Below are 56,427 nucleotides of genomic sequence, written 5' to 3'. Positions count from 1 at the left end.
CAGTCGAGGTCGAGCACGTCCAGATGACGCGCCCAGAACGCGTTGTAGCCATAGCAGAGGTCGGTGTACTGGGTCCGGTACATGATGTTGACGATCCCCGTGAGGATCTTGTTGCCCAGACGCCGGTTCAGCGTCAGGTCGTCGCTGCCGCCGCCGGCGGCGTAACGCGAGCCCTTGACGAAGTCGGCGCCGGTCACCAGCGCCCCCACGAAGTTGATGATCTCGCGGCCGTCGGTCGAGCCGTCGGCGTCGATCATCACGATGATGTCGCTGGTGCAGGCGGCGAAGCCGGCGGCCAGGGCGTCGCCCTTGCCCTTCCCCTTCTGCGTCACTACCTTGACGTTCGGCCGCAGCCGCTTGGCCACGGCCACCGTGTCGTCGACGGAGTTGCCGTCCACGAGCACGATCTCGTCCACCCACTGCGGGATGGTGGCGAAGACGTGGGGGAGGTTCTCCGCCTCGTTCATCGCCGGTACGACCACGCTGACGGTCGGGGAGATGGCCAGGTGGGGCGTCACCGGCGTGAAGCTGGAAGGCGGCGGCATCGACCGCAGCGGTGCGGAATGGACCTTGCCGTTGTGCTTGGTTATCTCGGGACTCATAGCGAGGGATTCCTTCCGGGACCGGCACCGCCCACCGGCTTGTGAACCGTTCCCGGGTGCTGCGGCAACGGCGAAACCGGCGGACGGTGCTTTCGACGGTCCAGTGGAGTGAGGGTGTTGGTGCTGTGCCGGGTCTTGCTCGGGAGCGGTCTAACGTGCTCCCGTTGGTTCCTGACTTACCGCATTGGGTGACTCCTGATGTTGCATCGAGGTGCGCACCCGACCGAAGCCCTTGAGCACACGGTCGGCCGCTCTATAGAGAGACGGCCGATCCATGACAATTGTTCGGGCCTTGTTGAAAGGAGTTCGGCCCATCCAGTGCACCGCCGCCGTCGCCGACGGCCGCGAGACGCGGCCCTCGGAGACATAGAGGACACCGCTCTTGAGCCAGTCCTTGTACTCCTTGCCGCCCTTGCCCATGTCCACCATGTGCAGCCCCGCCTTCGCGGCGGCCTCGGCCATCCGCATATGGTGCACCATTCCGGGCGAGTAGCGGCCGAACTCGGTGTCGTAAGCGGGGAACCACCCTACGAGCGTGGTGGCCGTACGGAGGCCGAAATGCCCGGCCACCGGCACGTCACCCGCATAGAGCATGGTCAGCACGCCCGCGAAGTCCGCTGAGTTCTCGGCATGCATCATGTCCGTCAGCTCGACGATCCACGGCTGGGCGAACCTGTCCACCCGGCCGGTCCGCCGATACTGGTCGGACTTCCACGCCAGCAGGGTGCGCAGCACCTCGGGGTCGGCCGAAGCCCACTCCAGGCGCAGCTCGCCGTGCTCCCTGCCGAGCTTGCGTTCCTTGTACCTGACGGTCTTGAGGTTCTTGGGGGAATTGGCCTTGACCTGCTCGAGCCAGGCGTCGAAGCCCGAGGTGAAGTCCATCACGGGCGCGGGCCTGACGTCCGACTCGTACGGAGCGAACGTCGGCTGGCCGGCCACGAGGTGGTCGAAGTCGTAGACGCTGAGCTTGCAGGCACGAAGCAGAGCCTTGGCGTCGAGCTTCAGCCCGGGCTCGGAGATCAGGCCGTGGCACGTGGTGAGGAAGCCGCCGAGCGGCTTGCCGATGCCGAAACTGTGCCGCTCGTACGGGAAGAACCCGACGATGCGCCCCCCGTCGGAGATGACCGCCACCCTCACGTAGTCGCGCAAACGGTCCATCGCCACGGCGAATTCGACCGACAGGAACGGGTTGTCCAGACTCGGATCGGCCTTCTGCAGCTCGCGCCATCGCGCCCGCTCGGACTCGCCGAGTTCTCTGGGCCGGACTACCTGGATGTTCACCTTGCCCTGGCCCCCTGTTCGGTCTGCATGCGGTTCCCCCGGTACAACACCCGAAGCACGTACATGAACCCGCCGAGCACAGCGACCGTCGCGACACCGGCCCGGGGCGACCACGCGTCGAAGAGCAGCATGGCCTCGGCGAGCAACACGTTGAGCACCAGGCTCGCGGCTGCTCCCACGGAGAGTGCGGCAAGGGGGTCACGATCGCGCAACAGTCCCACCACTGCCGCCCCTGGAACGACCAGAAGGAACAAGGAGATCAGGAACGGGCGCAGGGGTGTCTCGATATCGAACAGCGCGATGACCGCCCCTGCGATGCAGGCGAGCGCGACCAGCCAGGCCAGCGCTCTGCGGTGCTGCTTGAGCATCTCCTGTCTTTCTCCTGCCTTGCTGGTGAGAACGCCGATCGATCGCAATTCATGGGATCAATCGGCGCCTCAACACGTCAATGCCGACGCTTGGCGACGCGCGCCGGTTTACTGGCAGGCGCAAGAAATTCGTGTGACCTTCAACACACGGTCAAGTGATCGCCGGCCCCGAAGCGGTCCCCAAGCACACCAGAATGCCCTATGTGACCTAGGATCTTCGAGCCAGGGTCCGATATATACCTATTTGTCGTTCGGTTTGGGCGATCTACTGTCTGTTTGCATCGCTTTTACGCAGAGCCTCCGCATCCGTCGCTTCCAGCGCGGAGCCGGACGCGTCCGCCGGCGACGTGGCCACCCCGGACGTGGGCGCCGCTGACGGCTCGTCGTCCTCCGTCGGCAGGCCGGTCGGCGGCTCCGGGATCTCCTCACCCTGCCACGACACCGTGCAGGTGGCGGTGCCCGCGTTCGAGGTGAAGGCGATCCTGCCGGTGCCCGGCTCGAACGGATCCGCGGCCGTCACCCGGACCTTCACGGTGGTGCCCGCCCTGATCGAGCCGCTCTCCGGAGACACCTCCAGGCCCTGCGAGGCGGTCGCCACCCAGGAGACCGCCGCGTTGCGTGCGCGCAGCCCGATCTCGCCCGTGCCGGCGATCGACCGCGGGCAGGTTGCGATCAGCTTGGCGGCCGGCGCGGGCCTGCGACGGGTGGCGGTCGGCCGGGCGGCGGGGCGGCTCCTGGGCCGCGCCGCGGCCGGGCGCGAGGCCGGGGGAGGGGTGGCCGAGCGCGTACGGCCGGCCGACGGGGACGGGCTCGGCTCCTCTTCCGGCTCCGTCCCCCCGGTGTCCTCGGTGTCCTCGGTGTCTTGGGTGTCCTCGGTGAACTGCGGCTCCTCGGCGGGTTCCGCGGGCGGCGGCGTCGTGGCCGGCGCCGGGCGGGAGCGGAGCGTGCCCACCTCGGCGGCGTCCGAGCCGTTGATCACCACCACCGCGCCCGTCGCGGCCAGCAGGCAGGCGCCGGCCAGCATGAGCGGACCCAGGCGGCGCGACCTGTGGCGGCGCGGGCGCTCGTCGTGCGCCACGGGGAACCCGCTGCGGTCGAAGCTGTCGCCGCGGTCGGTGATCAGCTCGCGGGTCTCGTCCAGCTCTGGGCTGACACACGTGTCGATCACCCGGCGGCGCAGCGAGATCCCCGGGTACGCCACCGGCACCATGTCGAGCAGCCGCGCCGCCGAGACCTGCCGGTGCCGCCGCTCGGTGCACACCTCGCACCCGCCGATGTGCCCCGACAGCCGCCGCCGCAGCAGCGGGGTCAGCGGCCCCTCCCACGAGTCCACCATGGCCGACAGGTCGGGGCAGTGCGCCCGTCCCGTCCTGGCCAGCACCACGGCCGCGGCCGCGATCTCCAGATGGTCGCGGGCCCGGCTCAGCCTGGCCGCCGACTGCCGGCCGGTCAGCCCGAGCACCGCGCCGACCTCCGCCGGGGTCAGGCCGTGGCGCAGCGACAGCTCCAGCACCTCGCGCTCGCCCCTGCGCAGCTCGCCCAGCGTCTCGTGGACCAGGTCGGCCAGCTCGGGATCGTCGTGCTCGGCCGGGTCGGGCAGCGGGAGCCCGGCGGGCGGGGTGCCGGGGCGGTGCGCAAGGCGGGCGCGCACCTGGAACCTGGTCAGCGCGTACAGCCAGGCCCGCAGCTTGGCCGGCTCCTTCAGGCGCTCGGCGCAGCCGTGCGCGGTCACCAGCGCGTCGTGCACCGAGTCGGCGGCCAGGTCGCGATCGCCCGACAGCGCGTAGGCGTAGTCGTGCAGCCGCTCGCCGTAGAAGTCGTAGAGCCTGGCGGGAGCCTCGGTGTCCGCGCGCCGCAGCGCCTCGATCAGTTCCTGCTCGTCGGCGCGATCGACGGTCGGCCATCCAGGCACGGACATCCCCTCCCCGCGGGTGGACCGGGCTTCGGAGCCCCACGCGCAAGGAGGACGCGGCCTGGTTCGTACGGGTTCGCCCCCCATACCGAATGGGCATGGAGGGCGGGTTTCCCATCAGTCGTCGCAATTCGGGGTGCAGAGGCGGCGTTCCATGCCCCGCAGGAAGAAGTCGCGGACCTGGAGGATGTCCTCCGCGATGTACGCCTCGCCGCCCGTCGCCTTGGCCAGCGCCTCCATCTGCCGCTTGCCCTTCTTGGCGTCGGGGCCGAAGGCGATCAGCAGGATGCTGATCGGCCGCTTCGGGTTGTAGGTCTGCTTGAGGAACCGCAGCAGCTCGGCGTTCTCGACGCCGCCGTCCGGGTCGTCGTTGCCCGCGCCGTCGGTGAGGATGAGCAGGGTGTTGACCTTGTCCTGCTTGTAGGTCTTGGTGAGCTGCGTGTAGGCCGCCTTGACGGTGTCGTTCAGCCCGGTGTCGCCCGTCTCCTTGGCCTTGAGCTGGGCGAACGTCCTGACCAGCATCTCCTTGCGCAGCGTGCCGTTGACCGACTCGGTGAGCGGGCCGAGCGGGACGACCTCCTTCCAGTCCTTGCCCTTGCCGTCCATGTGCGTGGAGAACGTCCACAGGCCCATCTCGGAGCCCGGCGGGAACAGCGCGAGACCCTCGGTGGCGATCTTGTTGATGGCCTGCATGCGGGTCATGCCGGTGCCGGGCACGGGCAGCGCCATCGTGCCGGAGACGTCGAGCAGCGTGAGCAGGCGGGTGCCGAGGTTCAGCCGGGTCCAGGTCTGCACCACGCGCGCGACGGTGGGGCCGTCCGGCGGGTCGAGCGGGGCCGGCGTGTCCTCGTCGAAGCCGTCGGCCTCGGTCAGCGCCTTGCCCGCCTTGCCGTCCACGCCGCGAAAACCCGCGTCGCGCAGCGTCTTCCCGGACGCCTCGGACGACAGTTCCTGCTTGAAGTCCGCGGCGGCCTTCAGCACCTGCGGGTCCTTGGCGAGGGTCGTCACCGGGTAGTCGAGGCTGAGCGTGCCCTCCTTCGGGTAGAGGGCGACGACCGGCGACTCGGGCTTCTTGTTGTTGTGCGCGAAGATGGCCTGCTCGGAGGTGACGCCCACGGGCACCTTGCTGCCCGGCTTGACGGTCAGGCTGGCGAGCAGCGCCGTCGAGTCGGACACGAGCTGATCCGACAGCTCCTTGAGCGCGCCCACCAGCGCCTTGTCCTGCCCGGCCTCCTTGGCCGTGCCGGCCGCGGCGAGCAGGGCCGCGAGGCCCGCGGAGTTCTTCTGCGGGTCGAGGGCGAGCACCCTGACCTTCTTGCCGGGGCCGTCCACGTTGGCCACGTTGGCCGCGGAGATCACCGAGATCCAGCTCGGCTGGAGCGCGCCGGTCAGCTTGCCGGCCGCGGACTTGGCCGCCGCCAGCACCACGGGCGACGTCGCGATCGACCCCTCCACCTGCGGCAGCGCCTCGCCGCCCGGCGCCTGGCGCATGCTCTCCATGAGCAGGCTGGAGTCGGCCACCCACAGGTCGGCGTTGACCTTGCCGGCCGCGACCTTGTTCGCGGTCCTGGCGGAGTCCTCCTTGGCGACCGTCACCTCGACGCACTTGCCGTCGACCGTGTGCATCGCCTTGTTGTACCGGCCGGCGATCTTGTTGAGCGCGGGCTGGATGTCGGGGGCCGCGACCACGCGCAGCGGCATCCTGCCGCCGGTGCAGTCATGGTCGCGGGTGATGATGACGTACGCCGCGACACCCAGCAGGACGGCCATCGCGACGGCACCGGCCAGCGGTACGAGCACTTTGCCCCGGCTGTTCCTCGGTCGCTTGCGCGGGAGGGGTTCGCCGGCTCTGTAATCGCCGTCGAGATCGTCTGTGCGGTGTCGCCCCACGATGTCCTCTTAGGTGTTCTAGAGACCGTTCGGAGACCCTAGCGGGAGATGCTCCGCAATACTCCGGGAACGATACTCGGTGTGGTCTCTGTGGGAAAACACCACTTTTGGTGCGACGATTACGTACGGTGCGGTCAATGGCAGCAAGCGTGACCGGCCCAGGCGCGTAGCCCCTCGCGTGCGGCGACGGCCGCCAGCAGCACCGCCACGGCGGGATCCACCCACCACAGGCCCAGCGTGTTCAGGTACAGACCGGCCAGCACTCCAGCCGCCATGGCCGCGCACATGAGGTTCTGCGTGCCCTCGCCTGACGTGGCCGCCGACGCCAGCCGCCTGCCCAGCCGCCGCTTGGCCAGCCCCAGCACCGGCATGCCGGCCAGGCTGACCGCCGTCACCACGATGCCCAGCGCGCTCGGCGCGGCACGGTGCCCCGCGTCGAGGTCGTGGGCCACGTGCACGATCAGATAGGGGGCGAGCAGCCAGAAGCTCACCGCCACCGCCCGGCGGGCCGTGCTCTCCGCGTGCGGCGACAGCGTACGCGCGCCTGTGAACCGCCACACCACGATCAGGCTGGCCGCCGCCTCCACCAGGGCCGACAGCCCCCAGCCGATCAGCGCGACCGAGTGCGCGGTGAGGCCTGCGGCCAGGCCGAGCACGCTCTCCACGCCCAGCCACACCAGCGTGATCAGCGAGAGCGTACGAGCGGCGCGCGCCGCCCGCAGCCAATCGGCTGACGCGGCCGGATGCTCATGAATCCGCTGATCAGGCACCATGAACCCCCGAACTCCCGGCTGATCCGGCCGTCGACAGCGATAAGTAGCGTACCCACTACGAAGCGCGACGAAGAATGATCGCGGTAAAACCCGATCAAGCTTCGCCCGCATAATGAAACCCGATCAAGGGGAGGGTCCGGTGCCGTTCACGCCCAGCCACATCGCAGCCGTGCTGCCGCTGATCGGGCCGTCGGCCCGGATCCGCCGCGTGCTCGACCCGTGGGCGCTGGCCTTCGGCGCGATGGCGCCCGACCTGCCGCTGTTCCTGCCGTTCCTGCCCGAATACCGGGTCTGGCACTCCTGGCCGGGGATCGTCACCATCGACCCGCTCGCCGTCCTGGTCCTGCTGCCGCTCTTCCACCTCGTGCTGCGCGACCCGCTGATCGCGCTGTTGCCACCCGCGCTCGCCGGCCGGGCCGCGCTCCTCGCCCCCGAACGCCTGCGCCCGCTCCCCATGGCCGCGGGGGCCGTGTCAGGAGTCGTCACCCACGTCGTATGGGACTCCTTCACCCACTCCCGAGGCGTCATCGAGTGGGGCGCCTGGCTGTCGGTGAACGTCTTCGGGGTGATCCCCCTCTTCCGCCTCCTCCAGTACGTCTCGTCCGCCGCCGGCCTCGCCGCGGTCGTGTGGTGGGCATGGCGGGGGCTGTCCCGGATGCCGGCGGCGCCCGTACCCGAGCGGCTGCGCATGACCTCGCGCGCCCGCGCCGCCGTGCTGACCGCGGCCGGGCTCGGCGTCGTGGCCGGCGCCCTGCTCTGGCCGCTCGTCGACGAGCCCAGCCCCCGCTTCGGCATCGCGAGCCTGATCACCAAGACCGGCGTGGGCACCGTGATCGGCCTCTGCGCGGTCCTCGCATGCCATGCGCTGGTCTGGCAGGTCAGGCGGCGCATGGCAGTATCGGAAGGTGCTTGAGTACGTCACCGACATCGACGACCCCCGGCTGTCCGACTACACCCGGCTGCGCGACGTCGAGCTGCGCAAGAGCCTGGAGGCCGAGCGCGGCCTGTTCCTCGCCGAGGGGGAGAAGGTCATCAGGCGGGCCATCGGCGCCGGGTACCCCATCCGGTCGGTCCTGACCACCCGCCGCTGGCTGACCCCGCTCGAAGACGTGCTCGGCGACGCCCTCGTCTACGTCGTCAGCGACGAGATCATGTCCGGCATCGCGGGCTTCCAGGTCCACAGGGGCGCGCTCGCCTCCATGGAACGCCTGCCCCTGCCCTCCATGGACACCCTGCTCAAGGGCCCGGCCCGCCGCCTGCTCGTCCTCGAGGACCTGGTCGACCACTCCAACGTAGGCGCGATCTTCCGCTCCGCCGCCGCGCTCGGCGTGGGCGGTGTCCTGCTCTCGCCCCGCTGCGCCGACCCGCTCTACCGGCGCGCGGTCAAGGTCTCGATGGGCGCGGTCTTCTCCATCCCGTACGCCCGCATGGACGACTGGTTCGACGGCCTGGCCCGGCTCCGCGAGGCCGGCTACCGCACCCTCGCCCTGACCCCCGACCAGAGCGCCACCCCCATCGACCGCGTCCGCCTCACCGACCGCGTGGCCCTGCTGCTCGGCTCGGAGGGCGACGGCCTGTCCTCGCACTGGCTGGAGGAGGCCGACGAGGCGGTCTGCATCCCGATGAGCCCCGACGCCATGGCCGCCGGCGTCGACTCGCTCAACGTCGTGGCCGCCGCCGCCATCGCCTGCCACGGGCTCATGCGGGCTGACCAGCGGGACGTTTAAGAACCTGGCCTCGGGCACGGGCATGCACCACGTGAACGTAAGGAGCAGGAATGCAGCCCGTCGAGAAAGCCGCATCGCTGGGGGTGAGCCTGCTGAGCGGCGTGCTGGCCGCCGCGCTCTTCAGGCGGGCCTGGACGCTGGTCTCGGGCCAGGACGAGGCGCCCGACGCCGAGGACCTGGAGCGAGGGCTCGCGGAGGTGCTGGTCGCGGCCGCCGTGCAGGGGGCCGTCTTCAGCGTGGTCAGGGCCGCCGTGCAGCGGGCGGGCGCGAAGGCCGCTCAGCGGCGGCACTGAGCGGGGCCCGCATCATCGGCCGTCGCCGGTGAGCCAGTCGGGGTAGCCGTCGAAGTGGTGGGCGATCGGCACGCGGTCGATGGGCCGGTCTCCGCCGGTGCGGCGCACGTGGCGCTCGAGCGCGGGCATCTGCTGCTCGGTCGTGACGAGGGTGAGCTGCCAGGCCGTCGCGTCGGCGGCGGACGGGTGCGAGACCTCGGCGATGTCGATCGACGTGGCGAGCCCGGAGAGCAGGATGCCGTGCGCCAGCTCGGCCGCCGCCTCGTGGCCCTCGATCAGAGTGCGGACCTCGACGAATTCCGCCATCAGGATGTCCTTTGGGAGGGGTGTGGGGCTCACCCTACTCGGGAACGGACGGCGGGCCGAATCCATCGGAAAACGTACAGGTGTGTCGTGTCGGGCCGCCGGGACGCCGGACGGGGGCGGACGGCACGGACGATGCGGCACACTGTCATGGTCCGATCACCGAACGTGCGCACGCGCGCACCTGCCGGAGGGTCCATGAACGGGGCTTGGATCATCACGCTCACCGCCGCGACGGGGCTGCTGGTCCCGCCCCACCCGCTTGCCGCAGACGGTCCGCAGAGGGCCGTTCCTGAGCGGCTCGCCGCGGCGCCGAAGAGGTCGGGCAAGGATGCGCTGACCTGTGCCGTGTCCACGCCGTCCGAGCGTCCGCTGACGTTCACGCCCCGGGTCGGCCTGACGACGCGGCGCATCTCCGCGCGCGGCTACCTGGAGTTCACCGGGTGCACCTCGCCCGACCGCTCGGCCCGCTTCCTGCGGTCGGGCTGGGTGAACGTCAAAGCCACCGCCCAGGCGTCCTGCGCCACCGCCCGCCGGGTGCGCGGCACCGCGGTGATCACCTGGTTCGGCGCCACGGGACGGCCCGCGGGAACCTCGAAGCTGGGCATCAAGGCCGACCGCCTGGTGGCCAGGCACCCGGCGGACACCCTGCTCACCGGCACCGTCCGCACGGGGTGGCTGGCCGGGAAGCGGGTCAGTGGGGGCATCGCGCCGCCCACGGCCATCCTCGGCTGCGCCGCGAGCGGCCTGCACGCCTACCCCGGCCACGGCACCATCACCTTCGGCTGACCGGCTCACACGGCCGGCGGGCCTGCGCGGCCTGGCAGGCCGGCTCCGCCGGTCGGCTGAGCGCCGTCCCCGGCACGCGCGGCCGAAGGGGTGGTCGGCTGAGCGCCGTCTGCCGCACGTGCGGCCGAAGAGGTGGTCGGCTGGGCGGCGCCTGCTGCCCGCGCAGCCGGATGGGCGGTCAGCGGAGCACTGCCCGGCCGCCTGCGTAGCCGAGGGATCGGTCGTTCATGGCCGCCTGCTCGCCCGCGTAGTCGAGCAGCTTCTCCGCGGTGCTGAACCGGCGCTCGTTCTGGTCGCCGAGCAGCACGCCCACGATCTGCACGCCGTTGCGCTCACCCGCGAAGAGCAGGCAGTAGCCGGCCGCGTTCGTGAACCCGGTCTTGACGCCCAGCACGCCGTCGGCCCGCGACAGCAGCTTGTTGGTGTTGCGCCAGGTGTGCGCCTGATGCACGCGGGTCTTGGACACCTTGTGCACCTTGCTGCCGACCACCTGCGTGAAGACGCTGCTCCGCAGCGCGTACTGCGCCAGCTTGGCCTGGTCGGCGGCCGTGGAGTAGCCGCCGTTCGACGGCGTGGGCATGCCGTCGGCGTTGGTGTAGCGGGTGTTCTTGAGTCCGAGCTGGCGGGCGGTGCGGTTCATCTTGGCGACGAAGGCAGCCTTGCCGGGCCCGTAGTGGCGGGCCAGGGCGTTCGCGGCGTCGGCGCCGGAGGGCAGCAGGAGCGCGTACAGCAGGTCCCTGACCGTGAAGCGCTCGCCCTTGCGCAGGCCCGCGGTGGCGGCGCCGCCCTTGGCGGCGTACTTGACGTCGGCGGCGCTGATCGTGACCACGTCGCTGAGGTCGGCCTCGCGCAGCACCACGTACGCCGTCATGATCTTCACGAGGCTGGCGACCGGCACCCGCTTCGTCTCTCGCTTGCCGAGGTGGACCGTTCCTGCGGAGTCGACGACGTACGCCTCTTTCGCCTTGACGGCGGGAGCGTTCGCGGCCTGCGCCGGCGTGCTGAATCCGACGACCGGCGTAGCGAACCCGACAACCAGCGCGACCGCCGCAGAGCTAATCAAACCCCCAATACGCATGCCAATCATGGTGACAGGAGATCAAGGGTTCGTTTGCCTAACTGGGCCATGCGTCGCGCTCAGATGGGGGTAAATCCTTCATAGATCCGATATGGCGGGGGGCGGTTGGCCATGGCGGGAAAGTTCGTCATCAGCGGTGATGAGCAGGGCGGATACCGGTTCGCACTCGTCGCCGGCAACGGGCAGACGCTGGCGGTGGGGGAGGGTTACCCCACCAAAGTGGCATGCGTGAACGGTATCGAAACCGTGCGCAGGAACGCGCCCGGGGCGGTGATCGAGGATCACAGCACGCCCGCCCCGGTCGTCGTCCAGACCGAGCCGGCCGGCCAGGGCTGAGCCCAGGAGGCAGGCGAATATGCGCGGGCCGGGGCTGCGGGGGTCGCCCGGGGCCATGGAGTGGGGGCGGGCCGCGCGGCTGAGGCAGAGCAGACGGGACCGGTTACGAGTCCTGGGGCACCAGGGGCTGGTCTGCGGCGGCGCGGCGCTTGCGGCGGCGGCGTACCGTGAACCAGGCCACCGCCGCCACGGCCAGCACGGCCGCGACGGCGGCCGTGATCGGCGAGCGCGCGGCCAGCTCCAGCCAGCCCCACACGAGCGCGGTGAGCCCGAACCACCACAGGGGCGCCCAGGTCAGGCAGCCGAGCGCGCTGGCCACGACGTACCAGGGGTAGGAGACGCGCAGCGCACCGGCCACCCAGGGCAGCGTGTGGCGCAGCATCGGCACCCAGAAGCAGCCGTAGACGGCGAGCGCGCCCCAGCGCTCGACCACGCTCTCGATCCTGGTGATGCGATCACGGCCGATCTTGACGCCGACGCGCGACTCGTACAGCCTCTCGCCGAGCTTGCGGCCGACCCAGTAGTACACCTGGAACGCGCCGAACAGGGCCACGATGAGGATGACCCCGACCAGCCAGTACGGCAGGTTGAACCAGGACGAGTCGGTGGGGGCGGGGACGGCCATCGTCGCGTGCCACATGAACGGGCCCACCACCCCTCCCAGAGCCTTAGGACAGCCTTACCTTAATCCAGGCTATCCCCCGCTGCCAGACCGGGGTGCAAGCCACCCGCAAAGGGTGCAACTCACCGACAACCGGTGCTCAAGCACCCCGTCTCACTCTAGAGGCGAGCGAGAAGGGGTGGTGACGATGCCGGTGAAAAGCGCGAACGTTCTGATCAGCGGAGCCTCGAACGCCGCGAAGCTCTTCGCGGCGGCCCTCGTCGTCACCGGCGCGTACGTCGCCTTCTCCGCCTGCGGCACCGCCGAGACCCCGTCCACCGCCAAGCCGGCCAAGACCGCGATGACCGCGACCGTGCTCCCGGCCGCGAGCACGCCCTCGGCCGCGAGCACGCTTCCCGCCGCGGACCCGGCCGTGAGCCAGGCGGGCGGGCAGCTCAACGGGCGGACCGCGGCGATCCCCGGCGTGCTCACCGTGAGCCCCGTGCGGGCCGGCGGCCCCGGCTGCGCCCGCTCGTACGTGGCCCGCACGTTCCTGGCCAACCCCGACCCCGACGGCACCGTCATCTACCGCTGGAAGCTGACCCGCTGGAGCCCGGCCACCGAAACCTGGCGCACGTACCTGTCGCACTACGACGGGTTCGCCGCCGCCGGCCGGGCCGTCGAGTGGCGCGCGGAGCTGTCCGGCAGCCCGGGGTGGTACCGGGTGGAGCTGACGGCCGAGGGCGGCGAGACCGTCAAGAGCCGCCGTTTCCGAGTGAGCTGCTGACCGCTTGCCTGGCCGCCTCGACCCAGCGCTGCACGCCGATCCGCTCGGCGACCTCCAGCGCCTTCTCGTAGTGCTGCCGGGCCGCGTCGGGCTGGCCCAGGCGGATGGCCAGGTCGCCGAGGGTCAGCGCCACCGGCCACAGCGCCACCACGCCGGTGCCGGCGCCGGCCACCCGGTCGGCGAACGGCTTGAGCTTGTCGTAGCAGTCGACCATGCGCTCGCGGTCGTCGAGCAGCATGCCGGCCAGCGCCCGCCAGGTCATGGCCAGCTCGTAGAGGAAGTCGGGCCGCACCGGCGGCCGGGTCGCGGCCACCGCCCTGGCGTCGTCGAGGTGCCCGGCGGAGGCCAGCGCCAGCGCGTACGCGTCGAGCGTCCACTTGGCGCCGCGCTGGTGCGCCTCGGCCAGCGGCGCGACCATCTCGGCCGCCCGCCCGGCGACCAGGTGCAGGCAGAACGTGGTGATCAGCGGCAGGTCCTGGCGGCCCTCCAGCATGCCGGCCCGCGCGGTCATCCTGGCCGCCTCGCGGTAGGCGCGCTCGGCGCCCTCGTAGTCGCCGGAGATCATCAGCCGCTGCCCGGAGTACCAGACCACGACCGCGGCGGGCGCGGACAGGTCGTACTGCTTGGCGAGCTGGTCGGCCGCCGCCGCGTGCTCGTCGGCCACCGCGAACTCACCCCTGGCCGCCGCGCACTCCAGCAGCACCAGGTGGGCGAGGGCCTGCGTGGCCATCTGCCCCGAGCGCTGGGCCACTTCGAGCAGCTCGCGCCCGATGCTCTCGCGCGAGTCGACGGCGGGGATGTCGTACGACTGCCGCAGCCGCCCGCTCAGCGCCGCCGCGATCAGCGCCGGGTCGCCGCTCTGCCGGGCCAGCTCCAGCGCCTCCAGCGAGGCCTGCCTGCCCCGCTCGGGCGAGGAGGAGCCCTCCAGCTCCAGGGCCAGCGTGGTCAGCAGGCTCGCGCGCAGCCGCTGCTCGCCCTCCGGCAGCTCCATGAGCGCCTTCTCGGTGACGTCGACGATCTCCCACGCCGTACGGGTGAAGTCGCGCGCCATGCCCTTGTGCGGCACGGCCAGCGACGCCGCCACCTTCGCGGTGATCTCAAGGTCGCCGAGCGGCAGCGCGGCGTCCATGGCCTGGCGGCGCAGCAGCCGCGCGGCGTGCATGTCGCCGCAGAGCGCGAGCGCCCTGATCTGCCGCAGCATCAGCTGCAGCCGCTCCTTGGCGCGCTCGCGCGCCTGGTCGCCCTGCTCGTCGGCACGGGAACGGTCGAACGCGGCGATCGCCTGCTCCCACAGCGTGGCCGCCTCGCGGTGGGCGAAGCGCCGCTCGGCCTGCTCGGCCGCGAGGCCCGAGTAGTGGACCGCCTTGTCGGCCGCGTCGGCGAGGAAGTAGTGGTGGGCGAGCGCCGCCACGTCGGACGGCGTGTGCCGCTCGATCGCCGCCGCGACCGCCGCGTGCAGGCGGGTGCGGCGCAGCCGGGAGGCGTCGGAGTAGATCGTGTCGCGTACGAGGTCGTGGTCGAAGCGCAGCAGCCCGGGGCCGGGCTCGGTCACCAGGCCGGCCAGCAGCGCCGCCTCGACGGCCTCGATGACCGCGTCCTCGTCGCCGGCCACCGCGATGAGCACGTCGAGGTCGACGTCGCGGCCGATCACGGCGGCCTGCAGCAGGATCTGCTGCGCGCCCGCGGGCAGCCGGGAGATGCGCCGCCGCAGCACGTCGCGCACGCCGGACGGCACCTGCGAGAGCACCTCGGTGGCGCTGGCGCGGTCGGCCGCGCCCTCGGCGTCGAGCAGGCGCACGGTCTCGCGGACGAAGAACGGGTTGCCGCCGGTGCGCTCGACGATCGACTCGACGGCGTCCTCGTCGATCTCGCGTACGCAGGTGGCCTTGACCAGCTCGGCGACCGCCGCCGGGTCGAGCCCCGACAGCCCCACGCGCACCGGGCCGAGCCTGGCCAGGGCGGCGAGCACGTCGGACTGCCGGTCGTCCAGCTCGCCCTCCCTGCAGGTCACGACCAGCAGCACCCTGCTGGTGGCGAGCAGGCTGGGCAGTGCGCGCAGCAGCGCGAGCGTCTGGTCGTCGGCCCAGTGGAGGTCTTCGACGGTCAGCAGCACGGGGCCACGCCGGGCCACGCCGGCGAGGTAGCCGCCCACCGCGCGGTGCAGCCGGAACCCGCCCGACGCCTCGTCCTCGTCGGGGTCGGGCGCGGTGTCGTCCAGCAGCGGCGCGAGGAGCTGCGCGTACTCGCCCGCGCCGAACCGCTCGATGAGCGTGCGCAGGATCTCCACCCACGCCCAGCCGGGCGGGGTGGCGCTGGAGTCGGGACAGGCGCCGGACGCGGTGGTCCAGCCGTCGGTGGCGAGCCTGCTTTCGAGCTGGCGCAGCAGCGTCGTCTTACCGGCACCGGCCACGCCGGTCACGATCGCGACCTGGAACCTGCCGGTGCGCTGGGCGGCCGTGGTGAGCCTGGACAGCTCGGCGTCGCGGCCGACGAACGGCTCGGGCTCCAGCGGCGGCGGCTCGACGTGGGCGGCGGGCCGCGGCGGCCAGGTGTCGGTGACCGGCGGTGCGGGCCTGGCGGCGCGCGCGGGCAGCGCGAGGTCCAGCTCGGGCGACTGGGCCAGGATGTCGGACTCCAGCTTGCGCAGCGCGGGGCCGGGGTCGATGCCCAGCTCGTCGGCCAGGATGTTGCGGGCGCGCCGCAGCGCGGCCAGCGCGTCGCCCTGCCGGCCGCAGCGGTAGAGACCGAGCGCCAGCAGCCGCCAGCCCTCCTCGCGCAGCGGATGCTCGGTGGTCAGCGCCTCCAGGTCTGGAACGGTCTCGGCGTGCAGGCCGAGCCGCAGCCCCGTGTCGGCGTGCCGCTCGCGCGAGACCAGGCGCAGCTCGGTCAGGCGGTTGACCTCGGCCTCGGCCCACGCCTGGTCGGCGAAGTCGGAGTAGGGGGTGCCGCGCCACATGCCGAGGGCCTTCTCCAGGCGGCTGCGCGCGGCCTGCGGGTCGCCCTCTTCGAGGTGCTCGCCCGCGGCGCGGACGAGCTGCTCGAACCTGAGCGCGTCGACCTGGTCGGGGGCGACGCGCAGGGCATAGCCGGACGCGACCGTCACCAGCAGCCGGTTGGGCCCCCCGCGGGGACGGCCCGGCTCCAGCACCCTGCGCAGGCGTGAGATGTAGACCTGCAGGCCCGACTGCGCGCCCTTGGCCGCGTCGTCGTCCCACAAGTCGTAGAGAAGGGTGTCAACGGGCACGACCTGACCGCGGGCCACGAGCAGGCGGGCCAGGACGGCCCGCTGTCGCAACCCGCCGAGGTCGAGTTCGTCGTCTTGCGCGTACGCCTCGACTGGCCCCAGAACTCGGAACGCCACCATGTCAGCCGCCACGCTATGCGGGCCTGCGAATCACGCACAAGGGCCGTGGTCGAATAGCACTCGTTGGGATTGGGATTGTCACTAGGTGGCCTTCGAGATCGCGGACGGGGGCTCTGCGTCGGCGTTCCGGCCGCCCCGCCTGCGCAGCAGTGCCCAGGCGCCGAGTGCCAGACCGCCGAACGGGATCTCGATAGTGTAAGTCCAGAAGCCGAAAAGCAGTGCGGTGGCGATGGCCGGAGTGCCCGCCACACCGAAGGCGATGAGCAGCGCGGCCACCCCGCTCTCCATGATCCCCGCGCCGCTCGGCGTGATGAGGGCGCTGGTCAGCACCCGCGACAGCGCGAAGACGGCGATCGACTCGGCGAGGCCGGGCCAGGCACCGGTGGCCGACATGCAGGCCGCCATGATGGCCCACTGGAAGCCGAGGAAGAAGATCATGCCGAGCGAGAGGCCCGGCCACCGGGTGCGTACGACGCCGGCGGTGTCGGCGCGCAGCCGGTGGAACGCCTCGGAGGCGTGCACCTTCTTCAGCCGCAGCAGCCGGGTGATGCCGTCCAGCGCCCTGCCGAGCACCTGCGCGGCGCGGTCCCAGTAGAGCGCGGCGGCCACGACGAGGCAGAGCGCGATGATGGAGATCGCGCCCGTCCAGCCCGCGTTGGCGACGGTGGGGTTGGGCGCCTTGCCCGCAGCCAGCAGCGCGATGATGCCGACGGCGGGCAGAATGAACCTGAACAACGTGTTCCAGATGCCGCTGACCAGCGTCATCACCACGAACGCGCGGCTGGTGAAGCCCCAGCCCTTGGTCATGGCGAACGACAGCGCCACGCCCACGGCCCCGCCGAACGGCAGCAGGTTGCTCACCGCGCTGCCCGCCGCGTTGAGCGTCAGGCCCTGGAGGTTGTTGAGCCCGGGCAGCGAGTTGGTCAGCACGAACGTGTAGGAGAGCAGGCTCAGCAGCCACAGCGCCGTCATCAGCGCGATCTCGCCGCCGCCGAGCGCGGCGAACTGCGCGCCGATCTCGCTCCACGAGACCGGCTTGCCGGTCAGCGTCCGCACGATCTGCGGCAGGTAGACCACGAGCAGCACGGCCAGGCCGAGCGAGAGCACGGAAAGGCTGATCTGGAGCCACTTGTTCTTCATCGGGGTCCAGTCTGCCGGTAGGCCGGGCCCCGCGCGTCCCCCATGAGTATCAGGTGGGCCACCCGTCGAAAGGATGACGCAGTCGAGTGCCGGGCGGCAGGTCGCGGCGGACGTACCACTCGGTGCCGAAGACGTAGCGGTAGAGCAGGCGGGGGACCTTGAGCATGACGGCGAGCGTGCGGTCGGTGTCGCCGCCGGTGGCCTGCGAGGCGTGCGCGGCCATGGAGGCGCGTTTCTGTTTGGCGTACCTGCGGACGTTGACCCGGTGGGTGATGACCTCGCCCGGTGAGTACGCGCTCTCGAACGTGCGTATGTCGAACTCGGGAGGGAACCGGTAGAACTTCCCCGCCAGCCGCAGCAGCCGCAGCAGCGGGTCGCGGTTGACCGTCGCCTCCAGGACGATCTTCGTGCCCGCGATCTTCGCCGCCCGCCTGCCCACCCGGTGGACCTGGACGTGGTCGGGGTGGCCGTAGCCGCCCGCCGGGTCGTAGATGGTGAGCAGGTCGGCGCGCTCCTCCTGGAGGATGGCGGCCAGCGCCTTGGCGGCCTCTTCCGTGTCGGCGTCGATGAACGCGTTGTCGGGCCGTTCGTCGGCGACGCCGCCCTGCGGGCTCAGGCCGGAGTCGCCGTAGCCGAGGCACTCGACGCGGGCGCAGCCCAGCAGCGCGGCCGACTCGTACAGCTCCCTGAGCCTGGTCTCGCCCAGCGCCTCACCCGGCTCCATGTCGGCCAGGCCGCGCTCGCCCGCGGTGGCCACCACGAGCACCACGCGGTGTCCCTCGGCCGCGAGCTTCGCCATGGTGCCCGCCGTCAGCAGGGCCTCGTCGTCAGGGTGGGCATGGAAGAACACAGCGGTACGTGGAGGCACAGGCCCAGATTAGTCTGGGAGGGGTGCGGATCTTTCACGTGAGTGACTGTTACCTGCCGCGACTCGGGGGGATCGAGGTTCAGGTCGCCGATCTCGTGCGCGTGCAGCGGGAGGCCGGGCACGAGGTGTCGGTGGCCACGGCGACCAGGGGGGAGCCGCTGCCCGGCGTCCACAGGATCGTCGCTCCCATGCCGTTCGACCTGCCCGTCCACCCGTTCGGAGTGGGTCATCTCACGCGCCGCATCACCTCGGCGCGTCCCGACGTGGTCCACGTCCACGCGGGGGCGGTCTCGCCGTTCGCGTGGATGGGCGTGCGCGCCGCGCACCGCGCCGGCGTTCCGTGCGTGGTGACCGTCCACAGCATGTGGGATCCGCTGACGCGGGCGCTCTACCGCCTGCTGCGGCTGGCGTACGGGTGGCAGCGGTGGCGGCTGGTGGCCACCACCGTCAGCAACGCCGCCGCCGCCCCGATCCGCGCCGTGGCGGGGCCGCTGGTGCCGGTCCGCGTCGTCTCCAACGGCCTCGACCTGTCCGGCTGGGCGCCGCCCCCGGGGACGCCCGACCCCCGGACAGGTGTGCATCTGGTCGCGGTCGGCCGCCTGGCCCCGCGCAAGCAGCCCGTACGCCTGCTGAAACTGCTGCTGGCCGCCCGCGCGCAGGTGCCGGCCCACATCCCCATGCGGGCCACGATCGTCGGCGACGGGCCGGCCAGGAGCCAGATGGAGCGCTTCCTGGCCCGCCACGGCATGACCGGCTGGGTCTCGCTGCCGGGCCGCTACACCCGGGAGCAGATCGCCAAGGTGCTGGAGTCGGCCGACGTGTTCGTCGCGCCGGCGCCGCGCGAGTCGTTCGGCATCGCCGCGCTCGAAGCGCGCGCGGCCGGGCTCCCCGTGGTCGCGCGGGCGCAGAGCGGGGTGGCCGACTTCGTCGAGGACGGCGTCGAGGGCCTGCTCGGCCGCTCGCTCGGCGATCTGGCCAGGGCGGTCGCCCGGCTGTGCCGGGACCCCGAGCTGCGGGCCGCCATCGCCGCGCACAATCGCGCGACGCCCCCTGCGGCCGGCTCGTGGGACGCCGTGCTCGACGGCTTCGACCGCGCGTACGAGCAGGCCATCGCCGCCCGCCGCGCCCGCCCCGCGTAGACCCTTCGCGATGCCGGCTCCCGGCAGGGCCGGCGTGGCGCTCGCCCCCTGCCGCGCCACACCGGCCCTCCCAGGCCGGGCCGGCCACGGCCGCCGTCTCACCCGTCCCCCACAGGTGGTCACGGCGACCGCGCGTTCCCCTTTAAGAGCAGGCAGACGTGATCTTGCTCTGGAACCCGTTCAGCTTGGTCATGAAGCCCGAGGCGGAGGTCACGTTACCGCTCTCGAACGAGGCGAAGCCGTCGGCCAGGTCGGTCAGAGCGGCGGCGATCTCGCCGTCGTACTTGCCGGCGAGTTCCCTGGCCTTATCGGCCGCCGACTTGGAAGCGGCGGCGACCGCCTCCTGGTCCGTGGCGTTGGAGCTGATCACGTTGCTCCACTCGGTGGCGATCTGCTGGGCCTCGCTGGCCACGGCGTTGCAGTCGACGGCCTGGCCGAGGACGCCACAAGCGGTGGTCATCGCGGCAAGAGTGAGCGTCGCGGCCACAGTGGCGATGCGACGAGGGGGAGTCATGTATGTGCCTTCCGTTGGTCCAACTTACGAAAAGCACGATATGGGCGATCACTTAACTGTCACTTGCACCCCACTAACACCACGCGTATCAGGCGAGCGTAAAGGCATGGTGCCCGCCCCGTACGATCTCGTCTCGACGGGGTAGCGGCAACAACGACACAGCCCCCGAACCCCCGAGAGTGAGGTGCCGGTGTCGACCGTGAGACAGCGCCAGCGCGGCAGCGGGGGGTCGGGATGAAGGTGATCGTCATCGGGGCCGGCGTCGCCGGGCTCGCCACCGCACGCGGCCTGCTGCGCGCGGGCCACGACGTCGAGGTGTACGAGGAGTCGCCCGAGGCCCGCACGGACGGCGGGTCCGTCACCCTCTGGCCCGGCAGCACGGCCATCCTGGAGGAGCTGAAGGCCGACTGGACGGGTGTCGGCCGCCGCCTGGAGACGCTGGAGTCGTGGGCCGCCGACGGCCGGCGCCTGCTCACCCTCGACCTGACCGTGCCCGAGCGCCGCTTCGGTCACCCGGTCGTCCACGTCGCCCGCGGCGAGCTGGTGGAGCTGCTGTCCGACGGCGTGCCGGTGACGTACGGCGCGCGCGCCGAGCACGTGGTGCCCGAGCGGGCCGAGGTGCGCCTGTCGGACGGCCGGACCGTACGCGGTGACGTGCTGGTGGGCGCCGACGGCCGCCGTTCCGTGGTGCGCGCGGCGCTGTGGGGAGCCGACAGGGCCACGCTGAGCCCGTGGGTCACCTGGCAGGGGTTCACCACCGCGCCGACCCCGCTGACCGAGTCGCGCAGGGCGGTGATGATCGCCGCGCGAAACGGGCTGTGCGGACTGATCCCGGCGGGCAGGGGCCGCCTGCTGTGGTGGTTCGACGTCAGGTCGGCGCCGGGGCGGCCGTTCTGGGCCGATGACCCAGATGTGGTCGGGCGGCTGCGGGAGCGGTTCGGCGGCTGGGCCGAGCCGGTGCCGGCCGTGCTGGCGACGATCGAGGACGCCGGCTTCTTCCCGCATTACCGCCAGCCGATCCCCAGCGTGTGGGGGAGGGGGCCGGCCACGCTGGCCGGCGACGCGGCCCATACCATGCCGCCCACCATGGCGCAGGGGGCCAATCAGGCGCTCGAGGACGCCTGGCTGCTCACCCGGTCGATCGGGGACCTGCGGGCGTACGAGCGGGCCAGGTCGAAGGTGGTGCGCAGGCCCGCCAGGCTGGCCGCCACCGAGGCCACCGACATGCAGCGGCCGATCGCCGGACTGCTGCCCGACGGGCTCATGACGCGCGTCTACACCGCGTTGCTGCGCCGCTACAGCAGCTACCTCTTGACAGCCCTCTGAGCCCGCCTGACTATGTCGCATATAGAGCAACTCGGTGCGTAATACGCAACAAGGGGTGCCGGTTGACCACCACGTCGAGTTTGATCCCCACGCTTCCAGGAAGCGCCTACACCGACCCCGAGGCGTTCGCCGAGGAGCAGGAGAAGATCTTCGAGAGCCTCTGGTTCTGCGCGGTCAGATCCGCCGATCTGGCCAAGCCGGGCGCGTTCAGGACCGTCCAGGTCGGCCGCGAGAGCGTCATCGTGGTACGCGGCCGCGACGACCGCCTGCGCGCCTTCCTCAACGTCTGCCGGCACCGCGGCGCGCGCTTATGCCTTGAGGACGCCGGCGAGGTCAAAAGGACGATCAGGTGCGCCTACCACGCCTGGTCCTACGACCTGGACGGCCGGCTCGCCGCCGCGCCCAACCTGGTCAAGATGCCGGACATCGACCGGGTCGCGTACGGCATGATCCCCGTCCACCTGCGCGAATGGCTCGGATACGCCTGGGTCTGCCTGGCCGCCGAGCCGCCCTCCTTCGAGGACACCGTCACCCACGCCGCCACGGAACGCCTCGGAGACCCCGCCGCCATCGAGCACTACCACGTCGAGGACCTCGCGCTCGGCCGCCGCATCGTCTACGACGTCAAGGCCAACTGGAAGCTCCTCGTCGAGAACTTCATGGAGTGCTACCACTGCGCCACCATCCACCCGGAGCTGACCGCCGTCCTCCCGGAGTTCGCCGGCGGCTACGCGGCGCAGTACTACGTCGGCCACGGCGCCGAGTTCGCCGAGCGGGTCGAGGGGTTCACCGTGGACGGCAGCCCCGGCTTCGGCAAGCTGCCCGATGTGACGCCCGAGCAGGACCGCCGCTACTACGCGATCACCGTCAAGCCGCAGGTGTTCATCAACCTGGTGCCCGACCACGTGATCCTGCACCGCATGTTCCCGCTGGCCGTGGACCGGACGGTGGTCGAGTGCGACTGGCTCTACCACCCCGAGGTGATCGAGTCCGGCGCCGACGTCTCACTGTCGGTCGAGCTGTTCCACCGGGTCAACGAGCAGGACTTCGAGGCGTGCGAGCGCACCCAGCCCGGCATGTCGTCACGGGCCTACCGCGACGGCGGGGTGCTCGTGCCGAGCGAGCACCACATCTCGCTCTTCCATCAGTGGGTGAACCGGCGCTTGCGCGGATAGCTCACGGTGAGCCCGCCGTACATGCGCGCATGCGCGAATCCGGCATGTCCCGAGCATGAATTCGCTTCAGAAGGGGAGTTTCCGGCCGGAAGGGGTGCGGAGATCGAGGGGCAAGGGACGGTTCGCCGGACGGGGGCGCTGAACGATCTGAACTCTCTTCACACCCATGAGGTACCCAACGAAGTGCGGTGATGACACCAACCTTCGGTAGCCTGATGGCTTGATGCCGGCAGACCCGTTCCACCATCCCGCACTCCTGTATCGAAGTGACCGGGAATACGCGGCTGCCACCACGGCCTTCGTGACCGAGGGCCTGGCCGCCGGCGACCCCGTCGCGGTGGCCGTGCCCGGCGCGCGTCTCGCGCTGATCCGGGACGCGCTCGGCTCCGCCGCCCGCGACGTGCTCATGCTCGACATGACCGAGGCGGGCCGCAATCCCGGCCGCATCATCCCCGCCGTGCTGCACGGCTTCGCCGACGCGCATCCCGGCCGCCACGTGCGGATCATCGGCGAGCCGGTCTGGCCGGGCCGCACGCCCGCCGAATATCCGGCCTGCGCGCAGCACGAGGCGCTGATCAACCTGGCGTTCGCGGGGCGGCCGGCGACGATCATGTGCCCGTACGACGTGGAAGCGCTCGGCGACGAGGTCGCGCGCACCCACCCCGTGCTGCGCGACGCCTCCGGGGAGCGAGCCAGCGCCGGCTACGCGCCCGAGCAGGTCGTCGAGGGCCACAACCGGCCGCTCGACGAGCCCGAGAGCTGCGTCTCGCTGCGCTTCGACCGCGGCAACCTGTCCGCCGCGCGGGCCCTGGCCGCCGACGAGGCCGCGGCGCGGGGGATCGCGGGCGACCGGCTCGACGACATCCGGCTCACCGTGGCCGAGCTCGGCGCCAACAGCCTCGACCACGGCGGCGGCTCCGGGCTGCTGCGCGTCTGGCAGGCGGACGGCCGGCTGGTGTGCGAGGTCAGCGACAGCGGCCACATCACCGACCCGCTGGCGGGCCGCCGCCCGGTCGATCCGCGCCAGGCGGGCTCGCGCGGCCTGCTGATCGTCAACCTGCTGAGCGACCTCGTCCGCATCCACACCCGCCCAGGCGCCACCACCGTCCGCGCCTACTTCGACCTCACCACCTGAGCCCCCGACAGGGGTCGGGGACGCCCCCGGCACCCTGAGGGGGATGACCCTACCCAGGGTCGGGAAACCGCAGGTCAGAGCCCACATCCAGGGTCGTGTCAGCCCAAGGTATTAAGGGATCCTTCAGGGCGGTTTCGGGCCCATCTCCGATGTTCGCCGAGCCCGCGTTCCGCGAGCTTGGAGGCATGAAGGGATTGCTTGTCAGCGGATTAGCGGCCATCGGCGCCGGCAGCGGCGCGATGCTCACCCTGCACGCCGGCTCGAACCTCGACCCGATGCACGCCGTGATCAGCGAGTACGTGTGGCAGTCCGCCGGCTGGCTGCTGCCCACGTCGCTGACCCTGTTCACCGTGGGCGCCCTGCTGATCGCGGAGGCGCTGCGCCGGGCGGGGGCGAACCGCTGGGTCGTCGTCCTGCTGCTGGGGTGGGCGGCGAGCATGTTCCTGGTGGGCGCGTTCCCGACCGACCGGCCCGGCGTGCCGCTGTCGCTGTCGGGCGGCATCCACCGCTACGCCGCTTTCGCCGCGTTCGTCATGATGCCGCTCGCCGGGCTGCTGCTGGCCAGGGCGAAGGTCCGCTACGCCAAGGCGCTGCGGGCGCTCAGCATGATCGCCGTGGGCGCGCTGGTCCTGGTCGTCGTCCCGTACGTGGTGCGCATGTTCGGCATCCCGCTGTCCAACGACGACATCCCCGCCGGGCTGACCCAGCGCGTCGTGGTCGTCACGGAGCTCGGGGTGCTGGCGCTGGCCGGGCTGACGATGCTCAAGCCGTCGGCCCGCCGGGTGCCGGCCCTCGCGGGGAAGCTCGCGTAGAAGGCTCTCGGGGGCGGCTCGCGTAGAAAGATCGAATCGGCAGGCGTGAACGCCGCGCTCCCGGAAAGAGGGAGGCCCTGACCTACCTCCCGAGGAGCTGACGAGATGACGATTCTGATCGCGTACGACGGGTCCGACGACGCCAAGGCCGCCATCCAGTTCACGGGGCGGATGTTCCCCGGCGAGCACGCCGTGGTGCTGACGGTGTGGGAGCGGCTGGCGATGACCTCGGCCAGGGCGTCGGCCGGTCTCATGGTGACGATCGACCAGTCGGGCGCCGAGGACGAGGCGATCGGGGAGGCGATGAGCGACCTGGCCAGGCAGGGGGCCGAGCTGGCCCGCGAGGCCGGGCTCGAGGCCACCCCCAGATGCGACGTGGACTCCGTGGCGGTCTGGTCGACCATCGTGGACGTGGCGGACGAACTGGACGCCTCCCTCATCGTGACCGGCACCAGAGGGCTGGGCGGGGTGCGCTCGCTGCTGCTCGGCAGCACGTCCGACCGGGTGCTGCACCACGCGCACCGGCCCGTGCTGGTCGTCCCGGGTCCCCGGAAAGACGCGTGAAATCGTCCCGGGTCCCCGGAAAGACGCGTGAAAGCGGACGCGCCCATGGCGTAAGCTATCCACATGATCACGACGTGCCGCCGAATGATGGCCCCTTAGGGGGCTTCCATAGGCACGTCCACGTTGAGGCCCTGCTATCCGGGGCCTCTCGTCGTGTCCGGGGCCCCGCTTTCCGGAGGCATCCGATGTACGTCACGACCACCATCCCCTACGTCAACGCCCGCCCGCACCTCGGGCACGCGCTGGAGCTCGTCCAGGCCGACGTGCTGGCCAGGCACCACAGGCGGCGCGGCGAGCCCGTGCGGTTCCAGACCGGCACCGACGACAACTCGCTGAAGAACGTGCTGGCCGCCGAGGCGGAAGGCGTGCCGGTGCGCGAGCTGGTCGATCGCAACGCCGCCGCGTTCGAGGCGCTGCGCGGGCCGCTCGACGTGTCGTTCGACTCCTTCATCAGGACCAGCGCGCACCCCGCGCACCGCGCGGGCGTCGAGGAGATCTGGCGGGCCACCGAGCACGACCTCTACCGGCGGCACTACGAGGGGCTCTACTGCGTGGGCTGCGAGCAGTTCTACCAGGAGGGCCCCTGTCCCGACGGGCACGCAGAGCCACTGCAGAAGGTGTCGGAACAGAACTGGTTCTTCCGGCTCTCCCGCTACCAGGACGCGCTGCTCGACCTCATCACCAGCGGCCGGCTGCGCATCGAGCCCGCAGCCCGGCGCAACGAGGTGCTCGCGTTCGTCTCGGCGGGGCTGGCCGACATCAGCGTCTCCCGCTCGGCCGCCCGCGCCCGCGGCTGGGGCATCCCCGTGCCCGGCGACCCCGGCCAGGTCATCTACGTCTGGTGGGACGCCCTCGCCAACTACGTGACGGCGCTGGACGAGCCCGGCGCGTACGAGCGGTGGTGGGTGCACGAGAAGGACAAGGTGCACATCGTGGGCAAAGGCGTGATCCGCTTCCACGCGGTCTACTGGCCAGCCATGCTGCTGTCGGCGGGGCGGCCGCTGCCCACCGCCATCTTCGTGCACGACTACATCACGGCCGGCGGCCGGAAGATCAGCAAATCGGCGGGCAACGGGGCCGATCCGGTGGCGCTGGTGGAGGCGTACGGGACCGACGCCGTGCGCTGGTGGCTGCTGCGCGAGGTGCCGCGCGTCGGCGACGCGGACTTCACCGAGGAACGGCTGCGCGCCAGAGCGGACGAGGACCTCGCCAACGGCCTCGGCAACCTGGTCAGCAGGGTCGCGACCATGGTGCACCGCTTCCTCGACGGCCACGTGCCGCCGCAGGACGAGCCGCTGGTCGAGGTCTCGGTCGACGAGGCGCTCGCCGACTTCGACTTCCGCAGGGCGGCCCTTGAGGTGTGGCGCATCGTCGAGGAGGCCAACCGGTACGTCGAGAGCGCCCGCCCCTGGGCGCAGCCGCGCGCCGCGCAGGAGGTGTCGCTGGGCCGGCTGGTCGGCGCGTGCCGGGAGCTGGCCGTGCAGCTCGAGCCGTTCCTGCCGACGGCGGCGCGGCGGGTGGCGGCGGCGGTCGGCGGCGACCGGCTGGCCAAGCCGCGCCCGCTGTTCCCGCGCCGAGGGGTTTGACGATCTTCATCGCCGGGCTTACGTTGGCGGCCGGCCGACCAACCGGTATGGAGGTGCTCCGTGCCCACCGTCGAGACGCTTCGCGGCCCCGTCGACGTCGATTCACTCGGACAGACCCTGATGCACGAGCACGTGTTCGTGCTCGCCGCAGAACACGTGGACAACTACGGCAAGGGAGCGTGGTGGGACGAGGAGGCCCGGGTGGCGGACGCGGTCGCCAAGCTGCGCGCGCTGGCGGCCAAAGGCGTGCGCACGCTCGCCGACCCGACCGTGTGGGGCCTCGGCAGGAACATCCCGCGCGTCAAGCGCGTCGCCGATCAGGTGCCGGAGCTCAACATCATCGCCGCCACGGGCCTCTACTTCTACGACGAGGTGCCGCACCAGTACGAGCACCGTGGACCCGGCCTGCTCATCGACTGCCCCGACCCCATGATCGACGACTTCGTGCGCGACCTCACCGAGGGCATCGCCGGCACCGGGGTGAAGGCGGCCTTCCTCAAGTGCGTGGTCGAGGCCAAGGGGCTCACGCCCGGCGTCGAGCGCATCTGCCGGGCCGTGGCACAGGCGCACCTGCGTACGGGGGCGCCGATCACCGTGCACACCAACGCGGGCGCCCGCAGCGGGCTGCTCGCGCTCGACCTGTTCGCCAAGGAGGGCGTGGACCTGAGCAAGGTGGTCGTCGGGCACGCCGGCGACAGCAACGACCTCGACTACCTCATGCGCCTGGCCGACACCGGCGCCACCCTCGGGATGGACCGCTTCGGCCTCGACCTGTACAACCCGACCGCGCAACGCGTGGCCACGATCGCGGCGCTCGCCGCCCGCGGCTACGCCGACCGCATGGTCCTCAGCCACGACACGGCCTGCTTCATGGACTATTTCGGCGGCTCATGGGAAGAGACCCGCGACGCGGTGGCGCCGAACTGGCGCTACGATCACATTCACGACGATGTCTTGGCCGCACTGCGGGACTCTGGTGTGACCGACGACCAGATTGAGCAGATGCTGGTGTTCAACCCGAAGCGCTACTTCTCATAGAGTGGTTGGATCGGGAGAGCGACGCGGGTAGGTGGAACTGGGTGACTTCGGAGCAGGCCTTGTCGATAAGCCTCGGACTCCAAGGACCCTGCGTCATCGCGCGGTTGACAGGGGACTTCGACTTCGGTTCTGCCGCCGAGGTCCGCGACCGCGTGACCAAGGCCCTCGATCTCACCCAGCCGCCGCTGCTCGTCATCGACATGCAGGCCGTGAGCGTCTGTGACTCCTCCGGCCTGTCGGTGCTGGTCTACCTGCACAAAGCCGTCACCGCCTCCGGCGGGCGGCTGCTGCTGTCGGGGCTCAACGGCCGGTGCAAGCACCTGTTCGCCATCACGGCGCTGGACAAGTTCTTCGACATCCGCAGCACGGCCGAGCTGGCCATCGCCGAGCTCAGCGAAGCGGCGGACTCGCCGCCGTTCACGGACTGACCCCTGCCGGGCCCTGAGGGCTCAGGCCGGGCGGCCGGTCGAGCGGTTCTGAAGGTCCCGCAGAGCGGCGTTCTCAGGTGCGCACAGTGCGGCTTTTCCAGGTGCGCGCAGTGCGGCGTTTCGAGGTTCGCGCCGAGCGGCGGGCAGGCCCAGAGTCGCATCGAGGAAGCCGCGCATCCGGGCCTGACGCCTCAGGCGTCTTTCAGGGACTCGCCCGTTTTTCAGGTGGTGACGAGGAGCGCCACGCCGATCAGCACCACGACCGGGACAAGCCACATCACGACCTCGACGGCGAATTCCTTCATCATCGAGCAGGTCTCCATTCAGGTGAGGGCACGCGAAACGTCACTGCGCAGCATAGCCGTCCCCGGCCGCTGCCCGGTCACAGGGGCGTCCGCGTGCCCCTTCGATCGAACCCTGAGCTCAGACGGTGACCGCGCCGTCGGAGGCCGGGCGGACCGAGCTCAGACGGTGACCGCGCCGTCGGAGGCCGAGTGGACCGTGGCGACGTACTTCGCGAGCACGCCGCGCTCGACCTCACGCTCGGGACGTCGCCACTCGGCGCGGCGGCGGGCCAGCTCGTCCTCGGGCACCAGCAGGTCGAGCGTGCCGGCCGCGCTGTCGATCACCACCGTGTCGCCGTCGCGCACCAGCGCGATGGGCCCGCCGTGGTACGCCTCCGGCGCCACGTGCCCGATCACCAGGCCGTGCGAGACGCCGCTGAAGCGGCCGTCGGTCACCAGCGCCACGGAGTTGCCGAGCCCCCGGCCGACCAGCGGCCCGGTGATCGACAGCATCTCGCGCATGCCCGGGCCGCCAGCCGGGCCCTCGTACCTGACCACGATGACGTCGCCAGGCACGATGCGGCCCTCCTGGATGGCGACGTAGCAGTCGTTCTCCGAGTCGAACACCTTGGCCGGGCCCTCGTGCCGGAAGTCGTCCTTGCCGCCCAGCTTGAGCACGGCCCCGTCCGGCGCGAGCGAGCCGCGCAGGATGGCCAGCGCGCCGCGCTTCTTGAACGGCTTGTCCGCGCTCGCCACCACCTGCTGTCCCGGCGTCTCCTCGGCGGATGCCGCCACCTCGGCCAGCGTGCGGCCGTCCACCAGCGTGACGTTCTCGCGCAGCAGCCCGGCCTCCAGCAGCCGGCGCACCACCAGCGACGTGCCGCCCGCCCGCCACAGGTCGAGCGCCGTGTGGTCGCCGCCGCTCGGCTTGAGCCCGGTGATGATCGGCACCTCGCGGCAGACCTCGCCGATGCGGTCGATCTCCAGCGGCAGCCCCGCCTCGCGGGCGATGGCCAGCAGGTGCAGCACCGCGTTCGTGGAGCCGCCCATGGCCGCCACCGAGACGATCGCGTTGTGCAGCGCGTCGGCGGTGAGCACCTTCGAGGGGCGGGCGTCGCGGGCCAGCGCGTCCATGGCGATCTCGCCGATCCGGCGGGCCGCCGCGTTCTTCTCCTCCGCCACCGCCGGGATGTCGCCCACCCCGAACGGCGCGAGGCCGAGGAAGTCGGCGACCGCGCCCATGGTGTTGGCGGTGTACTGGGCGGCGCAGGTGCCCGCGCCGGGGCAGGCGTGCTTGGCCAGGTCGTCGAGCTCGGACTGGTCGAGGCGGCCCACCTCGCGCTCGCCGAGCGCCTCCCACATGTCCTGGATCGTCACATCCTTGCCCCGCCAGCGGCCCGGCATCATGCTGCCGCTGTAGAGGACCACTGACGGCACGTCCAGCCGGGCCAGCGCCATGATCGCGGCCGGCACGGTCTTGTCACAGCCCACGATGGCCACCAGCGCGTCGAACTGGTGCGCCCGGCCCATCAGCTCGATCGAGTCGGCGATCACCTCGCGGCTGATCAGCGACGTGCGCATGCCGGGGGTGTGCATGGTGAGGTTGTCGGAGACGGCGATCGTGTTGAACTCCATGGGCAGCCCGCCCGCCGCCCGCACGCCCTCGGCCACGTGGGCGGCGAGGTCGCGGTGGTTCAGGTTGCAGGGCATGGTGCCGGTCCAGGTGGAGGCGATGCCGACCACAGGGCGGCGCATCTCCTCCTCCGACAGGCCCATGGCGTACAGGTGGGAGCGGGCAGGTGCGCGATCGGGGTCGTCGGCGATGCTCAAGAGGTCTTCCTCCCAGGTACGGGTCGAGGCACCTTTATGATCCAACGTCCTGTTCGGGTGCTCTCGTCCGACCCCCTCACTGCTCGCGCATGCCCCACGGTGAGCCGTACGCGACCAGCAGATCCAGGAACGGCCGCGCGTCGAACGCCTCGGGCCCCAGCACGCCCGCGCCCTTCCAGACCCGCTCGGCCAGCAGCTCCAGGGCGATCACCGGGTTGACCGCGGTCTGCCAGACGACCGCCTGCGAGCCGTACTCGCGCATCGACCACTGGTTGTCCACCACGTGGTACAGGTACACCTCGCGGGGCCGCCCGTCCTTGACGCCCTTCACCCACGTGCCCGCGCAGGTCTTGCCGTGCATGCGATCGCCCAGCTCGGCCGGGTCGGGCAGTACGGCGGCGACCACGTCGCGGGGCGACACCTCGACCGTGCCCCGGCCGGTCCGCACCGCCACCGGCTCCGTGCGGTCCACGCCGATCGCGTGCAGCGTCTTCAGCGCGCCGATGAACTCCTCGCCCAGGCCGTACTTGAACGTCACCCGCCGCGCCGGGATCCACCGCGGCACCAGCACGACCTCCTCGTGCTCGACGTTCACGCACTCCACGGGGCCGATCCCGTCGGGGAAGTCGAAGATCTCGGGCTCGCTGAACGGCTCCGTGGTGTACCAGCCGCGGTCCTTCTCATAGATCAGCGGCGGGTTCAGGCACTCCTCGATCGTGGTCCAGATCGAGAACGAGGGCGCGAACTCGTAGCCCTCGACGGTCAGGTTGCCGCCGTCCCTGACGCCGATCTCCTCGATCTCGTCGAACAGCTCATCGGCCGCGTAACGAGCGAACACGTCGGCGAGGCCGGGCTCCACCCCCATGCCCACCAGCGCCAGCCTGCCGCGCTCGGCCCACTCCGCCGCCCTGGCGAACTGCTCGTCGCCCAGCTTCACGCCCACCTCCTCGTACGGGCGCTCCGGGTGCGGCTTGGACATCGACATGGCCATGTCGAGGTAATCGGCACCGGCGGCGAGCGCGGCGTCGAACAGGGGCAGCACGTAACGCGGGTCGGTGGCGTTGAGCAGCACGTCGCAGCGGTGCTCGGTGAGCAGCGCGGTGACGGCGCGGGTGTCGGCGGCGTCCACCCTGACCGGGGTGAACCTCCCGGCGCGGTCGCCGAGCGCGGCGACGGCGGCCTTGGCGCGGGGGAGGTCGTAGTCGGCGACCACCATGTGGTCGAAGAACGGGCGGCGGGCGGCGATCCGGGTGATGGCGGTGCCCACACCGCCGGCGCCCACGAGAAGGATACGCATGGCGATAAGTCCCCTTTTAGCAGTGTTTTGGGGGTTGTGTCGCTATCCAATGTCCGTACGCTGGACAACGTCAATGGCGTTGGCATAAGGAGCGTGACCGCGATGGCCAAGCGGGTGGTGTCCGAGAGCGCGCGACGACGGCGGCGTCCCACTAAGCAGGGGCAGGTGCTCACGCACGGGCTCATCGTCGAGACCGCGCTGCGCATGCTGCGCGAGCACGGCGCCGCCGGGCTCACCGCGCGCCGCCTCGGGCTGGCGCTCGGCGCTGACGCCAGCACCATCTACCGGTACTTCCGTGGCATGGACGACCTGGTGCTCGCCATCGCCGACGAGCTGTTCGGGCACGCCATGAGCGGCTTTGCGCCCACCGGCGACTGGCGGGCCGACCTGCGCGAGCTGGGCCTGCGCATCCACCACTCGTACCTGGCGCACCCTCAGGCGGCGCTGCTGACCGCGAGCCGGGTGACCGGGCGGCCCAACGAGGTGGCGGGTGACGAGATGATCCTCGGGATCCTGCGGAACGGGGGCTTTCCGGATGAGGACGCTGTCCGGATTTATCACGCCTTCATCGACCAGAGCCTGGCGTTCTCCATCCTCGACGCCGCCACCCTCGCCCTGCCTCCTGCCGCCCGCGAGGCCGACGAGGAGGTCTGGCGGGAGACGTACGCGCGGCTGCCCGCCGAGACCCACCCCCACATCGCCGCCACCGCGCCGCTGCTGGTGGCGAGGATGAACGACAGCGCGTACCCGATCGCGCTCGACATGCTGCTCGCCAGCGCCGAGGCCCAGCTCGCCCGCGCATCGAGCGCTGAGCCTTAGCCCGCTTCCGGCCGCTCGCCTGCCTCTGGCCGCTTCCCCGCCTCTGGTTGCGTGCCCGCTTCCGGCGGCGTACTCGCTTCCGGCGGCGTGCTCGTGCGGCGCGGCGGGGCGGCATCGGGGTAGGGGCTCTGCATGCCGGAAGGACACCTGATCCACCGCCACGCGCGGGAGCAGCACGCCGACCTGGGCGGGCGTGTCCTGCGCGCGGCCGGGCCGCAGGGGCGCTTCGACGCCAGGCCGTACGACGGTCGCGCGCTGCGCTCGGTCGAGGCGCTGGGCAAGCACCTGCTCTACCACTTCGACGACGCGCCCGCCGTCCACGTGCACCTCGGCATGCGCGGCATCTTCCTGCGCTACGCCGACCCCGCCACCCCGCCCAAGGCGGGCACCCGGCTGCGGCTGGCCACGGACGACGTCGCGTACGACCTCATCGCTCCCTCCCTGTGCGAGCAGCTCGACCCGGACGGCGTGGACGCGCTGCGCGCCTCGCTCGGCCCCGACCCGCTGCGCGACGACGCCTCGCCGGAGGAGGCGGTGCGGCGGCTGACCGGGTTCCGCGGGCCGGTGGGGGCGGCCGTGCTCGACCAGAAGGTGTGGGCGGGCGTCGGCAACGCCTGGCGGGCCGAGCTGCTGTTCCTCATCGGCCTGCATCCGGGCGCCCGCGACGTGGACGCCGCCACGGCCGGGCGGCTGTGGGAGGCGGCGCGGTCGTACATGGTGCTGGGGCGCGATGCGGGGCAGGTGGTGAGCGATCCCGACGCGCCCGACGAGCGCTGGGTCTACAAGCGCGAGCACTGCCGCCGCTGCGGCACCTCCGTGGCGACCTGCCAGATCGCCTCCAGAACCGCGTACGTCTGCCCCGCCGACCAGCCCGCCTAGCACCGCGACCGCCCGCCGCGCCTTGTCGGCCGCGACCGCCCGCCGTGCCTTGTCGGCCGCGACCGCCCGCCGCGCCCGTGTGGCCGCCGCCCGCTCTCACATCCCTGCCGTGACCTGGCAGAACACCTGAGAGCCACGTGCCCGTCCATCGGGGACCGGCCGGTAGCCTGGACGTGATATGGCAATCACGATCAGTAACTCTTTGCTGGATATCCGGCGCATTTACCTCGAACCGGCCGCAGCCGAGCTACCGCGCGGGCAGGAGATCCTCGCCCGCTTCCCCGGAGCCGAACTGATCGAGGTCGAAAGCCATCACCGCATCCCCGAGCTGTACGGCGACGAGACCAACGTCAGCCGCTGGGTCCGCATCAAGACCGAGTCGCTCGTGCTCGGCATCAAGAAGTCGCTCACCGCCCGGCCCAACGGCCGCTCGTCCGACTTCATCGCGCCGTCCACCGCCAACGGCTGCGCGATGGCCTGCGCCTACTGCTACGTGCCGCGCCGCAAGGGCTACAGCAACCCCATCACCGTCTTCGCCAACATCGACAAGATCCTCGGCTACCTCGAACGCCACGCCGGGCGGCAGGGCGTCAAACCCGAGCCCGACCAGGTCGATCCGCGCGACTGGGTCTACGACATCGGCGAGAACTCCGACTGCTCGGTCGACGCCACGATCTCCGAGAACGTACGCGACCTGGTGGATCTGTTCGGCCGCCTCCCCAACGCCAAGGCCAGCTTCGCCACCAAGTACGTCAACCGCCACCTGCTCGATTGGGACCCGCGCGGCGGTACCAGGATCCGCTTCAGCCTCATGCCGGTGGCCGACTCCAAGCTGCTCGACATCCGCACCTCGCCGGTCGCCGCCAGAATGGAGGCCATCAACGACTTCGTGGCCGCCGGTTACGAGGTGCACGTCAACTTCAGCCCCGTCGTCGTACGCGACGGATGGCTCGACGACTGGGCCGAACTGCTCGCCCAGCTCGACGACGCCCTCAGCCCCGAGGCCCGCGCGCAGCTCGCCGCCGAGGTGATCTTCCTGACCCACAACGACCGGCTGCACGAGGTCAACCTCGGCTGGCACCCCAAGGCGGAAGAGGTGCTGTGGCGGCCGGAGCTGCAGCAGGCCAAGCGGTCGCAGACCGGCGGCTGGAACGTCCGCTACCGCACCGGCCACAAGGGCCGCTACGTCGCCGCACTCACCGACCTCATCGGCACCCGCCTGCCGTACTGCCGCATCCGCTACGCCTTCTAGGACCGCCTCGCTCACCCGCCGTACGGCGGACAGACCGCTTGAACGGCACCGACGAAGCGGATGGCGCGGCCCGGATGAACAGCCCGAAGTGGCGGATCCGGGAGCGGTGGGTGGCCGATCAGCGGTCCTTGGCGGCCATCGACAGGCGCTTGTTGAGCGAGGCCAGCGAGTCGTCCGCCATAAGGCCGGGCAGGCGCGGCGCATCGCGGTCGATCTGCCGCAACACGTCAGGATGGCCGCCCTGACGCATCGTCCAGGCCCGCACCACCTCGGGCATCGCCTCGATCGCCGCCTCCGACAGGATGGCCTCCCGTGGCAGCCACTGCGTCAGGAACTGCGACACCCGCGCCGGGCTCCACCACAGCGTCCGCTCGCCCACGAACTCCATCAGCACGTCGAACGCCTCGCGCACCCCAGGCCCCGACACGTCCAGCCCCTCAAGCCGAGCCTCAGCGGATGGCTCCTGTTGCGAGCCCGCCGGACCGGTGTCGTGAGAGGTCCGGGCCAGTACGGTACGAGCCCGGGTGATCGCGAACGGCCGAACCCCCGGCAAGGTGTCGGCGACCCGAGCCCCCATAACGCGGTCGGTCAGCTCGAACGCGTCAAGGACACGCTTCGCCACGCTCTCGGGAGGCGTCGGCCGCAGATCCAGCTCGTCGAGGAACTTCGCCTCCTCCACCAGCGCGTCCACCGCCAGGCCGCCGCTCGGCTGGTCGATGCCGACGACGAGGATGTGCGGCTCCTTGCCGTTCTCGTACCGGAACGACAGCACCGCCAGGACCTGCTCGCCGTAGGGGTCGGCCTTGCCGTACCAGCCGCCGTCGCAGCGTACCCGCCCCATCCGCCGCACCCACCCGGCCAGGCTGTCCAGCACGCCGTCCCCGGCTGCTGCGTACACGCTCCCCGCAGCCCGGGCGCCCTCGGCTCCTCCGTCCGCCTCCGCCGGCCGCTCGTCCGCACTCCCCGGCGCAGCCTCGTCGTGCCCGCCGCCTGCCGCGCCCGTGCCCTCGGCCGTCTCACCCGGAGCGGCCGGACCTTCGGTTGCGCCTTCGGAAGGGGGCGAGTCCTCGGATGCGCCGCCTGACAGGGACGCGGCTCCGCCCTCGTCACCGACGACCGAGCCAGGAGCGGAATGCTCACCCGGACCAGAGGCGGAATCTGCACCCGGGGCAAGGGCGGAACCTTCACCCGGCGCAGGGGCGGGTGTCTCACCGGGTGTTTCACCGGCGGCAGGGGCGGGTGTTTCACCGGGGGCAGGGAGGGGTGTCTCACCGGGGGCAGGGGCGGGCGTCACACCGGGCGCAGTAGCGGGGCGGTTGACCGCGGCGAGGGCGGCCAAAGCGAGCCGGGCCTCCATCCCGCCGTCCTCAGTGGCCCGCCGCAGGAACTCCTCCACCTGGCCCGAGCCCTCGAGCTCGGCCGTGAGCCTGGCCGCCCAGAGCTCGGTCCGCAGCGGTGAACGCCACCTGAGCAGGTCGCGAGCCTGGGTGATCGCCGTGTCGAACGCAGAGGTGCTCACCCTTGCACCGTATCGCCCCAGCCCCGGCCCCCTGCCCCACCGGCTCCTGGACGTGAGGGACGGTGCCGGAGCCTCGCACGGCTCTGCCGGGCCGCAGTGTCATGTGGGGGCAAGGCCAATCCCGCGTCAGCGGCACCGGGGAGGGGGAGGAGCCTTCAAGGCCATCGGCTCTTCGCAGGCGTGGGCCGTGCTGGTTCCCCGGCCAGGTGGTGGGGCGGGCCGGTGGTGGAGGTCCCGTGTCGGCGCGGCCCTCGGCCGGTGCGGTTTTTCGTGGGGTTGGTGGTGTGTGGTTTCGGGCTGGTGGTGGTGCGGGTCGGTGGTGGAGGTCCCGTGTCGGCGGCGCCCCGGTTGGGGCGGTCTCTCCATGGGGTTGGTCGTGTGCGGTTCCGGCCCGTCGGGGGCGGGCCGGAACCGGGGACCGGTTTTCAGCGGAGGTCGCCGCCGAGGCCGGCCTTTCTGAGGGCCTCGGCCATGGCGCCCGTCGGGGCGGGGCGGTCCTGGCGGCGGCCTCCGCCGCGGCCACCCTCGCGGCCGCGCTGGCCGCCTCCGCCGCGCCCGTCTCGGCCGCCGTCACCACGGCCGCCGCGCCCGCCATCCCGGGCCCCGTCACGGCCCCCGTCGGCGCGGCCCGCCCCACGGCCCGCACCGCGGCGGGAGCCCTCGGCGCCCTGCTCCGTCGTGATGTCGTCGTCCAGGCGCAGCGTCAGCGAGATCCGCTTGCGCGGGATGTCGACGCCGAGGACCTTGACGCGGACGATGTCGCCGGGCTTGACCACGTCACGCGGGTCGGAGACGAACGTGCGCGACATGGCCGACACGTGGACGAGGCCGTCCTGGTGGACGCCGATGTCGACGAACGCCCCGAACGCCGCCACGTTGGTGACCACGCCCTCCAAGATCATGCCGGGCGACAGGTCGGACAGCTTTTCGACGCCCTCCTTGAAAGTGGCGGTCTTGAACGCGGGCCGCGGGTCACGGCCGGGCTTCTCCAGCTCGCGCAGGATGTCGGTGACGGTCGGCAGGCCGAAGGTGTCGTCGGTGAAGTCGCGCGGGTCGAGGGAGCGCAGCACCGCCGTGTTGCCGATCAAGGACTTCAGGTCGGTCTTGGCGGTGGTCAGGATGCGGCGCACGACCGGGTAGGACTCGGGGTGCACGGCGGAGACGTCGAGCGGGTCGTCGCCGCCCCTGATGCGCAGGAAGCCCGCGCACTGCTCGAACGCCTTGGGGCCCAGCCTGGGCACGTTTTTGAGCGCGGCGCGCGTGCGGAACGGGCCGTTGGCGTCGCGGTGGCGGACGATGCTCTCGGCCAGCGTGGCGCCGATGCCGGACACGCGGGTGAGCAGCGGGGCCGAGGCGGTGTTGACGTCGACGCCGACCGCGTTGACGCAGTCTTCGACGACGGCGTCGAGCGTGCGCGACAGCTTGGACTCGGCGAGGTCGTGCTGGTATTGGCCGACGCCGATGGACTTGGGGTCGATCTTGACCAGCTCGGCCAGCGGGTCCTGCAGCCGCCGGGCGATGGAGACGGCGCCGCGCAGCGACACGTCGAGGTCGGGCAGCTCCTGCGAGGCGTAGGGGGAGGCGGAGTAGACGGACGCCCCGGCCTCGGAGACGACGACCTTGGTGAGCGACGGCATGTGCTTGACCAGCTCGCCGGCGAGCTTGTCGGTCTCGCGGGAGGCGGTGCCGTTGCCGATGGCGATCAGCTCGACCTTGTGGCGCTGGGCCAGCGCGCCGAGCACGGCGAGCGACTCGTCCCACTGCCGCTTGGGCTCGTGGGGGTAGATGGTGGCGGTGTCGACGACCTTGCCGGTGCCGTCGACGACGGCGACCTTGACGCCTGTGCGCAGACCCGGGTCGAGGCCCATGGTCGGCCGCGCGCCCGCCGGTGCGGCGAGCAGCAGGTCGCGCAGGTTGGCGGCGAAGACCCGCACCGCCTCGTCCTCCGCCGCCTGCCACAGCCGCATGCGCAGGTCGATGCCGAGGTGGACGAGGATGCGGGTGCGCCAGGCCCAGCGCACGGTCTCATTCAGCCACTTGTCGGCCGGCCTGCCCTGGTCGGAGATGCCGAACCGGGCGGCGATGCGCATCTCGTAGTCGGGGCTGTCGTCGGGCTCGAGCGTGACGGAGAGGATCTCCTCCTTCTCGCCCCTGAACAGGGCGAGGATGCGGTGGGAGGGCAGCTTGGTGAACGGCTCGCCGAAGTCGAAATAGTCGGCGAACTTGGCCCCCGCCTCCTCCTTGCCCTCGCGCACCTTCGACACCAGCCGGCCGCGCTGCCAGAGCTGCTCGCGCAGGCCGCCGATGAGGTCGGCGTCTTCGGCGAAGCGCTCGATGAGGATGGCCCGCGCGCCTTCGAGTGCCGCCGAGGCGTCGGCGACGCCCTCGGTGACGAAACTTTCGGCGGTGGCGACCGGGTCGAGCGTGGGGTCGGCGAGCAGCTGGTCGGCCAGCGGCTCCAGGCCCAGCTCGCGGGCGATCTGCGCCTTGGTGCGCCGCTTGGGCTTGTAGGGCAGGTAGATGTCCTCGAGCCTGGCCTTGGTCTCCGCGGCCATGATCTGGGCGCGCAGCTCGTCGTCGAGCTTGCCCTGGGACTCGATGGACTCCAGGATCGCCGTCCTGCGTTCCTCCAGCTCCCGCAGGTAGCGCAGCCGCTCTTCCAGCGTGCGCAGCTGAGCGTCGTCGAGAGCGCCGGTGGCCTCTTTGCGGTATCGCGCGATGAACGGCACGGTCGCACCGCCGTCGAGCAGCTCGACGGCCGCCTGCACCTGGCCTTCGCGCACGCCGAGCTCGGCGGCGATCCGCTGGTGAATAGAGAGCACTTGCCTGCCTTTCGATGGTCCCGCCGGTCAATTGTGCAGGACGATGCCGTCCTTCATGACCAGAGTGCGCGCAGGGTGAACGACGACCGCCTCCGCCGCGCCGCCGCACGGCACCACGACCAGGCCGGCCGGCTCTCCGGTGGTCGTCCGGCGGGGGTGCCGGGGGAGCCCGCCGCGGTGCAGGACGAGGGTCATGCCCAGCACCCTAAAGGCCGGGACCGACGATTTCCCGGCGTCCGCCGGGGTCGCGAGGTCCGGTGCTCAGCGGCGGGTCAGATCTCGTTCACGTGGTCGATGTTGGCGCGGTCGGCCGGGTCGTCGCTCGGCCGCCCCTCGAACCAGGCGTCCAGGATCTCGTCCAGCACCACCTCCGAGGTCAGCCGCAGGCTCAGCGCGAGCACGTTGGCGTCGTTCCACTTGCGCGCCCCGTCGGCGGTGTACGCGTCCACGCACAGCGCGGCGCGCACCCCGGGCACCTTGTTGGCCGCGATCGACGCGCCCGTGCCCGTCCAGCAGCACACCACGCCCTGCTCGGCGCGGCCCTCCGCGACGTCGCGGGCGGTCAGCTCGCAGGCCCACGCCCAGTCGTCGCGCTCGCCGTCGTTGAGCGCCCCGTGGGTGACGACGTCGTGCCCGCGCTTGCGCAGCTCCGTCACGACCCGTTCGGCCACGCCGTCCTTGCTGTCGGCGGCCACCGATATCCGCATGCGACCTCCTCTCCTCGCCTCCCACACTTACCAACGGAAACGGTCCCGAGTGAACGTTTTCACCCGCGCGAAACGCGCTGGACTGGCGAAATATGCGCCCATGTGGTTGGTTGAGTCGCCAATGAGGATTGATGCGAAAGACATCCAGGCGCTCGCCCGTGGCTGTGCCGTGCTCGGCACCGGCGGCGGGGGAGACGTCCGTACGGGATCGCTGGCGGCGGTGAGGGCCATCCGCGAGTACGGGCCGGTCCCGCTGGTGAAACTGGGCGACCTGCCCGACGACGCCCTCGTGGTGCCGCTGTCCGGCATCGGCGCCCCGACCGTGAGCCACGAGATGATCCACGGCGAGGACGAGCCGAAGCGCATCGCCGAGGAGGTGGAGCGGATCTTCGGCCGCCCGCCGAGCGCGATCATGTCGTCGGAGATCGGCGGCGCGAACGGCGTCGCGCCGGTCGCCTGGGCCGCGCAGCTCGGCGTGCCGCTGCTCGACGCCGACGGCATGGGACGGGCCTTCCCCGAGGTCCAGATGGTCTCGATGTACGTGGCCGGGCTTCCCGCCGATCTGGTGATCATGTCGGACGTCGCGGGCAACGTCGTCACCATCCGCCCGCTCGACGGCCTGTGGTCGGAGCGCATCGCGCGCGCCGTCTGCGTGGCCGTGGGCTCGCACGCGCTGATGGCCGACTACGTGCTGACCGCCGCCACGGCCAGGGGCGCGGTCATCGAGGGCTCGGTGACCAGGGCCTTGGAGGTCGGCAGGGCCACGCAGGGCGCCGCCGACCCGCTGGAGGCGCTGCGCGAGAGCCTGGGCGCGGTCCGGCTGATCACCGGCAAGCTGACCGACGTGGAGCGGCGCACGACGGGCGGGTTCGTACGCGGCACCGCCACGATCGAGGGCACCGGCGACGACCGCGGCCGCCGCCTGAGCGTGGAGCTGCAGAACGAGAACCTGGTCGCGATCGAGGAGGGCCGGGTGCGCGCCATGGTGCCTGACCTCATCACGGTCGTGGACACCGAGACGGCCGCCGCGATCCAGACCGAGGCCCTCAGGTACGGCCAGCGCGTGACCGTGCTCGCCTGGCCCTGCGATCCCCTCTGGCGTACGGGCAAGGGCCTGGAGACGGCGGGACCGCGCGCCTTCGGATACGACCTGGACTACGTCCCCGTGGAGGAGCTGATGGCGCGTGGCTGACCTGCGCATCGGGATCGACGTCGGCGGCACCAACACCGACGCCGTGGTGCTTGACGCGGGCGGCCGGGTGATCGCCAAGGCCAAGCGGCCGACCACGCCGGAGGTGACCGGCGGCCTGCGCGCCGCGCTGGACGCCGTGCTCGCCCAGGTCGAGGACCGTTCCCAGGTGACCCGCGTCATGCTGGGCACCACGCACGCCACGAACGCGATCCTGGAGCGGCGCGGGCTCGGCAGGGTCGCGGTGCTGCGGCTGGGCGCGCCGGCCACCACGGCGGTGCCGCCGCTGTCCGACTGGCCGGACGACCTGCGCACAACCGTCTCGGCCGGCGAGGCGATCGTGCCCGGCGGCCATTACGTGGACGGCCGCGAGATCGGCCCACTCGACCTGGACGCGGTGCGCCGCTTCCTGGACGGTGCGGAGGCCGACGCCGTGGCGGTCACCGGCGTCTTCAGCCCCGCCGACGACGGGCACGAGCGGCGGGTGGCGGAGCTGGTCGCCGCCGAGTACGGCCTGCCGGTGTCGGTCAGCCACGAGATCGGCTCGCTCGGCCTGCTCGAACGCGAGAACGCGACCGTGCTGAACGCCGCGCTGTACGGCGTCGCCGCCCACGTCACCGACGCCCTGACCACGGCTCTCGCCGAGCGCGGGCTGAGCGCACGGCCCTACCTGGCGCAGAACGACGGCACGCTGATGACCCTGGAGCACGCCGCCCGCCTGCCGGTCTCCACGATCGGCTCGGGCCCGGCGAACTCGCTGCGCGGTGCGGCGTACCTGTCGGGGGTGCAGGACGCGATCGTGGTGGACGTCGGCGGCACCTCGACCGACCTGGGCGTGCTGGCCGGCGGGTTCCCGAGGGAGTCGGCGGCGGCCACGGAGATCGGCGGCGTGCTCACCAACTTCCGCATGCCGGACATCCTGGCCATCGCGCTCGGCGGCGGCACCGTGGTGCGCCCCGGCGGCGTCGGCCCCGGCTCGGTCGGCTACCGGATCGCCACGGAGGCGCTGGTGTTCGGCGGGACGACCGCGACGATGACGGACGCCGCCGTCGCGGCCGGCCGGGTGCCTCCAGGCGGCGAGGACTGGCCGCAGCGCCTGCCAAGCGCTCACGAGAGCACGATGCTCCGCGACGCGGTCACGAAAGCGGACGAGATGGTCGCCGACGCCGTGGACAGGATGACGCTCGGCCGTACCGACCGCCCCCTGGTCGCGGTGGGCGGCGGGGCGTTCCTGCTGCCTCAGGAGGTTCCCGGGGCGAGCCGGGTGATCAGGCCCGAGCACGCCGAGGTGGCCAACGCGGTGGGGGCGGCCATCGCGCTCGCGAGCGGCAGAGTCGATACGATCTTGCCTGCGGGAGAAAGCCGGGCACAGGCCATCGAAAGCGCTAAAGAGGAAGCGCAGGCGCGGGCCGTGGCGGCAGGGGCCGACCCCTCCACGGTGGAGATCGTGGACCTCCTGGAGGTGCCGCTGAGCTATCTCTCCGAGCCCGCCGTGCGGGTGCACGTCAAAGCAGCCGGACCCCTCGCCCGGTGACATAGCGAAAGGATCCCCCCATGCGCTGGCACAAGCGACTGTTCGTCGCCGGGGTGGCCGGTGTCCTGGCTCTGACCGCGTCGGCGTGCGCGGGCGGCCAGGTGCGCGGCGCCGGCGGCACGCCCCAGCCCCGCGCGAGCACCGGCGCCCCGGCCGGCGGGCAGGTCAACGACAGCACGTTCGTCTACGCCCCCAACCACGACGTGGTCACCGACTGGGACCCGGCGACCTCGTACTCCAACGAGATCATCGCGCTGTCCAACATCTACGAGGGCCTGACCAGGTACGACTCGAAGACCAAGCAGGCAAGGCCGCTGCTCGCCACCTCATGGGAGTCGTCGGACGGCGGCAAGAAGTGGACGTTCACGCTGCGGCAGGGCGTCAAGTTCCACTCGGGCGCCACGATGGACTCCGAGGCCGTCAAGAAGGCCGTCCAGCGCAACATCGACAAAAAGGGCGGCGCGGCCTACATCTGGGACCCGGTCAAGAAGATCGAGACGCCCGACCCGAACACCGTCGAGTTCATCCTCAAGTACCCCGCCCCGCTCGACCTCGTCGCCGCCTCCGGCTACGCCGCCTGGATCTACGACGTGGACGCGGTGGACACCGACGGCAAGAAGACCGCCGGCACCGGCCCGTACACGGTCGACTCCTGGCAGAAGGGCAAGGAGAACGAGCTCACGCTCAAGGCGTTCGAGGACTACTGGGGCGGCTGGAAGCCCGAGCAGTACAAGAAGGTGACCTTCCGCGTCACGCCCGAGGTCACCACCGCCTGGCAGCTGCTGCAGCGCGGCGAGGTGAACTTCGTCGACCGGCTCAACCCGCAGCTGTTCGACCAGGCGCGCGAGACGCGGGGCGTGCAGGTGTCGGAGGCCCAGTCGTTCCAGAACCTGCTGGTGCTGTTCAACACCGCGGAGGGCCCGCTGAAGGACGTCAGGATCCGCCAGGCGCTGCAGCTCGCCATCGACTACGACGGCCTCGTGGCGGCGCTGGAGGGCTCCGGGCACCGGGCGAGCGGCCTGGTGCCGCCCGGCCTGCTCGGCCACGCCGAGAACATGCAGCCCAAGCAGGACCTCGCCAAGGCGCAGCAGCTGCTGACGGAGGCCGGGTACGGCCCCGACAACCCCGAGCTCAAGCTCACCCTGACCTACGGCATCGGCGACGACGACCAGAAGCTGCTGGTCACGCTGCTCAGCTCGGCGCTGAAGAACCTCAACGTGACGCTCCAGGCCAAGCCCATGAACTGGAGCGCGCAGTGGGACCTCGGCAAGAAGCGCGGCCAGGACATCTTCGTCATGTACTGGTATCCGGACTATCCGGACGCCTACTCGTGGTTCCTCAACGTGTTCAGGAGCAACGACAAGCCGCAGTTCAACCTGTCGTACCTGAAGAACGACGAGATCGACGGGCTCATCGACAAGCTGCCCGAGCTGACCGCCACCGACAAGTCGGCCGCCATGGACACCTACGAGGAGCTGCAGCGGAGGATCATCCAGGAGGAGGCGGCGGTGGCCGTGCCGTACGTGCAGACGTACCAGCGGGCGCTCACCTCCGACGTGCAGGGATACGTCGACAATCCCGCCTATCCGAACGTGGTCTTCTTCTACGACCTCAAGCGCTAGGCCATGCTCCGCTACCTGACCCGCCGGCTCGGCCAGGCACTCCTGGTCGTGGCCGGCGTGGTCGTGCTCACGTTCGCCGTGATGCGGATGGTGCCCGGCGATCCCGCGGTCGCGTTCGCCGGGCCGAAGGCGACGCCCGAGCAGCTCGCGGAGGCCCGTGAGCGGTTCGGGCTCGACGACCCGCTGCCGGTGCAGCTGCTGAACTACGCGCGTGACCTGCTGAGCGGCGACTGGGGGACCAGCCTGCGCACCAGGCAGCCGGTGCTCGACGACCTCTATCTCGCCTTCCCCGCCTCGCTTGAGCTGGTGGGCGCGGCGCTGCTGCTGGCCGTCGCGGCCGGCATCCCGCTCGGCGTGCTCGCCGCCCGCTACAAGCGCAAGCCGCCGGACGTCGGGGTACGCCTGGGCAGCATGCTGGCGGTCTCCGTCCCGGTCTTCTGGCTGGCGCTGGCCCTGCAGACGGTCTTCGGCAGCCACCTCGGCTGGTTCCCCGTCGCCGGCGAGTACGACACCTCGCTCGACACCACGAGCCCGCTCACGCTCTGGACGAACATCACGGCCGTGGACGCCCTCATCACCGGCAACTGGCCGATGCTCACCAGCACGCTCCATCACCTCGTGCTGCCCGCGCTGGTCGTGGCCGCCTACCCGGCGGGCGTCATCGCCCAGATGACCAGGGCCGCGCTCATCGAGGAGTCGGGGCAGGACCACGCCAGGCTGGAGCGGGCGCTCGGGTTCGGCGAGACGTCCATCCTGACCAAGTTCGCCCTGCGGCCGGCGCTCAACCCGGTGCTGTCGCTGATCGCGCTCGTCTTCGCGTACGCGATCGTCAACGGCTTCCTCGTCGAGGCCGTCTTCAACTGGCCGGGTCTGGGCCGCTACGCCGCCGAGTCGATCAGGTCGCTGGACACCCCGGCCATCGCGGGCGTCACCCTCCTCGTCGCCCTGGTCTACGTCCTGGCCAACCTGGTCGTGGACATCCTGCAGGGCTTCGTCGACCCCAGAACGAGGACCCGATGAGCACCACGGAACCGGAGCGCGTCCAGGACACGCAGCCGCTGCGTCGCACGCTGCCGCGCATCCCCGACCGCTTCGCCGCGTTCGGCGCCGTGCTCATCGTGCTCATCGTGCTGGCCGCGGTGCTCGCGCCGTGGCTGGCGCCGTACCCGGTGGACGAGACGCGCCCGACGGAGAGCCTGCTCGAGCCGAGCGCCGCGCACTGGTTCGGCACCGACCAGGTCGGCCGCGACGTGCTCACCAGGATCCTGTACGGCGGCCGCACCTCGCTGTTCATCGCCGTGGCGGTGCTGGCCGTCTCGGCGGCGGTCGGCGTCACGCTCGGCGTGGTCGCCGGCTACGCGGGCGGCTGGATCAGGGACGTGATCATGCGGATCACGGACGTGTTCCTCGCCTTTCCCGCGCTGCTGCTCTCGCTCGCGCTGGCGGTGGTGCTCCAGCCCAGCGTGAACACCGTCATCCTGGCCATCGCGGCGACCTGGTGGCCGTGGTACACGCGCCTGTCGGCGTCCGTGGCCGCGTCGATCGCGACCAGGCCGTACGTGGACGCCGCCCGCTGCCTCGGCGTGCCCGCCCCGCTGATCGTGCTGCGCCACGTGCTGCCCAACTCGCTCACCCCGGTCCTGGTGCAGATCTCGCTGGACGCGGGCGGGGTGATCCTGACCTCGGCGGCGCTGTCGTACCTGGGGCTCGGCGCGCAGGAGCCGACCGCGGAGTGGGGACTGATGGTGCAGCAGGGCCAGGCGCTGTTCACCACCGACTGGTGGGTCGTCACCTTCCCCGGCCTGGCCATCCTGGTGACGGCGTTCGCGTTCAACGTGCTGGGCGAGGGGCTGCGCAACGCGCTCGACCCGCGGAGGGCGGTCAGGTGATCGAGGTACGCGACCTGCGGGTGAGCTACGGCGGGCGGCCGGTGGCCGCGGTGCCCGAGCTGGACGTCGCCGCCGGCGAGTGCGTGGCGATCGTGGGGGAGAGCGGGTCGGGCAAGACCACGACGCTGCTCACGCTGCTCGGCCTCACCGAGCACGCCGAGGTCTCGGGCACGGTCAGAGTGTGTGGCGTGGACGTCCTGACGGCATCTCCGCGCGAGCTGCGCGCGCTGCGGGGCGCCAGGGCGGCCCTGGTCATGCAGTCGCCCCAGGCCGCGCTCAGCCCCGCCACCAGGCTCGGCACGCTGATGCGCCGCGCGCTGCGGCTGCACGGCCGCGACGACTCCGAGCAGGCCATGGCGCGGGCCGTCGAGGAGGTGCTGCTCGACCCCGCGATCCTGCGCCGCTACCCGCACGAGGTCTCCGGCGGCCAGGCGCAGCGCTTCGCCATCGCGCTGGCCATCGCCCTGGGGGCCGAGGTGATCCTGGCCGACGAGCCGACCAGCGCGCTCGACGTGACCGTGCAGGCCGAGGTGGTCGGCGTGCTGCGGCGGCTGCGCGAGGAGCGCGACCTCGCGCTGCTGCTGGTCTCCCACGACCTCGCGCTGGTCTCGACGATCGCCGACCGGGTGCTCGTCATGAAGGACGGCGCGGTGGTCGAGTCGGGGCCGGCCGCCCGGGTGCTGGCCGAGCCGTCCCATGCCTACACCCGCGAGCTGCTGGAGGCCCTCCCATGACAGGCGCTGCCGTGACAGGACCCGTGCTCAGAGCGGAGCGGGTGACGCTCGGGTACGCCCGCCGCCCGGTCGTCCACGACGTCAGCCTGGAGATCACCGAGGGCGGCGTGGGGCTGATCGGGGAGAGCGGGTCGGGCAAGACGACGCTGGCGCGCGCGTTCCTCGGCCTCCTCACCCCAATGTCCGGAAATATCTGGTACGGCGACCAAACGCTGAAAAAAGTGGACATGCGGACGTTCCGGAAGGACGTCCAGCCGGTCTTCCAGGCCGAGGCGCTCGACCCCCGCATGCGCATCGGCCGCTCGATCGCCGAAGCGCTCCCGCGCGCCGAGCGCCACCGCGTACCCGAGCTGCTCGAACAGGTCGGCCTCGCCCCCGAGCTGGCCGGCCGCCGCCCGCACCAGCTCTCCGGCGGCCAGCGCCAGCGCGTGGTGATCGCCCGCGCCCTGGCCGTCGGCCCCCGCCTGCTCATCCTCGACGAGCCCACCAGCGCGCTCGACGTCACCGTCCAGGCCAAGGTCCTCGACCTGCTGGCGTCCCTGGACACCGAGCGCCTGCTCATCACCCACAACCTGGCCGTGGTCGAGCGGCTCTGCAAGACCTCGCACGTGCTCTTCGCGGGCCGCGTGGTCGAATCGGGGCCCACCGCGGAGCTGCTGGCGAGCCCGGCACACCCGTACACCAGGGCGCTGCGCGACGCGGTGCCGAAGCTGGGGGGAGAGCCCCCGCAGGCGAGGGGGCGTACGGAGGCGGTGCCGGCGGCGACGGGCTGCCCGTTCAGGCTGCGCTGCCCGATGGCGGTGAAGGAGTGCGAGCGGGCGCCCGAGCTGAGGGATCTGGGAGGCCGCCAGGTGGCCTGTCACCGGGCCGAGGACGTCCTGGCCGCCTGAAAAGCCCGGATAGGGGGTTCAGGCGGCCGTCACAGCGCTTTCAGGCCGCTGATCACCTCGAGCAGGACCTTGGCGTCCGGCGCGGGAGGCGGCAGCTCGACCTGCACGAGCTTCTGGGCGTGCAGGTCGCCGACGAGCACCCGGACGACGCCGATCGGCAGATTCAGCTCTGCGGCGACGTCGACGAGCCGGGTGGGGGTCGTGCACTTCTGCAGAATGATCAGATGTTCGGGGTCGAGGCCGCGCGGCGGCGTCAGGCCGCCGGCGGTGATGATGATGCCCATGAGGTCGATCGCCTCGCTCGCGGGCACCGTCCGGCCCCTGGTCAGGAGGTAGGCGGGGACGATCGGTCCCGCTTCCTCGTCCAGCCAGCGCTCTTCAGTCACTTCGCACCACCCGCATCGGGCGGGCCGGCTCCTGCTTGGGAGCCTCGGCCTCTGGTTCGGCCACGTGCTCTTCCGGGATCAACACGATCGCGGTGGTCCCTCCATATGGTGAACCGCGCAACGTCACGCGGATGTCATGCCTGGCGGCCAGGCGGGAGACGACGAAGAGGCCGAGCCGGTCGCTGTCGGCCAGGTCGAACTCCGGTGGGCTGGCCAGCCGCTCGTTGTACTCGGCCAGCTCCTCTGGCTCCATCCCGAACCCGCGGTCCTCCACCTCGAAGGCGAAGCCCCTGGCCGTCGCCTCGCCGCGCACCACGACCGAGGTGTGCGCGGGGGAGTAGACGGTGGCGTTCTCGATCAGTTCGGCGATGAGATGGATCATGTCCCCGACGACCGGCCCGGCCAGCCGGTGGCCGGACATCGGCTCGATGACCACGCGCTGGTAGTCCTCCACCTCGGCCGCCGCGCCGCGCGCCACGTCCAGCAGCGGCACGGGACGGCTCCAGCCGCGGCCCGGCGTGGCGCCCGACAGGATGATCAGGCCCTCGGCGTGCCGCCGCATGCGGGTGGTCAGGTGGTCCAGCTTGAACAGGTCGTCGAGCTGATCGGGGTCGGTGGCGCGGTGCTGCATGTCCGCGAGCTGGATGCGCTGGCGGTGCAGCAGCGTCTGGCTGCGCCGCGCGAGGTTGCGGAAGACGTGGCCGACGCCCTCGCTGAGCTGCGCCTGCCCGACCGCGGCCTCGACCGCTGTCTGCTGCACGGTGGAGAACGCCTGCCCCACGTCGTCGATCTCGACCGTGGTGCTGGCCACCGACAGCTCCGGCATCTCGACCTTCTCGCCCCTGCGCAGCTTCTCCACCACGTGCGGCAGCCGCTCCTGGGCCACCTCGAGCGCGGCCAGGCGCAGCGCGGCGAGCTCCCTCGACAGCCGGTTGCCCATCCGCAGCGAGAACACGATCGACACGATCACCAGCACCAGCGCGGTGCCCGCCAGCGCGAGCGCCCGCCACAGCACCTGGTCCGCGATGGGGTCGGCGCGCTTGTTGAGCGTCGTGCTGGCCCGCATCTGCGCCTCGTGGAACGCCCTGGCCAGCACCTCCGTGGTGCCGAGCCAGTTCCGCGCGGTGCCGCCCGCGATGATCTGGTCCTCCATCATCCGCATCCGCTGGTAGGCGGGCGAGGTGATGAGGGCGACCTGCGGGTCGCGCAGCTCCGGATCCAGCTCACCCAGGCTCTGGTCGAGCAGGAAACGCCGGTTGCCGGCGATCTGCGTGAACAGCCGCCGCTCGGCCGGCTCGACCGTGCCGAGCCCGATGGCCTGCTCCCTGGTCAGCAGCTCCTTGGCGTAGCCCATGTCGATGAGCACGCGCGACTGCTCGTAGATCGGGATGTCGTCGATCAGCGCGACCCGCCGGTGCAGACCGAACAGGGTGTCGATCATCGCGTTGTACGACTCCACGGTGTGCAGACGGTCGGACAGACCCGTGTCGATCTCTCCCCGGATCGCGTCGAGCCTGTCGATAGCCGTGTTCACCGCGTCCACCTGTCTGCGGATCTCTTCCGATCTGTCCTTGGAGTTGCTGGAGAGCTGCTTGAACGACTCCCGGGCGGCGTCCGTACGCGTCCGCTGCGTGGCCAGGGTGGTCTTGGTCGCGGCGTTCTTCAGGAGCTGGGCCGAGACGAGACGTTCACGCTGAATCTCGTTGATCAGTTTGTACGCGGGAAGGCGCAGGTTCGTCCAGACTGTCTTGTACTGACGCAGCTCCAAGCTCTCGGTAGCGGTGACGGCGGTGATGACCCCCCACAACACCACCATGGACGCCAGCGGCACCAACAGGAGGCCGATGATCTTCATGCGGATCGTTCGGCTACGACCCATCGCACCTCACTCCGGTCGGTCCCTTGCTGGCAACCCCGGACGGGACAAGCCCCGAGGATAGCAATACGATCACCGGAATGCCCAATTTTTCGGCACTTTCGGACACCGTGGCGCCTTCCAGGTTGATCTTGGAGTAGGTTCCTACGGTACGCCAGGCCACCAGAGGGAGATGCGTTGCGCCGTCGACTCGCAGCGGCCGTCGCACTGATGATGCTCGCGGCGTGTTCGCCGCCTCCTGAGCCGCAGCGGGCCCCATCGGGGGAGTCCCCGTTCGTCTATGTCAAGAACACCGACATCGTCACCGAGTGGGACCCGAGCCGCTCCTACAGCAACGAGATCATCGCCTTCCAGAACGTCTACGAGACGCTGACCTACTGGAACCCCGTCACCAAGAAGTCGGCGCCCCGCCTGGCGACCTCGTGGCGCTCGTCGGCCGACGGCCGCACCTGGACGTTCCAGCTGCGCTCCGGCGTCACCTTCCACACCGGCAGGACCATGGACGCCCAGGCGGTCAAGGCGTCGATCGAGCGCACGATGAAGGCCAGGACCGGCGCGAGCTACATCTGGGACGCCGTCTCCTCCATCCGGGTCGACGGGCCGCTCACCGTCACGTTCGCGCTGAAATATCCGGTGCCGCTCGACCTGGTCGCCTCCGCCGGCTACGCCGCCTACATCTACGACACCAAGGCGGCCCCCGACCTGACCAGGTGGTTCCAGCAGGGCAGGGACGCCGGGTCGGGGCCGTACACGGTCAGCCGGTGGAACAAGGGCAAGGAGGACGAGCTCACGCTCACCGCCTACGACGGCTACTGGGGCGGGTGGGAGCGGCCCCACTACAACACGATCAAGTTCCGCGTCGTGCCCGATCCCGAGCGGGCGTACCGGATGCTGCAGCGCGGCGAGGCGAGCTTCGTCGACCGGCTCGACTCCGAGCTGTTCCAGCGGGCTCAGGCCGCGCCCGGCCTGCGCACCTCCGACCGGCCCTCGTTCACCACGGCGCTCATGCTGTTCAACACCGCCCAGGGGCCGCTGAAGGACATCAGGGTGCGCAAGGCCGTGCAGAAGGCCGTCCCCTACCAGGGCCTGATCAAGGCCCTCGGCACCTCGGTCGCGCCGGCCAGCGGCGTCGTCCCTGAAGGGCTGCTCGGCCACGTGCCGAACCGGACGCCGAAGCAGGACCTGAAGACCGCCACCCGGCTGCTGCAGCAGGCCGGCTACGGTCCCGGCGGGCGGCCGCTGCGGCTGACGATGACCTACGCCGAGGGCGAGGCCGACTGGCAGGTGCTGGTCACGCGGCTGCGCAGGGCGCTGGCCCCGCTCAACATCACCCTCCGGGCGCGCAGCCTGCACTGGAACGCGCAGTGGGAGCTGGGCAAAAAACGCGGGCAGGACATCTTCGTCATGTACTGGTGGCCCGACTACGCCGACGGTTACTCCTACTTCGGGCAGGTCTTCCACAGCGCCGACCCGCCCGTGTTCAACCTGTCGTACCTCAACGACCAGCAGCTCGACGCGATGCTCGACACCGTGCCCGAGCTGACCGTGACCGACCGGCTCGCGGCGCAGCGCGTCTACGAGCGCGCCACGAACAGGGTGATCGAGCAACGGGCCGCCGCCGCCGTGCCGTGGGTGGTCAAGTCGCGCCGCGCCCTGGTCGGCGGCGTGCAGGGATACGACGAGAACCCCGCCTACCCCGACGTGGTCTTCGTCTACGACCTCAAGCCGTCGGCCTGAGCCTCCTGTGCCTCCTGCGTCTGGGCCTGCTCCACGCGTTCGCGCAGCCGCGCCCTGATCTCCTCCGGCGTGTACGCGCGGCGCCGCCGCTCGGCCCGCGCGATCACCGCCCCGGTGGCCGCGACCCCCATGATTCCGGCCAGACCCAGCCACTTCCACCAGCGCATGGTGCCTAGGCTAGCCGTGTGCTGACACTCGACGAGGCCGTCGGCGTGACGCGGACCGGCGACCTGTGGGTCTTCCGCGGGCGTTCCGTCCCCGACCGCGCCATCCAGACCGTGACCAACAGCCCGGTCAACCACGTGGGCATGGCCATCGTCATCGACGACCTGCCGCCCATGATGTGGCACGCCGAGCTGGGCAAATCGCTGCTCGACCTGTGGTCGGGCAGCCACCACCGCGGGGTGCAGCTGCACGACCTGCGCGACGCGGTCACCGTCTGGGCCGACCGCTACGGCCAGCGCGTCTGGCTGCGCCAGCTCGACCCCGAGGCCACCCCCGAGATGGAGGACGCCGCCCTGCGCACGGTCGCCAGGCTCGACGGCACCCCGTTCCCCTCCACCGCCAGGCTGGCCGCCCGCTGGGCCAGGGGCCGTCTGCCCGGCCGCGCCTGGCGCCGCCGCCGGCAGCAGGCCCTGGAGAGCGCCTACTGCGCCGAGGTGGTGGCCGTCACCTACGAGGAGATGGGGCTGCTGCCCGCCGGGCGGCGGCCCAACTGGTACGACCCCGGCAAGTTCTGGAGCGGCGACGACCTGGAGCTGTTGCTGGGCCGCCGGCTGGGCAACGAGATCACCGTGGGGGTCGAGCGCACGCGTCAGCGATGATTCGGCCGGCCGTTATGCTCGGTCGGGATGGACATCCGCGTGCTCGGCCCCGTGGAGGTGCGCGACGGCGGGGCTCCGGTGCCGGTCGAGGGGGCGCAGCAGCAGTGCGTGCTCGGCGTGCTGGCGGCGCGGCACGGCTCGCACGTGCCGGTCGGCCTGCTCATCGAGGCGCTGTGGGAGGGCGAGCCGCCCAAGACCGCGAAGACCATCGTCCAGCTCAAGGTGTCGCGGCTGCGCAAGGCGCTGGGCGACCGCATCATCACCACCAACGCCGGCTACGCGCTGGTCGCCCGCGATGACGAGGTCGACCTCGCCCGCTTCCGCAGGCTGGCCGCGCAGGGCCGCGCGGCGGGCCGGCCCGACCTCGCCGTCGCCGCCTGGGAGCGGGCGCTCAAGCTGTGGCGCGGCCGGCCGCTGCAGGGCGTCGGCACCGACTGGGTCGAGCAGCGCGTGCGCGCGCCGCTCGTACGCGAGCGCTGGGACCTCGTCGAAGAGCACGCCGCCGCGCTGATCGAGCTGGGCCGCCACCGCGAGGTGCCCGCCCTGCTGCAGGAGCTGCGCGACGAGGAGCCGCTGCGGGAGACGCCGCACGCGCTGGCCATGACCGCGCTCTGGCACGACGGCAGGCCCGCCGAGGCGCTTGAGCTGTTCCACGAGGTGCAGCGGCTGCTGGCGGGCGAGCTCGGCGTCGATCCGGGACCCCGGCTGCGCGACCTGTATCAGCGCATCGTCGAGGGCCACCGTCCCGTCGTGCCGCGCCAGCTCCCGCGCGACGTGGCCGGGTTCGTCGGCAGGCGCAAGGAGGCCGAGCGGCTGCGCGGGCTGCTGCGCGACGGCCGGGTCGCGGTGGTGACCGGTGCGGCGGGCGTCGGCAAGTCGGCGCTCGCCGTGCACGTCGGGCACCAGGTCGCCCCCGACTACCCCGACGGCCAGCTGCACGTGGACCTCGGCGGCCACGGCAGAGGCGAGCCGCTGCCGCCCGAGCGGGTGCTGCCACGCCTGCTCGGCGCGCTCGGCGTGCCCGCGCCCACCGGCGCGGCCGACCAGCTCGGCCTCTACCGCTCCACGCTCGCCACCCGCCGCGTGCTGCTCCTGCTCGACAACGCCGCCGACGCCGAGCAGGTACGCCCCCTGCTGCCCGGCGGCTCGTCCTGCGGCGTCATCGTCACCAGCCGTGACGCGCTGCGCGGCCTCGCCCTGCAGGGCGCCCAGAGCGTACGGCTCGGCACCTTCAGCCCGGAGGAGTCCCGCGACCTGCTCGCCGACCTCGTGGGCTCCGGCCCGATCGCCGCCGACCCCGAGGCCGCCGCCGAGCTGGCCGACCTGTGCGGCCACCTGCCACTCGCCCTGGCCATCGCCGGGGCCAACCTGCTCGGCAGGGCCGGGCTGCGCTCCTACATCGAGGAGCTGCACGCCGACCGCCTGAACACCCTCGCCGTCGAAGGCGACCCGCAGGCCACGGTCGCCGCCGCGTTCGCCGGCTCGTACGCGGCGCTGCCGCCCGACGCCCAGGTGCTGTTCCGGCGCTTCGGGCTGGTACCAGGCTGCGACTTCACCGCGCGCTCGGCCGCCGCGCTCGCCGGCACCGACCCGGCCACCGCCACCCGGCTGCTCGCCGGGCTCGCCTCCGCCCACCTCGTCGAGGAGCACGCGCCCGGCCGCTACCGGCTGCATGACCTCGTCGCGCTCTACGCCCGCGAGCACTGCGCCGACGGCGCCGACGACCCCGCGGGCCTGCACGCGTACTACCTGCACACCGCACGCGCCGCCGCGCGCCTGGTCGCGCCCACGATGGAGCTGTTCCCGCTGGCCGCGGACGACCCGCCGCCGTGCGCCGCCGCAGAGGAGTTCGGCGGCGTCGCCGCCGCCCGCGCCTGGTTCCTGGCCGAGCAGGACAACCTGCTCGCGGTGATCGAGCAGGCGCGCGGGCGCACGCTGTGGCGGCTGGTCGAGGTCCTGCGCGCCTTCATGTACGGTGGCCACCCCACCGGCGTGATCATCAAGCTGGCCGCCCGCGCCCTGGCCGCCGCCGAGCGCGCGGGCGACGTCGCCGGACGGGCCGGCATGCACCACACCCTGGCCAACGCCCACTACCTGCAGAACGAGCCCCGCCAGGCCGTGCACCACTACGAGGCGGCCGCCCGCCTTTACGACGAGGCCGGCTGGCAGACCGGCAGGCTCGCGGCGCTGACCAACATCGTCGCCGCCAGCGCCAGGCTCGGCGACCTGCACACCAGCATGGAGGCCCACGAGCGCGTCATCCGGCTGTGGGAGCGCCTTGAGCCGTCGCTGAAGCTCGCCGCCACGCTGGAGAACTACGCGATCAAGCTGCTGTGGGCCGGCCGGCCGCGCGAGGCGCTGGAACGCCAGCTCCGCTCGATCGCGCTGCGCCGGTCGCTGGAGGAGCCGCCCGGCTGGGAGGCGCGGGCGTACTCCGTGCTCGGCGACGTCCACCTCGCGCTGGGCGACCTCGACGCCGCCGTGCGCTTCTTCGAGCAGGCCCTGGAGCACGCCCCCGGCGCGCAGGTCTCCGGCACGCTGGCCAGCGCCGCCATGGCGCACCACCTCAAGGGAGACGCCGCGCGCGCCGCCGGACTCGCCTGCCGGGCCGTGACCGCCGCCCGCGAGCGCGGCCTGAACGGCGAGCTGGCCGAGGCCCGCGCCACGCTCGCCCGCGTGGACCGCACGCTCGGCCTGGACGAGCGCGTCGCGCTGCTCACCGAGGTACTGGCCGAATACCGCGAGCGCACCCACCCCTACCTGGAGACCCGCTCCCGCCTGTGGCTGGCCGAGGTGCTGCTCGAAGGCGGGCGGGCGGAGCAGGCCGCCGGGCACGCCCGCGAGGCACTCGACGCGGCCGTCCGGCACGGGATGCGGCGGCTCGAAGGCCAGGCGCTGACCGCGCTGGCGCGGGCCTGCCCCGAGCGGATCGGCGACGCGCGCAGGGCCGTGGAGCTGCATCGCGCGTACGGGCACCGGCTCGACGAGAGCGCCGCGTCCGACGTGCTCGGGTGACCGTGCGGCTGCGGCGCTCAAGGCTGCTTCAGGGGCCGGCGCTGCTCAGGGCTGCTTCAGGGGGCGGCGCTGCTCAGAGCCGCGGGCTGAGGAGGGCGGTGCTGCTCAGGGCTGCGGGCTGAGGAGGGCGGCGAACGTGTCGCGCAGCTCTGGGCCCGGGTCCACGCCCAGCTCGTCGGCCAGCGAGCGGCGGGTGCGGTCGTACAGCTCCAGCGCCTCGGCCTGCCGTCCCACCCGGGAGAACGCCGTCATCAGCAGCGACACCAGCCGCTCCCGGTGCGGCTCCGCGGCCACGACAGCGCGCAGCGGGGCGATCGCCCGTTCCGGACGGCCCAGCCGCAGCAGCCGACGGGCCAGCTCCTCGACGGCGGCGAGCCGCGCCTCCTCCAGCTCGATCGCCGCCAGCTCCAGCGCCTGACCGCCCCCTGGCCCGCCGAACGCCGGGCCCCGCCACAGCCCGAGCGCCTCCTCCAGCAGCTCGGCCCCTTCGACGTCGTCGGCCCCCTGCGCGGCGGCGATCAGGCCGCGGAAGCGCAGCGCGTCCACCTCGTCAGGGTCGGCCAGCAGCACGTAGCCGGACGGCGTGGTCTCCACCCGCGCGCCGAAGAGCGCGCGGCGCAGCCGATAGACGTGTCCCTGCACGGTGACCCGCGCACTGGCCGGGGGAGCGCCCTCCCACACGGCGTCGATCAGCCGCTCCACCGGCACCGGACGATTGAGGTCCAGCAGCAGCGCGGCCAGGACGAAACGACGCTTACGCGGCCCGAGATCCAGGCGGCGTCCCCCGACACCTGCGTCAATGGACCCGAGCAGGCGAAACTCCATGCGATCCATCCAGGACAGCATGCGGCATGCCGCTAAAACCCGGCTAAACGCCGCTCAGGCGGGGTTCGTACCGGATCGCGCAACCGCGCTCACCTGGGCGGACGGCGCGCACCAACGGAACGCCAACGCCTTGTGTCAGCTTCTTGGCTTCACCTTTCCGTCTGAAAGCTTCTCCGTCCGAAGAGGAAGAGAGGAACGTTGATCACCAAGAAGGCCGCGATGGCCGCCATGGCGGGCGCCCTGCTCGCGGCGCCGGTCGCCGTCACCGTCATGGCGCAGCCGGGCGCCGCCGCCACCAACGCCGCCACCAACGCCGCCACCGTTCAGGCCGCCGCCAAGGACCGGCTGCTGCCCGGCCAGTGGCTGCTGCCCGGCCAGTCGCTGACCTCCGGCCGGTTCAGGCTCGTCCAGCAGGTGCAGGGCAACCTCGTGTTCTACGAGGGCACCAAGGCGCTGTGGACCTCGCCCACCTCGGGCAACCCCGGCGCCCGCACCACCATGCAGAAGGAGGGCAACCTCGTCATCTACGGGGCCGGCAACAAGCCGCTGTGGTCCACGCCGACCGCCGGCAACCCCGGCGCGTACCTGCTGCTGCCCAAGGAGAGCGGCAACCTTGTGATCTACTCCAAGGACAACAAGCCGCTGTGGTCGTCGAAGGCGTACATCGG

52 protein-coding genes (2 of these 52 cut by a window edge) are annotated in these 56,427 nt (G+C 71.7%); 29 read left to right on the top strand and 23 right to left on the bottom strand.

Features of this window, described 5'->3' with window-relative positions; translation table 11 throughout:
* The 6 genes from AB0K67_RS14015 to AB0K67_RS13990 form a co-directional block, all read right to left on the bottom strand.
* Positions 1-602, bottom strand: partial view of a glycosyltransferase family 2 protein gene (locus AB0K67_RS14015; protein ID WP_364058413.1) — the 5' portion only. 232 nt of this gene lie to the left of the window's left edge; only the first 602 of its 834 coding nucleotides appear in the window; it begins with the start codon at positions 600-602; the stop codon falls past the left edge of the window.
* A gap of 150 nt (positions 603-752) precedes the next feature.
* Positions 753-1,883, bottom strand: coding sequence for a GNAT family N-acetyltransferase (locus tag AB0K67_RS14010; RefSeq protein WP_364058410.1), 1,131 nt, complete (start codon positions 1,881-1,883; stop codon positions 753-755).
* On the bottom strand, positions 1,880-2,251 hold the full coding sequence (locus AB0K67_RS14005) for a hypothetical protein (protein WP_364058407.1): 372 nt from the start codon (positions 2,249-2,251) through the stop codon (positions 1,880-1,882). Before AB0K67_RS14005 ends, AB0K67_RS14010 begins: the two co-directional genes overlap by 4 nt.
* Positions 2,252-2,516: 265 nt before the next feature.
* Positions 2,517-4,163 carry a sigma factor-like helix-turn-helix DNA-binding protein gene (locus AB0K67_RS14000; RefSeq protein ID WP_364058404.1) on the bottom strand — a complete coding sequence of 549 codons (1,647 nt, stop codon included), beginning with the start codon at positions 4,161-4,163 and terminating at the stop codon, positions 2,517-2,519.
* A gap of 117 nt (positions 4,164-4,280) precedes the next feature.
* Positions 4,281-5,963 carry a substrate-binding domain-containing protein gene (locus tag AB0K67_RS13995; RefSeq protein WP_364058401.1) on the bottom strand — a complete coding sequence of 561 codons (1,683 nt, stop codon included), beginning with the start codon at positions 5,961-5,963 and terminating at the stop codon, positions 4,281-4,283.
* Between the two features lie 224 nt (positions 5,964-6,187).
* Complete coding sequence (locus AB0K67_RS13990) at positions 6,188-6,826, bottom strand: cation transporter (protein WP_364058397.1); 639 nt, start codon at positions 6,824-6,826, stop codon at positions 6,188-6,190.
* A gap of 139 nt (positions 6,827-6,965) precedes the next feature.
* On the opposite strand from AB0K67_RS13990, the gene AB0K67_RS13985 reads away from it, so the two are divergent.
* The 3 genes from AB0K67_RS13985 to AB0K67_RS13975 are packed head-to-tail and all read left to right on the top strand — an operon-like array spanning position 6,966 to position 8,846.
* Positions 6,966-7,739, top strand: a complete 774-nt coding sequence (locus AB0K67_RS13985; RefSeq protein WP_364058394.1) for a DUF4184 family protein — start codon at positions 6,966-6,968, stop codon at positions 7,737-7,739.
* Positions 7,732-8,553, top strand: a complete 822-nt coding sequence (locus AB0K67_RS13980; RefSeq protein WP_364058391.1) for an RNA methyltransferase — start codon at positions 7,732-7,734, stop codon at positions 8,551-8,553. The genes AB0K67_RS13985 and AB0K67_RS13980 overlap by 8 nt, the downstream gene beginning before the upstream one ends.
* Positions 8,554-8,603: 50 nt before the next feature.
* Complete coding sequence (locus tag AB0K67_RS13975) at positions 8,604-8,846, top strand: DUF4235 domain-containing protein (RefSeq protein ID WP_364058388.1); 243 nt, start codon at positions 8,604-8,606, stop codon at positions 8,844-8,846.
* Between the two features lie 12 nt (positions 8,847-8,858).
* On the opposite strand, the gene AB0K67_RS13970 is transcribed toward AB0K67_RS13975, so the two are convergent.
* A complete protein-coding gene (locus AB0K67_RS13970; protein WP_364058386.1) occupies positions 8,859-9,152 on the bottom strand; it encodes a hypothetical protein in 294 nt (97 codons plus the stop codon).
* Positions 9,153-9,347: 195 nt separating this feature from the next.
* Here AB0K67_RS13970 and AB0K67_RS13965 point away from each other — a divergent pair, with 195 nt between their 5' ends.
* Positions 9,348-9,938: a hypothetical protein gene (locus tag AB0K67_RS13965; RefSeq protein ID WP_364058383.1), complete on the top strand. Its 591-nt coding sequence runs from the start codon at positions 9,348-9,350 to the stop codon at positions 9,936-9,938.
* A 178-nt stretch (positions 9,939-10,116) separates the two neighbouring features.
* Here the strand turns inward: AB0K67_RS13965 and AB0K67_RS13960 are convergent, their stop codons facing one another.
* Positions 10,117-11,016 carry a serine hydrolase gene (locus AB0K67_RS13960; RefSeq protein WP_364058380.1) on the bottom strand — a complete coding sequence of 300 codons (900 nt, stop codon included), beginning with the start codon at positions 11,014-11,016 and terminating at the stop codon, positions 10,117-10,119.
* Between the two features lie 111 nt (positions 11,017-11,127).
* Between AB0K67_RS13960 and AB0K67_RS13955 the strand changes: the two genes are divergently transcribed.
* Positions 11,128-11,352: a DUF1508 domain-containing protein gene (locus AB0K67_RS13955; protein WP_364058377.1), complete on the top strand. Its 225-nt coding sequence runs from the start codon at positions 11,128-11,130 to the stop codon at positions 11,350-11,352.
* Positions 11,353-11,455: 103 nt separating this feature from the next.
* Here AB0K67_RS13955 and AB0K67_RS13950 read toward each other — a convergent pair whose 3' ends face one another.
* Entirely contained in the window at positions 11,456-12,004 is a 549-nt protein-coding gene (locus tag AB0K67_RS13950; RefSeq protein WP_364058374.1) for a VTT domain-containing protein, read from the bottom strand.
* Positions 12,005-12,161: 157 nt separating this feature from the next.
* Between AB0K67_RS13950 and AB0K67_RS13945 the strand changes: the two genes are divergently transcribed.
* Entirely contained in the window at positions 12,162-12,740 is a 579-nt protein-coding gene (locus AB0K67_RS13945) for a hypothetical protein (protein ID WP_364058367.1), read from the top strand.
* Here AB0K67_RS13945 and AB0K67_RS13940 read toward each other — a convergent pair.
* From AB0K67_RS13940 to AB0K67_RS13930, 3 genes are all read right to left on the bottom strand, one after another.
* Positions 12,709-16,104: a BTAD domain-containing putative transcriptional regulator gene (locus AB0K67_RS13940; protein ID WP_364058363.1), complete on the bottom strand. Its 3,396-nt coding sequence runs from the start codon at positions 16,102-16,104 to the stop codon at positions 12,709-12,711. The genes AB0K67_RS13945 and AB0K67_RS13940 overlap by 32 nt on opposite strands.
* Before the next feature lie 81 nt (positions 16,105-16,185).
* Entirely contained in the window at positions 16,186-17,244 is a 1,059-nt protein-coding gene (locus tag AB0K67_RS13935; protein WP_364058360.1) for a lysylphosphatidylglycerol synthase domain-containing protein, read from the bottom strand.
* A gap of 49 nt (positions 17,245-17,293) precedes the next feature.
* A complete protein-coding gene (locus AB0K67_RS13930) occupies positions 17,294-18,112 on the bottom strand; it encodes a PIG-L family deacetylase (protein ID WP_364058357.1) in 819 nt (272 codons plus the stop codon).
* Between the two features lie 38 nt (positions 18,113-18,150).
* Between AB0K67_RS13930 and AB0K67_RS13925 the strand changes: the two genes are divergently transcribed.
* Positions 18,151-19,251 carry a glycosyltransferase gene (locus AB0K67_RS13925; protein ID WP_364058354.1) on the top strand — a complete coding sequence of 367 codons (1,101 nt, stop codon included), beginning with the start codon at positions 18,151-18,153 and terminating at the stop codon, positions 19,249-19,251.
* A gap of 142 nt (positions 19,252-19,393) precedes the next feature.
* Here AB0K67_RS13925 and AB0K67_RS13920 read toward each other — a convergent pair whose 3' ends face one another.
* Positions 19,394-19,711, bottom strand: a complete 318-nt coding sequence (locus AB0K67_RS13920) for a hypothetical protein (protein ID WP_364058351.1) — start codon at positions 19,709-19,711, stop codon at positions 19,394-19,396.
* 288 nt (positions 19,712-19,999) lie between these two features.
* Here AB0K67_RS13920 and AB0K67_RS13915 point away from each other — a divergent pair, with 288 nt between their 5' ends.
* The 8 genes from AB0K67_RS13915 to AB0K67_RS13880 all read left to right on the top strand — a co-directional run bounded on the left by AB0K67_RS13915 (position 20,000) and on the right by AB0K67_RS13880 (position 27,829).
* Positions 20,000-21,091 (top strand): NAD(P)/FAD-dependent oxidoreductase, encoded by a 1,092-nt coding sequence (locus AB0K67_RS13915; protein ID WP_364058348.1) that lies wholly within the window; start codon positions 20,000-20,002, stop codon positions 21,089-21,091.
* An 80-nt stretch (positions 21,092-21,171) separates the two neighbouring features.
* Complete coding sequence (locus tag AB0K67_RS13910; protein ID WP_364058345.1) at positions 21,172-22,266, top strand: aromatic ring-hydroxylating dioxygenase subunit alpha; 1,095 nt, start codon at positions 21,172-21,174, stop codon at positions 22,264-22,266.
* 223 nt (positions 22,267-22,489) lie between these two features.
* Complete coding sequence (locus AB0K67_RS13905) at positions 22,490-23,401, top strand: anti-sigma factor RsbA family regulatory protein (RefSeq protein WP_364059555.1); 912 nt, start codon at positions 22,490-22,492, stop codon at positions 23,399-23,401.
* Positions 23,402-23,586: 185 nt separating this feature from the next.
* On the top strand, positions 23,587-24,213 hold the full coding sequence (locus AB0K67_RS13900; RefSeq protein ID WP_364058342.1) for a DUF998 domain-containing protein: 627 nt from the start codon (positions 23,587-23,589) through the stop codon (positions 24,211-24,213).
* Positions 24,214-24,318: 105 nt separating this feature from the next.
* Positions 24,319-24,777: a universal stress protein gene (locus AB0K67_RS13895; protein ID WP_364058339.1), complete on the top strand. Its 459-nt coding sequence runs from the start codon at positions 24,319-24,321 to the stop codon at positions 24,775-24,777.
* A 185-nt stretch (positions 24,778-24,962) separates the two neighbouring features.
* On the top strand, positions 24,963-26,363 hold the full coding sequence (locus AB0K67_RS13890; RefSeq protein WP_364058336.1) for a methionine--tRNA ligase: 1,401 nt from the start codon (positions 24,963-24,965) through the stop codon (positions 26,361-26,363).
* A gap of 60 nt (positions 26,364-26,423) precedes the next feature.
* A complete protein-coding gene (locus AB0K67_RS13885) occupies positions 26,424-27,401 on the top strand; it encodes a phosphotriesterase-related protein (protein ID WP_364058333.1) in 978 nt (325 codons plus the stop codon).
* 41 nt (positions 27,402-27,442) lie between these two features.
* Positions 27,443-27,829: an STAS domain-containing protein gene (locus tag AB0K67_RS13880; RefSeq protein ID WP_364058330.1), complete on the top strand. Its 387-nt coding sequence runs from the start codon at positions 27,443-27,445 to the stop codon at positions 27,827-27,829.
* A 464-nt stretch (positions 27,830-28,293) separates the two neighbouring features.
* On the opposite strand, the gene ilvD is transcribed toward AB0K67_RS13880, so the two are convergent.
* On the bottom strand, positions 28,294-29,943 hold the full coding sequence (ilvD, locus tag AB0K67_RS13875) for a dihydroxy-acid dehydratase (RefSeq protein ID WP_364058327.1): 1,650 nt from the start codon (positions 29,941-29,943) through the stop codon (positions 28,294-28,296).
* A 76-nt stretch (positions 29,944-30,019) separates the two neighbouring features.
* Complete coding sequence (locus tag AB0K67_RS13870) at positions 30,020-31,240, bottom strand: saccharopine dehydrogenase C-terminal domain-containing protein (RefSeq protein WP_364058324.1); 1,221 nt, start codon at positions 31,238-31,240, stop codon at positions 30,020-30,022.
* A 102-nt stretch (positions 31,241-31,342) separates the two neighbouring features.
* Between AB0K67_RS13870 and AB0K67_RS13865 the strand changes: the two genes are divergently transcribed.
* From AB0K67_RS13865 to AB0K67_RS13855, 3 genes are all read left to right on the top strand, one after another.
* On the top strand, positions 31,343-32,059 hold the full coding sequence (locus AB0K67_RS13865; RefSeq protein ID WP_364059552.1) for a TetR/AcrR family transcriptional regulator: 717 nt from the start codon (positions 31,343-31,345) through the stop codon (positions 32,057-32,059).
* Between the two features lie 132 nt (positions 32,060-32,191).
* Positions 32,192-32,938, top strand: a complete 747-nt coding sequence (locus AB0K67_RS13860) for a DNA-formamidopyrimidine glycosylase family protein (RefSeq protein ID WP_364058321.1) — start codon at positions 32,192-32,194, stop codon at positions 32,936-32,938.
* 202 nt (positions 32,939-33,140) lie between these two features.
* The gene (locus AB0K67_RS13855) at positions 33,141-34,190 is read left to right on the top strand and encodes a spore photoproduct lyase family protein (protein WP_364058318.1); all 1,050 of its coding nucleotides are present in this window, start codon (positions 33,141-33,143) and stop codon (positions 34,188-34,190) included.
* A 118-nt stretch (positions 34,191-34,308) separates the two neighbouring features.
* Here the strand turns inward: AB0K67_RS13855 and AB0K67_RS13850 are convergent, their stop codons facing one another.
* The 4 genes from AB0K67_RS13850 to AB0K67_RS13835 form a co-directional block, all read right to left on the bottom strand.
* Positions 34,309-35,088: a hypothetical protein gene (locus tag AB0K67_RS13850; protein WP_364058315.1), complete on the bottom strand. Its 780-nt coding sequence runs from the start codon at positions 35,086-35,088 to the stop codon at positions 34,309-34,311.
* Positions 35,089-36,134: 1,046 nt separating this feature from the next.
* Complete coding sequence (locus AB0K67_RS13845) at positions 36,135-38,531, bottom strand: Tex family protein (protein WP_364058312.1); 2,397 nt, start codon at positions 38,529-38,531, stop codon at positions 36,135-36,137.
* Positions 38,532-38,558: 27 nt separating this feature from the next.
* Positions 38,559-38,726, bottom strand: a complete 168-nt coding sequence (locus tag AB0K67_RS13840) for a hypothetical protein (RefSeq protein ID WP_364058309.1) — start codon at positions 38,724-38,726, stop codon at positions 38,559-38,561.
* Positions 38,727-38,803: 77 nt separating this feature from the next.
* Positions 38,804-39,238: an RpiB/LacA/LacB family sugar-phosphate isomerase gene (locus AB0K67_RS13835; protein WP_364058306.1), complete on the bottom strand. Its 435-nt coding sequence runs from the start codon at positions 39,236-39,238 to the stop codon at positions 38,804-38,806.
* Positions 39,239-39,359: 121 nt separating this feature from the next.
* On the opposite strand from AB0K67_RS13835, the gene AB0K67_RS13830 reads away from it, so the two are divergent.
* From AB0K67_RS13830 to AB0K67_RS13800, 7 genes are read left to right on the top strand one after another with little or no spacing between them, the layout of a single operon-like run.
* Positions 39,360-40,430 (top strand): DUF917 domain-containing protein, encoded by a 1,071-nt coding sequence (locus AB0K67_RS13830; protein ID WP_364058303.1) that lies wholly within the window; start codon positions 39,360-39,362, stop codon positions 40,428-40,430.
* On the top strand, positions 40,423-41,961 hold the full coding sequence (locus AB0K67_RS13825) for a hydantoinase/oxoprolinase family protein (RefSeq protein WP_364058300.1): 1,539 nt from the start codon (positions 40,423-40,425) through the stop codon (positions 41,959-41,961). The genes AB0K67_RS13830 and AB0K67_RS13825 overlap by 8 nt, the downstream gene beginning before the upstream one ends.
* Before the next feature lie 20 nt (positions 41,962-41,981).
* Positions 41,982-43,583, top strand: a complete 1,602-nt coding sequence (locus AB0K67_RS13820) for an ABC transporter substrate-binding protein (protein ID WP_364058297.1) — start codon at positions 41,982-41,984, stop codon at positions 43,581-43,583.
* Between the two features lie 3 nt (positions 43,584-43,586).
* Entirely contained in the window at positions 43,587-44,603 is a 1,017-nt protein-coding gene (locus AB0K67_RS13815) for an ABC transporter permease (RefSeq protein WP_364058294.1), read from the top strand.
* Positions 44,600-45,472, top strand: coding sequence for an ABC transporter permease (locus tag AB0K67_RS13810; protein ID WP_364058291.1), 873 nt, complete (start codon positions 44,600-44,602; stop codon positions 45,470-45,472). The genes AB0K67_RS13815 and AB0K67_RS13810 overlap by 4 nt, the downstream gene beginning before the upstream one ends.
* On the top strand, positions 45,469-46,206 hold the full coding sequence (locus tag AB0K67_RS13805; protein ID WP_364058288.1) for an ABC transporter ATP-binding protein: 738 nt from the start codon (positions 45,469-45,471) through the stop codon (positions 46,204-46,206). The genes AB0K67_RS13810 and AB0K67_RS13805 overlap by 4 nt, the downstream gene beginning before the upstream one ends.
* A complete protein-coding gene (locus AB0K67_RS13800; protein ID WP_364058285.1) occupies positions 46,203-47,096 on the top strand; it encodes an ABC transporter ATP-binding protein in 894 nt (297 codons plus the stop codon). Before AB0K67_RS13805 ends, AB0K67_RS13800 begins: the two co-directional genes overlap by 4 nt.
* 29 nt (positions 47,097-47,125) lie before the next feature.
* Here the strand turns inward: AB0K67_RS13800 and AB0K67_RS13795 are convergent, their stop codons facing one another.
* Complete coding sequence (locus tag AB0K67_RS13795) at positions 47,126-47,482, bottom strand: DUF742 domain-containing protein (protein WP_364058282.1); 357 nt, start codon at positions 47,480-47,482, stop codon at positions 47,126-47,128.
* Positions 47,475-49,337 carry a nitrate- and nitrite sensing domain-containing protein gene (locus tag AB0K67_RS13790; protein WP_364058279.1) on the bottom strand — a complete coding sequence of 621 codons (1,863 nt, stop codon included), beginning with the start codon at positions 49,335-49,337 and terminating at the stop codon, positions 47,475-47,477. The genes AB0K67_RS13795 and AB0K67_RS13790 overlap by 8 nt, the downstream gene beginning before the upstream one ends.
* A gap of 198 nt (positions 49,338-49,535) precedes the next feature.
* On the opposite strand from AB0K67_RS13790, the gene AB0K67_RS13785 reads away from it, so the two are divergent.
* Entirely contained in the window at positions 49,536-51,095 is a 1,560-nt protein-coding gene (locus AB0K67_RS13785) for an ABC transporter substrate-binding protein (RefSeq protein WP_364058276.1), read from the top strand.
* Here the strand turns inward: AB0K67_RS13785 and AB0K67_RS13780 are convergent.
* Complete coding sequence (locus tag AB0K67_RS13780; protein ID WP_364059596.1) at positions 51,071-51,262, bottom strand: hypothetical protein; 192 nt, start codon at positions 51,260-51,262, stop codon at positions 51,071-51,073. The genes AB0K67_RS13785 and AB0K67_RS13780 overlap by 25 nt on opposite strands.
* Positions 51,263-51,283: 21 nt before the next feature.
* Between AB0K67_RS13780 and AB0K67_RS13775 the strand changes: the two genes are divergently transcribed.
* Positions 51,284-51,919: a hypothetical protein gene (locus tag AB0K67_RS13775; protein ID WP_364059549.1), complete on the top strand. Its 636-nt coding sequence runs from the start codon at positions 51,284-51,286 to the stop codon at positions 51,917-51,919.
* A gap of 27 nt (positions 51,920-51,946) precedes the next feature.
* Positions 51,947-54,934, top strand: coding sequence for a BTAD domain-containing putative transcriptional regulator (locus AB0K67_RS13770; RefSeq protein WP_364058273.1), 2,988 nt, complete (start codon positions 51,947-51,949; stop codon positions 54,932-54,934).
* Between the two features lie 105 nt (positions 54,935-55,039).
* Here AB0K67_RS13770 and AB0K67_RS13765 read toward each other — a convergent pair whose 3' ends face one another.
* The gene (locus AB0K67_RS13765; protein WP_364058270.1) at positions 55,040-55,768 is read right to left on the bottom strand and encodes a BTAD domain-containing putative transcriptional regulator; all 729 of its coding nucleotides are present in this window, start codon (positions 55,766-55,768) and stop codon (positions 55,040-55,042) included.
* 189 nt (positions 55,769-55,957) lie between these two features.
* Between AB0K67_RS13765 and AB0K67_RS13760 the strand changes: the two genes are divergently transcribed.
* Positions 55,958-56,427, top strand: partial view of a hypothetical protein gene (locus AB0K67_RS13760; RefSeq protein WP_364058267.1) — the 5' portion only. 322 nt of this gene lie beyond the right edge of the window; only the first 470 of its 792 coding nucleotides appear in the window; the start codon lies at positions 55,958-55,960; the stop codon falls past the right edge of the window.

Source organism: Nonomuraea sp. NPDC052634, from assembly GCF_040678535.1.
In the GTDB taxonomy this organism is placed as follows: Bacteria; Actinomycetota; Actinomycetes; order Streptosporangiales; family Streptosporangiaceae; genus Nonomuraea; species Nonomuraea fastidiosa.
The sequence above is the reverse complement of the archived record's forward strand: the minus strand, read 5'-3'. Positions and strand labels throughout refer to the sequence as shown.

Excerpts from the sequence above, each read along its gene's own strand:
- AB0K67_RS13790 (WP_364058279.1), bottom strand. The coding sequence starts at position 49,337 with ATGAAGATCATCGGCCTCCTGTTGGTGCCGCTGGCGTCCATGGTGGTG.
- AB0K67_RS13835 (WP_364058306.1), bottom strand. The coding sequence starts at position 39,238 with ATGCGGATATCGGTGGCCGCCGACAGCAAGGACGGCGTGGCCGAACGG.
- AB0K67_RS13975 (WP_364058388.1), top strand. The coding sequence starts at position 8,604 with ATGCAGCCCGTCGAGAAAGCCGCATCGCTGGGGGTGAGCCTGCTGAGC.
- AB0K67_RS14005 (WP_364058407.1), bottom strand. The coding sequence starts at position 2,251 with ATGCTCAAGCAGCACCGCAGAGCGCTGGCCTGGCTGGTCGCGCTCGCC.
- AB0K67_RS13815 (WP_364058294.1), top strand. The coding sequence starts at position 43,587 with ATGCTCCGCTACCTGACCCGCCGGCTCGGCCAGGCACTCCTGGTCGTG.
- AB0K67_RS13840 (WP_364058309.1), bottom strand. The coding sequence starts at position 38,726 with ATGACCCTCGTCCTGCACCGCGGCGGGCTCCCCCGGCACCCCCGCCGG.
- AB0K67_RS13920 (WP_364058351.1), bottom strand. The coding sequence starts at position 19,711 with ATGACCACCGCTTGTGGCGTCCTCGGCCAGGCCGTCGACTGCAACGCC.
- AB0K67_RS13955 (WP_364058377.1), top strand. The coding sequence starts at position 11,128 with ATGGCGGGAAAGTTCGTCATCAGCGGTGATGAGCAGGGCGGATACCGG.
- AB0K67_RS13800 (WP_364058285.1), top strand. The coding sequence starts at position 46,203 with ATGACAGGCGCTGCCGTGACAGGACCCGTGCTCAGAGCGGAGCGGGTG.
- AB0K67_RS13765 (WP_364058270.1), bottom strand. The coding sequence starts at position 55,768 with ATGGATCGCATGGAGTTTCGCCTGCTCGGGTCCATTGACGCAGGTGTC.
- AB0K67_RS13860 (WP_364058321.1), top strand. The coding sequence starts at position 32,192 with ATGCCGGAAGGACACCTGATCCACCGCCACGCGCGGGAGCAGCACGCC.
- AB0K67_RS13940 (WP_364058363.1), bottom strand. The coding sequence starts at position 16,104 with ATGGTGGCGTTCCGAGTTCTGGGGCCAGTCGAGGCGTACGCGCAAGAC.
- AB0K67_RS13890 (WP_364058336.1), top strand. The coding sequence starts at position 24,963 with ATGTACGTCACGACCACCATCCCCTACGTCAACGCCCGCCCGCACCTC.
- AB0K67_RS13945 (WP_364058367.1), top strand. The coding sequence starts at position 12,162 with ATGCCGGTGAAAAGCGCGAACGTTCTGATCAGCGGAGCCTCGAACGCC.
- AB0K67_RS13970 (WP_364058386.1), bottom strand. The coding sequence starts at position 9,152 with ATGGCGGAATTCGTCGAGGTCCGCACTCTGATCGAGGGCCACGAGGCG.
- AB0K67_RS13780 (WP_364059596.1), bottom strand. The coding sequence starts at position 51,262 with ATGCGCTGGTGGAAGTGGCTGGGTCTGGCCGGAATCATGGGGGTCGCG.
- AB0K67_RS13870 (WP_364058324.1), bottom strand. The coding sequence starts at position 31,240 with ATGCGTATCCTTCTCGTGGGCGCCGGCGGTGTGGGCACCGCCATCACC.
- AB0K67_RS13990 (WP_364058397.1), bottom strand. The coding sequence starts at position 6,826 with ATGGTGCCTGATCAGCGGATTCATGAGCATCCGGCCGCGTCAGCCGAT.
- AB0K67_RS13820 (WP_364058297.1), top strand. The coding sequence starts at position 41,982 with ATGCGCTGGCACAAGCGACTGTTCGTCGCCGGGGTGGCCGGTGTCCTG.
- AB0K67_RS13810 (WP_364058291.1), top strand. The coding sequence starts at position 44,600 with ATGAGCACCACGGAACCGGAGCGCGTCCAGGACACGCAGCCGCTGCGT.
- AB0K67_RS13935 (WP_364058360.1), bottom strand. The coding sequence starts at position 17,244 with ATGAAGAACAAGTGGCTCCAGATCAGCCTTTCCGTGCTCTCGCTCGGC.
- AB0K67_RS13895 (WP_364058339.1), top strand. The coding sequence starts at position 24,319 with ATGACGATTCTGATCGCGTACGACGGGTCCGACGACGCCAAGGCCGCC.
- AB0K67_RS13965 (WP_364058383.1), top strand. The coding sequence starts at position 9,348 with ATGAACGGGGCTTGGATCATCACGCTCACCGCCGCGACGGGGCTGCTG.
- AB0K67_RS13915 (WP_364058348.1), top strand. The coding sequence starts at position 20,000 with ATGAAGGTGATCGTCATCGGGGCCGGCGTCGCCGGGCTCGCCACCGCA.
- AB0K67_RS13900 (WP_364058342.1), top strand. The coding sequence starts at position 23,587 with ATGAAGGGATTGCTTGTCAGCGGATTAGCGGCCATCGGCGCCGGCAGC.
- AB0K67_RS13905 (WP_364059555.1), top strand. The coding sequence starts at position 22,490 with ATGCCGGCAGACCCGTTCCACCATCCCGCACTCCTGTATCGAAGTGAC.
- AB0K67_RS13770 (WP_364058273.1), top strand. The coding sequence starts at position 51,947 with ATGGACATCCGCGTGCTCGGCCCCGTGGAGGTGCGCGACGGCGGGGCT.
- AB0K67_RS13865 (WP_364059552.1), top strand. The coding sequence starts at position 31,343 with ATGGCCAAGCGGGTGGTGTCCGAGAGCGCGCGACGACGGCGGCGTCCC.
- AB0K67_RS13830 (WP_364058303.1), top strand. The coding sequence starts at position 39,360 with ATGAGGATTGATGCGAAAGACATCCAGGCGCTCGCCCGTGGCTGTGCC.
- AB0K67_RS13960 (WP_364058380.1), bottom strand. The coding sequence starts at position 11,016 with ATGCGTATTGGGGGTTTGATTAGCTCTGCGGCGGTCGCGCTGGTTGTC.